The 57671-nt window shown below is 42.5% G+C and carries 49 protein-coding genes and 1 pseudogene (2 of these 50 cut by a window edge); 26 read left to right on the forward strand and 24 right to left on the reverse strand.

Features of this window, described 5'->3' with window-relative positions:
- On the forward strand, nt 1-231 hold the final stretch of the coding sequence (locus IPP74_02875; protein MBL0318236.1) for a HAMP domain-containing protein. Its footprint begins 1332 nt before the window's first position; 231 of the gene's 1563 nt are visible here — the last part of the coding sequence; the start codon falls outside the window, past its left edge; the stop codon is at nt 229-231.
- Nucleotides 232-253: 22 nt separating this feature from the next.
- A complete protein-coding gene (locus tag IPP74_02880) occupies nt 254-1147 on the forward strand; it encodes a response regulator (protein MBL0318237.1) in 894 nt (297 codons plus the stop codon).
- A 16-nt stretch (nt 1148-1163) separates the two neighbouring features.
- Here IPP74_02880 and IPP74_02885 read toward each other — a convergent pair whose 3' ends face one another.
- From IPP74_02885 to IPP74_02900, 4 genes are all read right to left on the reverse strand, one after another.
- Nucleotides 1164-1808 (reverse strand): GNAT family N-acetyltransferase, encoded by a 645-nt coding sequence (locus IPP74_02885; protein MBL0318238.1) that lies wholly within the window; start codon nt 1806-1808, stop codon nt 1164-1166.
- On the reverse strand, nt 1805-2890 hold the full coding sequence (locus tag IPP74_02890; protein MBL0318239.1) for a fatty acid desaturase: 1086 nt from the start codon (nt 2888-2890) through the stop codon (nt 1805-1807). The genes IPP74_02885 and IPP74_02890 overlap by 4 nt, the downstream gene beginning before the upstream one ends.
- Before the next feature lie 130 nt (nt 2891-3020).
- Nucleotides 3021-5069, reverse strand: a complete 2049-nt coding sequence (locus IPP74_02895) for a TonB-dependent receptor (protein ID MBL0318240.1) — start codon at nt 5067-5069, stop codon at nt 3021-3023.
- A 12-nt stretch (nt 5070-5081) separates the two neighbouring features.
- Nucleotides 5082-5633, reverse strand: coding sequence for a YfiR family protein (locus IPP74_02900; protein ID MBL0318241.1), 552 nt, complete (start codon nt 5631-5633; stop codon nt 5082-5084).
- A 202-nt stretch (nt 5634-5835) separates the two neighbouring features.
- Between IPP74_02900 and IPP74_02905 the strand changes: the two genes are divergently transcribed.
- Nucleotides 5836-7479: an FAD-binding oxidoreductase gene (locus tag IPP74_02905; protein ID MBL0318242.1), complete on the forward strand. Its 1644-nt coding sequence runs from the start codon at nt 5836-5838 to the stop codon at nt 7477-7479.
- A 166-nt stretch (nt 7480-7645) separates the two neighbouring features.
- On the opposite strand, the gene IPP74_02910 is transcribed toward IPP74_02905, so the two are convergent.
- From IPP74_02910 to IPP74_02975, 14 genes are all read right to left on the reverse strand, one after another.
- Nucleotides 7646-14380, reverse strand: a complete 6735-nt coding sequence (locus IPP74_02910) for an AAA family ATPase (GenBank protein ID MBL0318243.1) — start codon at nt 14378-14380, stop codon at nt 7646-7648.
- A 479-nt stretch (nt 14381-14859) separates the two neighbouring features.
- Entirely contained in the window at nt 14860-15783 is a 924-nt protein-coding gene (locus IPP74_02915) for a hypothetical protein (protein ID MBL0318244.1), read from the reverse strand.
- A 76-nt stretch (nt 15784-15859) separates the two neighbouring features.
- Nucleotides 15860-16819, reverse strand: a complete 960-nt coding sequence (locus tag IPP74_02920; protein ID MBL0318245.1) for a response regulator — start codon at nt 16817-16819, stop codon at nt 15860-15862.
- A gap of 12 nt (nt 16820-16831) precedes the next feature.
- A complete protein-coding gene (locus IPP74_02925) occupies nt 16832-17224 on the reverse strand; it encodes a response regulator (protein ID MBL0318246.1) in 393 nt (130 codons plus the stop codon).
- Complete coding sequence (locus IPP74_02930; protein MBL0318247.1) at nt 17224-17628, reverse strand: response regulator; 405 nt, start codon at nt 17626-17628, stop codon at nt 17224-17226. The genes IPP74_02925 and IPP74_02930 overlap by 1 nt, the downstream gene beginning before the upstream one ends.
- An 84-nt stretch (nt 17629-17712) precedes the next feature.
- Nucleotides 17713-19107, reverse strand: a complete 1395-nt coding sequence (pelG, locus tag IPP74_02935) for an exopolysaccharide Pel transporter PelG (protein MBL0318248.1) — start codon at nt 19105-19107, stop codon at nt 17713-17715.
- Complete coding sequence (pelF, locus tag IPP74_02940; protein MBL0318249.1) at nt 19070-20629, reverse strand: GT4 family glycosyltransferase PelF; 1560 nt, start codon at nt 20627-20629, stop codon at nt 19070-19072. Before pelF ends, pelG begins: the two co-directional genes overlap by 38 nt.
- Nucleotides 20619-21740: a hypothetical protein gene (locus IPP74_02945; protein ID MBL0318250.1), complete on the reverse strand. Its 1122-nt coding sequence runs from the start codon at nt 21738-21740 to the stop codon at nt 20619-20621. The genes pelF and IPP74_02945 overlap by 11 nt, the downstream gene beginning before the upstream one ends.
- A 1-nt stretch (nt 21741) precedes the next feature.
- Nucleotides 21742-23223 (reverse strand): hypothetical protein, encoded by a 1482-nt coding sequence (locus IPP74_02950; GenBank protein MBL0318251.1) that lies wholly within the window; start codon nt 23221-23223, stop codon nt 21742-21744.
- Nucleotides 23224-23260: 37 nt separating this feature from the next.
- Nucleotides 23261-25024, reverse strand: a complete 1764-nt coding sequence (locus tag IPP74_02955) for a hypothetical protein (protein ID MBL0318252.1) — start codon at nt 25022-25024, stop codon at nt 23261-23263.
- Nucleotide 25025: 1 nt separating this feature from the next.
- Nucleotides 25026-27755: a tetratricopeptide repeat protein gene (locus tag IPP74_02960; GenBank protein MBL0318253.1), complete on the reverse strand. Its 2730-nt coding sequence runs from the start codon at nt 27753-27755 to the stop codon at nt 25026-25028.
- A gap of 195 nt (nt 27756-27950) precedes the next feature.
- Complete coding sequence (gene purQ / locus IPP74_02965) at nt 27951-28658, reverse strand: phosphoribosylformylglycinamidine synthase subunit PurQ (GenBank protein ID MBL0318254.1); 708 nt, start codon at nt 28656-28658, stop codon at nt 27951-27953.
- A 39-nt stretch (nt 28659-28697) separates the two neighbouring features.
- Nucleotides 28698-28955, reverse strand: coding sequence for a phosphoribosylformylglycinamidine synthase subunit PurS (gene purS, locus IPP74_02970; protein ID MBL0318255.1), 258 nt, complete (start codon nt 28953-28955; stop codon nt 28698-28700).
- Between the two features lie 17 nt (nt 28956-28972).
- Nucleotides 28973-29770: a phosphoribosylaminoimidazolesuccinocarboxamide synthase gene (locus IPP74_02975; protein ID MBL0318256.1), complete on the reverse strand. Its 798-nt coding sequence runs from the start codon at nt 29768-29770 to the stop codon at nt 28973-28975.
- 148 nt (nt 29771-29918) lie between these two features.
- Here IPP74_02975 and IPP74_02980 point away from each other — a divergent pair, with 148 nt between their 5' ends.
- The 5 genes and pseudogenes from IPP74_02980 (at nt 29919) to IPP74_03000 (ending at nt 34262) form a co-directional block, all read left to right on the forward strand.
- Nucleotides 29919-30242 carry a DUF1476 family protein gene (locus IPP74_02980; GenBank protein MBL0318257.1) on the forward strand — a complete coding sequence of 108 codons (324 nt, stop codon included), beginning with the start codon at nt 29919-29921 and terminating at the stop codon, nt 30240-30242.
- 20 nt (nt 30243-30262) lie between these two features.
- Nucleotides 30263-31003: a TerB family tellurite resistance protein gene (locus tag IPP74_02985; GenBank protein ID MBL0318258.1), complete on the forward strand. Its 741-nt coding sequence runs from the start codon at nt 30263-30265 to the stop codon at nt 31001-31003.
- 50 nt (nt 31004-31053) lie between these two features.
- Complete coding sequence (locus IPP74_02990) at nt 31054-32496, forward strand: hypothetical protein (protein ID MBL0318259.1); 1443 nt, start codon at nt 31054-31056, stop codon at nt 32494-32496.
- 84 nt (nt 32497-32580) lie between these two features.
- Entirely contained in the window at nt 32581-33504 is a 924-nt protein-coding gene (locus tag IPP74_02995; protein MBL0318260.1) for an ABC transporter ATP-binding protein, read from the forward strand.
- Nucleotides 33501-34262 (forward strand): annotated as a pseudogene (locus IPP74_03000) (ABC transporter permease). Before IPP74_02995 ends, IPP74_03000 begins: the two are co-directional and overlap by 4 nt.
- A gap of 37 nt (nt 34263-34299) precedes the next feature.
- Here IPP74_03000 and ribB read toward each other — a convergent pair.
- Nucleotides 34300-35403 (reverse strand): 3,4-dihydroxy-2-butanone-4-phosphate synthase, encoded by a 1104-nt coding sequence (gene ribB / locus IPP74_03005; protein ID MBL0318261.1) that lies wholly within the window; start codon nt 35401-35403, stop codon nt 34300-34302.
- 79 nt (nt 35404-35482) lie between these two features.
- On the opposite strand from ribB, the gene IPP74_03010 reads away from it, so the two are divergent.
- From IPP74_03010 to IPP74_03025, 4 genes are all read left to right on the forward strand, one after another.
- The gene (locus tag IPP74_03010; GenBank protein ID MBL0318262.1) at nt 35483-35881 is read left to right on the forward strand and encodes a biopolymer transporter ExbD; all 399 of its coding nucleotides are present in this window, start codon (nt 35483-35485) and stop codon (nt 35879-35881) included.
- 53 nt (nt 35882-35934) lie between these two features.
- Complete coding sequence (locus tag IPP74_03015) at nt 35935-36681, forward strand: electron transfer flavoprotein subunit beta/FixA family protein (GenBank protein ID MBL0318263.1); 747 nt, start codon at nt 35935-35937, stop codon at nt 36679-36681.
- Nucleotides 36681-37613 (forward strand): electron transfer flavoprotein subunit alpha/FixB family protein, encoded by a 933-nt coding sequence (locus tag IPP74_03020; GenBank protein MBL0318264.1) that lies wholly within the window; start codon nt 36681-36683, stop codon nt 37611-37613. Before IPP74_03015 ends, IPP74_03020 begins: the two co-directional genes overlap by 1 nt.
- Nucleotides 37614-37728: 115 nt before the next feature.
- Nucleotides 37729-38046 (forward strand): hypothetical protein, encoded by a 318-nt coding sequence (locus IPP74_03025; GenBank protein ID MBL0318265.1) that lies wholly within the window; start codon nt 37729-37731, stop codon nt 38044-38046.
- Between the two features lie 358 nt (nt 38047-38404).
- On the opposite strand, the gene IPP74_03030 is transcribed toward IPP74_03025, so the two are convergent.
- Both IPP74_03030 and IPP74_03035 read right to left on the reverse strand, forming a co-directional pair.
- A complete protein-coding gene (locus IPP74_03030) occupies nt 38405-39742 on the reverse strand; it encodes a glutamate--tRNA ligase (GenBank protein ID MBL0318266.1) in 1338 nt (445 codons plus the stop codon).
- Nucleotides 39743-39790: 48 nt separating this feature from the next.
- Complete coding sequence (locus tag IPP74_03035; protein ID MBL0318267.1) at nt 39791-41428, reverse strand: NAD+ synthase; 1638 nt, start codon at nt 41426-41428, stop codon at nt 39791-39793.
- Between the two features lie 76 nt (nt 41429-41504).
- Here IPP74_03035 and IPP74_03040 point away from each other — a divergent pair, with 76 nt between their 5' ends.
- A complete protein-coding gene (locus IPP74_03040; GenBank protein MBL0318268.1) occupies nt 41505-42365 on the forward strand; it encodes a glycosyltransferase family 2 protein in 861 nt (286 codons plus the stop codon).
- Between the two features lie 234 nt (nt 42366-42599).
- Here IPP74_03040 and IPP74_03045 read toward each other — a convergent pair whose 3' ends face one another.
- The 3 genes from IPP74_03045 to IPP74_03055 are packed head-to-tail and all read right to left on the reverse strand — an operon-like array spanning nt 42600 to nt 43655.
- On the reverse strand, nt 42600-42857 hold the full coding sequence (locus IPP74_03045; protein MBL0318269.1) for a hypothetical protein: 258 nt from the start codon (nt 42855-42857) through the stop codon (nt 42600-42602).
- Nucleotides 42830-43168, reverse strand: coding sequence for an IS30 family transposase (locus IPP74_03050; GenBank protein MBL0318270.1), 339 nt, complete (start codon nt 43166-43168; stop codon nt 42830-42832). The genes IPP74_03045 and IPP74_03050 overlap by 28 nt, the downstream gene beginning before the upstream one ends.
- 13 nt (nt 43169-43181) lie before the next feature.
- Nucleotides 43182-43655 (reverse strand): IS30 family transposase, encoded by a 474-nt coding sequence (locus IPP74_03055; protein ID MBL0318271.1) that lies wholly within the window; start codon nt 43653-43655, stop codon nt 43182-43184.
- Between the two features lie 290 nt (nt 43656-43945).
- Between IPP74_03055 and IPP74_03060 the strand changes: the two genes are divergently transcribed.
- From IPP74_03060 to IPP74_03120, 13 genes are all read left to right on the forward strand, one after another.
- Complete coding sequence (locus IPP74_03060) at nt 43946-44089, forward strand: hypothetical protein (protein MBL0318272.1); 144 nt, start codon at nt 43946-43948, stop codon at nt 44087-44089.
- Between the two features lie 441 nt (nt 44090-44530).
- Nucleotides 44531-44953: an IS30 family transposase gene (locus tag IPP74_03065; protein MBL0318273.1), complete on the forward strand. Its 423-nt coding sequence runs from the start codon at nt 44531-44533 to the stop codon at nt 44951-44953.
- Nucleotides 44954-45203: 250 nt separating this feature from the next.
- Complete coding sequence (gene mraZ / locus IPP74_03070) at nt 45204-45677, forward strand: division/cell wall cluster transcriptional repressor MraZ (GenBank protein ID MBL0318274.1); 474 nt, start codon at nt 45204-45206, stop codon at nt 45675-45677.
- Between the two features lie 3 nt (nt 45678-45680).
- The gene (gene rsmH / locus IPP74_03075) at nt 45681-46637 is read left to right on the forward strand and encodes a 16S rRNA (cytosine(1402)-N(4))-methyltransferase RsmH (protein MBL0318275.1); all 957 of its coding nucleotides are present in this window, start codon (nt 45681-45683) and stop codon (nt 46635-46637) included.
- The gene (locus IPP74_03080; protein MBL0318276.1) at nt 46634-46954 is read left to right on the forward strand and encodes a hypothetical protein; all 321 of its coding nucleotides are present in this window, start codon (nt 46634-46636) and stop codon (nt 46952-46954) included. The genes rsmH and IPP74_03080 overlap by 4 nt, the downstream gene beginning before the upstream one ends.
- Nucleotides 46951-48678 (forward strand): penicillin-binding protein 2, encoded by a 1728-nt coding sequence (locus IPP74_03085; GenBank protein ID MBL0318277.1) that lies wholly within the window; start codon nt 46951-46953, stop codon nt 48676-48678. The genes IPP74_03080 and IPP74_03085 overlap by 4 nt, the downstream gene beginning before the upstream one ends.
- Nucleotides 48620-50107 (forward strand): UDP-N-acetylmuramoyl-L-alanyl-D-glutamate--2,6-diaminopimelate ligase, encoded by a 1488-nt coding sequence (locus tag IPP74_03090; GenBank protein MBL0318278.1) that lies wholly within the window; start codon nt 48620-48622, stop codon nt 50105-50107. Before IPP74_03085 ends, IPP74_03090 begins: the two co-directional genes overlap by 59 nt.
- Before the next feature lie 10 nt (nt 50108-50117).
- A complete protein-coding gene (murF, locus tag IPP74_03095; protein MBL0318279.1) occupies nt 50118-51515 on the forward strand; it encodes a UDP-N-acetylmuramoyl-tripeptide--D-alanyl-D-alanine ligase in 1398 nt (465 codons plus the stop codon).
- 24 nt (nt 51516-51539) lie between these two features.
- Nucleotides 51540-52628, forward strand: coding sequence for a phospho-N-acetylmuramoyl-pentapeptide-transferase (locus IPP74_03100; GenBank protein MBL0318280.1), 1089 nt, complete (start codon nt 51540-51542; stop codon nt 52626-52628).
- Nucleotides 52625-53992, forward strand: a complete 1368-nt coding sequence (locus IPP74_03105; GenBank protein MBL0318281.1) for a UDP-N-acetylmuramoyl-L-alanine--D-glutamate ligase — start codon at nt 52625-52627, stop codon at nt 53990-53992. Before IPP74_03100 ends, IPP74_03105 begins: the two co-directional genes overlap by 4 nt.
- Before the next feature lie 115 nt (nt 53993-54107).
- Nucleotides 54108-55238 carry a putative lipid II flippase FtsW gene (gene ftsW, locus IPP74_03110; protein ID MBL0318282.1) on the forward strand — a complete coding sequence of 377 codons (1131 nt, stop codon included), beginning with the start codon at nt 54108-54110 and terminating at the stop codon, nt 55236-55238.
- Nucleotides 55235-56323, forward strand: coding sequence for an undecaprenyldiphospho-muramoylpentapeptide beta-N-acetylglucosaminyltransferase (gene murG / locus IPP74_03115; GenBank protein ID MBL0318283.1), 1089 nt, complete (start codon nt 55235-55237; stop codon nt 56321-56323). The genes ftsW and murG overlap by 4 nt, the downstream gene beginning before the upstream one ends.
- A gap of 510 nt (nt 56324-56833) precedes the next feature.
- Nucleotides 56834-57671, forward strand: partial view of an ankyrin repeat domain-containing protein gene (locus tag IPP74_03120; protein ID MBL0318284.1) — the start only. The gene runs 1652 nt beyond the window's last position; 838 of the gene's 2490 nt are visible here — the first part of the coding sequence; its start codon is at nt 56834-56836; its stop codon lies beyond the right edge, outside the window.

Below are 57671 nucleotides of genomic sequence, written 5' to 3' on the forward strand. Positions count from 1 at the left end.
GGTATTCCTCCAAATGAACTAGCCTATATTTTCGAAAAATTTGCGGAAAGTAGCAGAACGAAAACAAAAGCTGGCGGCACAGGACTTGGTCTTGCCATCTGCAAGGAAATTTTACAGGCTCACGGCGGGAAAATCTGGGCTGAGAATAACAAAGAAAAAGGCTCGACGTTTACTTTCCTTCTACCGCTATCTAGATCAATACAAGATACACCACCACATACTCAATCGTAATTCTTTGGTTTTGGAGACCTCTATGACTAAAGCTTCCCCTTATGCCGATGTTAAAATTCTCGTTGCCGATGATGATGATGGCAATTTATTTATTGCCGCACATTTATTGAGATCCCGTCTAGGATTTACACAAGTGATCGAAGCTTCTGATGGGATTCAAGCACGAGAACTATTAGACGCTAATAAGGATATTGCGATCATGTTGCTAGACAGAATGATGCCACGCAAAACAGGGATTGAACTCTGCCACGAATTAGCCAATGATCCTGAATATAAACATATTCCTATTATATTCCAAACAGGTAAAACTGCATTGGAAGAATTAATGGAAGTCCTCGATGCGGGCGCTCATTACCTGGTCAAAAAACCTTTCCAACAAGAAGAATTGCAAGCTTTCTTTTACCCCATGGCTGACCGAGTGTTGCGAGAACGGCATTTTCAAGAAGCATTAGCTAAACCAAGTGAAACACCCCCAACCTCCTTTGAACTCAGTACATTGGAAGAAGCCAAAGACATTGCCCTCAAATTAGCTCGACATTTCCCGCAACCTATGGCGGTCGCTCCAACCATCTACGAATTATTAGCGAATGCCATAGAGCATGGCAATTTAAGCATTAGGAATTTAAAGGCCACGTATCTAAGACAAGGAAATTATCAGAAGAAACTTATAGAAGCCCTTGAGGATCCTGCCAATAAGGATAAAAAAGCGAAAGCGTCGATCATTAAAGATGCAACCAGTGTTTCCGTGTTCATTGAAGATCAAGGTGATGGCTTCAATGCCGATCCTTACCGCTGCGTTGCTGCCGAATCAATTGTCCTTCCAACTAAAAAAGGCATTACCCGTGCGTGTACCGCCTTCCACCGGGTTGAATATGTGGAACCAGGCAACAAAGTGAAGGCGACGTGGATACTGTAGCACAATGTCTATCTAATTATGCCGCAATCGAATCCGCAACAAACGTATTAGGATGATCACCCACCACATGAGGTTTGGTAAAGTCGATAGTGCTCAACACCATTTTACGCCCACGATACAAGGGTTTATCTGGAATAATAATATCAGGGCGCATCACCATATTAAACCCTATTCTGCGAATATGATTCCGGTTATTACGCGCTTGAATAAGTGGCGTAACCGTAAAACCAAACGTAGCACCTTTTTCAATGCTACCTTGTATCTGCAGTTCAATAAGATTTCTGGCTATGGTGCCATCATCCCGATATTCAGGAAGCAACGCCATGCGGGTGACTTCAATATACGACTTATTGCGTAATTTTAATTCTGGCAAATTATCAATCAGTTTAAATTCGTCTGATTCATGTGGCAAAAGGTTATTTGAGCCTTTAACACGCATGGTACAACGACTCCCGCCTATGACTTGATTGCCTTTTCGAACCACAACAATAGCGGTATTGGGATCATGGTCATATTCATCACGATGATCTTCATAGCTCCCAAGATTAAACTCTGTAATATAGACATATTCTCGAATTTTCAAATATGCCTCTATGAAACATGGATTTTGAGTAAATTCAAGCGTGAGGTTAGGAACCAAGGCTAGATTAGGTGCAATCATGTTGACCTCCCCTTATTCGTTTGTCTTGAAAATGAATAGTTCTCAACTAATTTTGAGATCGATTCACTATAACTAGTATCGAGAGTAATCCGGTATGGATGATTCTCAGGCAGTGCATTAACCAAAACTTTATGGGCTTTACCGAGATTATGGTAAGGCATTAGAGGAAACAAGTGATGAAGCGTGTGATACCTCAAACCAACTGGAAACAACCAGAAAAGATAAGGAGTCCCTTCTACAGTAACAGAATCGAGTATCTGCTGCTTACGATCCAACTGCTGATGTTGGGATACATAACGGTGACTGACGACCACGCGGTAAAAATTGAGAAGATACATCAGATACATGGTGAACATCCACACACCCAACAATTTCCATGGTAAAATATGGGTTATCATCAGTCCTATCAACACACTATTATACAGAAAACAACAGCCATCTTGAATGTACCATTCCTTCTTTTCCCGTGGTGAAGGAGGCTTGCGATTATATTTAAGGTTCATGACTAATGTAGAACAATGTGCAAACACCCACAGCCTGCCTTTTTCGCCAATGAAGGGGAGCAACACGGGAACAACCCCAAACCTTATCAGCAAGAATGGCGGAAACATTGCCATGGTCAATAAAGGTATAATCAGGGTAAAAGGTGGGTAACTCGCTAATGTATCATACTCGGGATCATTAATGGTCCCATAGGTATGGACATTATGGTGATCTTTATGCGGCCGGTAAAAATAGGTCGGCAATTTATGAAGAAAACCAAACATCAGATTATAAGCCAACGAAAACCCCTTAAGACGCAGCCCCAAATGATACGCCTCGTGAACAAATATAGCAGAACGATAAAGCAAAATGGCAGATATAATCATGCTGGCCATTTGCATGAAGGAAGCATTGGGGCTTAACGCCGCCAGATATAACAAGCCACTCCCTATCAAACTGGATGCTAGAAAATCCACCCAATATAATACTGGATTCGGTTCATGAAAATCAGTCATAATCCCCATATACTGGGAAAGCACCAATTCGCCAGTCTGCTTCCCCTGCTCTACTAGAAAGCGATGGTATTGTTTTTCCACCACACTATTCTCCCCACCAGAAATCAACGTTCGGGGCTACCTTACCAAAATATTGCGTTAAGGTGAAGACAAATCTTCAAATCGTCACAAAACCGATCCAGGCCTTAAAAAATATAGTCTGGGAATCATGCGATTAGAAACTGACTTTTACTTTACCGAAAATATTTCGTCTCACTTCTGAAGCCGGTAGTGAGGGAATAGAAGAGAATTCTGGATGATAGGAATCAAACAAATTTTGTCCGACCAGGTCCAACTCGACTGCCTCTGTAGGTTTCCAAGCTATACGCGTATCAAACCTGAAATAACTTGGAATATTGATGGCGGTCAGATCATCGGTATAATACAACGTATTATCCACTTCTATTCGATGAGGTAAATCAAAATGCGAACGTATATTAAACTGATTCTGTGGCGCTTTGCCGTCTTCTTTAACCAATTCGGTGTCGCCGCTGTTATTACGGAGGTGGGTATCAATCTCGATGAATGAATAAGAACCTGATAGTTCCCAAATCGAACTTACTTGCCATGAAGTTGTCAGCTCAAAGCCATAGCTCTCGCCATAGCCATTATTATAAATGGTTAATGGTAAAGCAATATCACCAGACGCAGGTCCGGCGATTTCAAAGGTTCTTAAATGATTATAATCATTATAAAACGCCGTGGCATCGATCGTGAGTGACTCTTTAGGCCGGATACGATAACCCAATTCATAGGCTATGAGATCTTCAGAGTCAAATCCATCCCGTCCCACTTGCTCAACAAATCCAGAAAATGGGATGGTTGCCAGAATTTGGGTGATATCGTGCTCAGCACGGCTTGGTGTTCTGACTGAGCGCGAAACAGCTCCCCACACCGTTTGATTTTTGGTGGGTAACCATGCCAGCCTTGCACTCGGCTGAATTTCAATACCTGTATAATCATTATGCTCAAACTTCGAACCGAGTGTTAAGAACACTTCATCAGGCCTTAAGGTCATTTTATCCTGAATAAAACTGCTAAATAGATTATCACTTCGTTGATGAGGAAGAAATTCAAAATAAAAGCGGTCAGGTTCATTGTGAGCTGTTAAGCGATACCCAACACCCCAGGTAATCTCATGAATCCCCATGGAAGCAAGTGTATTTTGGAAATCCAAGTCGAATGTTGTTACATGTTCCCGCGATACATCAAAGTCACGTGAAAAATGGTCAATATAGGTTTGCAAAATAGAATTGGAACCATTGGAATTGGTATGATTCCAGCGCCCCAATAAATTTCCACCATAGACAGGATTATCATCCGTCACCGATTGGGCAAAAGGAGGGGCTAACGTAGGAAGTATGGCAATACGATCAACATTTTCTTTATAAATATCCCCCTGGAACGTCACGTTATCGTGGCTGGTTTTATCCCAATCAATCCTGAAGCCGGTTTGTGCATTATCCCAACCATCATGGTTTTGTCCACCTGCTAAAGCGTGAGACTCTTCGTGGTTTGAATATTTTACGTAAGTACGATAAAACGCATTATCACTGATTTTTCCACCAATTCGTGCATTACCAACCTCTTCATTATTGCCAACAATAACAGACGCTGTCTTGCCAATGGTATTATTGGCTTCTTCCGTAATGATATTGATAATTCCGTTAACCGCATTGGCTCCCCACAGAGCCGCACCTGGACCACGAATCACTTCGATTTGTTTGATATCATCGATAGGAACATCCTGAGAGTCCCAGTTCACCCCAGAATAAACAGGTGTGTAAACACTCCGACCATCAATCAACACCAATAATTTATTGGTCAACTGATCGTTAAAGCCTCGGCTGGAAACAGCCCATCTGTCCGAACCAATCTGCGCAACATCCAGGCCGGGTACACCTCTTAATATTTCAGGAATCGAAGTAGCGCCTGATCGTTTTATATCTTCTCTGGTTATAACATAAATGGCTGCAGCTGCTTCAAATGGATCTTCTGGCTGCTTGGATACCGATGTTACTTTCGTATTTTTCAACGCTTTCAGCCGCTCAAGATTTCCCAGACCTTCATCTGCATAGCTGAAATGGGGCAATGCAATCAGCAATGATGCACATAAAATACTCGTAGAGCGAAAAAGGTTGCAGTTCATAAATGCCAAACTAGATATTAGCGTCCATGTTATTTTGAGAAAAATATGTAAATTTTTAATTAACGTTGCTACCATGTTATTCCCTCCCTACTTTTCCAAAACGTCAGCAAATGCAAGTAAGTCACTATCAATGACTATATTGGACTTTGCGGCCGGTTTAAGATTAATCCGTAAATTGATACCATCATTCTTGACAGCCAGCTCAATCATTCCGCCACGATCCGCAAAATTCTTGATACCGCTAATGGTAAGAACTGTTTTACCTTCACTATTTTTGAGGATATTCGCATAGTTACTTTGTTCTGCGGCGCTAATATATAACATATGGCAGCCCACCATGGTGTTATCTGCTCCACGTGGCTCCACCGTCACTTGCTTTGATTTGCGACCCTCCTTTTTATCTTTGGCTTGCTCTTTTGGAATCAAATCTGTTAAAGCCGGTATAACCGAATCCTTGCCCAAGGTGCAAATCGTAATTTGATTAGGGTTTAAGGATTTATCGTTCCATTTAATGTAAGGGATTAAAGCGTAAATCCAACCTGCTTTTACTTCGTTATCAGCGGTTTGTGCATTCGCTTCTACGCCAATAGAAACCATCACCACCAAAACAAAAACAATAAAGACAAAACTTCTAAACATATTTAATTTAAATTATATAAATTATATTTTTATTCTACCTAAGAATAAACGAGAAATACTCCAATAAATCGCACTTGACCATTCCCTTAGATATCCATAAAATAACTTCGCGGAATAAAACCAACGACCGGTCTTATAGATCGTAAATACCTACAGCCTAGAAGAATAGTTCAAAATCCATCGCTAAACAAGAGGAGATTCTATGGCACATAAGCTTATTCAGGCTATTAATACATGGAAGAATATCCTCGGCGTAGATGCTGTCAAAACGGATGCAGCAACATTAAACTCATTTGAAAACACCACGTTTAAAACAAAGCAACGTGTTAGTGCGGTACTGTACCCATCTTCACGTGAGGATGTACGGGCCATCTTGAAAATTGCTAATGATCACCTTGTGCCGCTTTATCCTATCAGCATCGGAAAAAATTGGGGATATGGTTCGCGTGTGCCGTCACAGGATGGCTGCGCGATTGTATGCCTGCAGGCCCTAAACCAGATTATTGATTATAACGAAGGCCTGGCCTATATCACGGTAGAGCCTGGTGTCACGTTTCAACAGGTTAAAGATTACCTCGAAGCAAACAAATCACAACTTATCCCTCCCGCTATTGGCTCCTCCCCTGAAGCAAGTTTGATTGGCAATGCACTGGAACGTGGCATTGGCAAAGGTACTTATGGCGATCGCTTTGCACATAGCTGCGCCATGGAAATCGTCCTGGCTGATGGGAGAATTATTGAAACCGGATTTGGAGCTTTCCCCAACTCCCATGCCGCACCCATACATAAATGGGGTATGGGTCCCAGCCTAGATGGCTTATTTAGCCAGTCCAATTTTGGTATCGTCACCCGCATGACATTCTGGCTCCAGCCCAAACCTCAGCATTTCCAAACATTTTTGTATACGATTAAAAAACCATCCTCATTGAAGCATGTCGTGAATGCGTTGCGCATCCTGCGCCTTGAGGGGACATTGACTGCCACCGCTACCATATCCAATGATTACCGGATATTATCAATGCAACAACAATTTCCCTGGAATGAAGCACCTCAGCAAATACCACTTCATAAATCCTATATTGAACATAAACGGCGTCATTTTGCCAACGCCGTTTGGGTAGGCGATGATGCGTTATTATGTTCAAGCCCAGCCATGGGTAAAGCTGCCAAAAAGCGTATTAAACAAGTTTTGGGTCCTGTAGTTGACAAACTGGTGTTTATCGATAAAACAAAAGCGCGCTGGCTGACTAAATTTCAAAAACCAATTGAATACGTTACCGGTATTAAACTTCAGCAGCCATTAATGCTCTTCAAATACTCCCTCTATCTTGGCCATTACATGATTCAACAATTCAGGATGTGCTATTGGCGTAAACAGAGTTCCATCCCCGCAGAAATGGATTTGGACAAAGACCGCTGCGGTATAATCTGGTGTTCTCCTCTCGTCCCTTTTTCGGGCGAGCATGTCATGAAAGCCTTAAAGATATTAAAGGACTGCTATAAACACTACCAATTCGAACCCAATATTGGCCTTAATTTTTTAAGCAACCGATCCATCGCGTTTACAGCTGCCATTATCTTTGATCGCGATCAGCCTATCGAAGATGAAAAAGCTCTCGCTTGCTACCATGCCATGAATGATACCCTCGAAAAAAACGGTTATTTCGCTTATCGTTCAGGCATTCAGGGTACAACACATGGCCACTCCTATTCTCCGCATTATGCAAAAGTTCTTGAATCTTTAAAAACAACATTTGATCCCAACAACATCATTGCACCCCATAAATATGGGATAACTGCACCAGCAAACGAAGACCAAACCATAGAATGGAAGCAAAGCGCATAAACACAACGGAAAGAATCTTAAGCAGCTTCACTCTCCGGATTAATAATCCGAAAACTGTATACCATGTCCCCGCACAGGTGTTACCTATGTCACCGGTCTATACAGCTTTTCAAGAGGGATGAGAATGTTCGATGAGCCGCCCCCAAAAGCCATGTTTCATTATTCATCAATATGTTATCTCCTGATTTACCCCACCTGTGACAGATGAGTAGGCTGGTATTTTCAGAAATTCCCTAAAACTTGTGGCGGTTTTGCTGTTGCCAGAGACCAAATCCACATACGCTTTGCGTGCAGCCTTCTGGTCAAGAGGGTCTAGCAGCTTACCAGCAAGGACTTGTTTTACCTCTTTCTTTGTATACTCGGGCACTTGTAGTGTCATTAAACGGCACGACAGTGCATCACTTTGTTTGGCACGCCCGGCCATACTGGCTGGATTTTGGGTACCAATAAGGGTAAATCCTACCTTGTTGGGTAATTTACCCCCAGGGGTTTTTCCATTGAGTAAAGCATTCAGAAGCGATTCCATCATCGATGCGCTGTTGAACTCATCCATCACCACCACTGCACCTTCATCAAATGCTTTTAGCAAGGTGCTCGATTTCTCACTCAGTTGCATACTAGCTGGGATGACATAATATGTTTTTTTGGATGTGGAGCCGGTGCTAGCTTGCGATGCTTCCACATAGCCTTTAGAATGCAATACGTTAAACACCAGTTCACTCTTACCCACACCCGGCTTGCCTTCAAGCAGCATTCCCCCCAATCCAGGGAATCCTTTTAGCGCCGGAGTCTGCCATCGCAATAAGCGGACGTTTAACAGATCATTTAAGGAATGGGTAATAGCTCGACGTGAAGAGGTAAGAACGTAGTTGTTCTGACTCGTTGATTTTATCTTATATCGAGCTAAGCGCTCTTGGGGCTTATGTTTTTCATCAAACGCACGGCGGTAGGTAGCTGGCACAAGCGCAGAAGCGACCTTATATGCATAATGCTGAGCTACCTTTTCAGGATCCGCTGTTCGACGTTGCTTGCAATAAGCCAATGTCAAAAGCGCCATCATCTGTACTTCACGTGGTGAAATCAAGATTTTATCGTTGGAATAAGCACACACGTCACGATAGACATTGAGAAATATTAGCGCCAGTTTTGCCTGCTGTTCATGGTTAAAACTGCCTTCCATGATTGGCTTAAGCTGGGTCTGGAAAAGCATTTCTGCTGGCATTGGCTTAAACAAGACAGCATTACCATGACGCTTAAAGAAGCTTGGCAATGTACGCGCGGCCCCATAATTAAGCGGGTTAGCCGCAAAGACTACTTTATGCTCAGGCGTAAGTTCATAGTAGATGCCATCAATAACAATAGACGGAGGGTTATTAAACAAACCTTCAAATTCACTCCAGTTGCGTGTGGTGATGTTGGCTTCATCGATAAAGAGGATTTTACGCCCAGTTGTCTTATCCTGCGCCCATTGCTTTAATGCAGACACTCCTTCATAGAGCCCTTTAGCATCAGGAACCAGTTCCTGTTGTACAAACGTTGTTTTTCCAACGCCTGTCAATCCGGTTAACAACACAAAAGGAGAATGTTTAAGAACGGCATTAACTTGGCACAAACGGTTCGCCTTAAAGGCTTGGGTAATGGCCTCGCTGTTTTCTAAATCATAGTCAGCCATGGCTATCGTTTCTGGAAGAGAATAAACACCTACCCATGCGTCATCACTGTTAGCACTATTGTGTTGAGGGTGCTGTTGCAAGTAACTGCAGCGTGCCTTTAAAGTGCATAATGGCTCACTCTCAAAATGCTTATCTGTCAGTTGGTTATATTCTTGAGCGCGAATGCCTTGTTTGCTAAGGGCATTCTTTTTGTCGTCTGCGGTTATGTGCTGACTTTGATATGGCATATACCCAAGTGCACTTGGACCATCGCTGACCAGAATAAGATCTGTCTTAAGGTTGGGATCAAGGCTACGCTGTATCAATAAAGGTGCAAGCGCATCACACACTTCAGAAGAGAAATGGCCTTTGAGGATAACGTTCTGCTCTTCGGTGAAGGCTTGAAGCAAAACACCGTCGGTTTCGTCAAAGATAAAACGCTGTTGCTCGCTATCGTATTTTCCAGTGCGTTTAACCAACAAGTCGGCACTGCTTAATTCAGACACATCGATGATACGATAAGCCCTATCCTTTTTGGCTTGCTCAATACTGGTATCTGGATCAGTGCTTTCAATTATGGTTGTATGTGATTGTGTTTGCCACTCCTTCGTAACCAAACATAAGTGATGGTCATTGCCAGTACTGTTGGTTACAGCAAGTGTAACTCCGTGTTTTTTGCACTGACTTAGCAGCATCGCCCATTGATGTTCATTTAAATCACGGGTCAAGATGACTTGAAGAGGTTTGCCCGGATGCTGTTTAAGATGCTGTTCAATGAGCCCAGTTTGCGAGGTAAGGCTGTGCGTGTTGGCATCGTACTCATATTGAGTAAAGAAACGATGCAAGTGGCTGGGGTTTAACAGCGGTGCATTAGGGTCAACTGCATGCGACTCAGTACTTATGCAGGCATGAAGTGACTCCCAATCATACCCTTTTTGAAAACCAATACCTAATGAAGGCGGTAATGTAATCTGCCGGCCATCATGAGCAATAAAGCCACGCAACCGCGCCTGCTGCCAAAAATGACGAAACTCCGGGTCCTGCGAAGGCGCATTATGGAGCTCGATAAAACGGTTGCTTGCCAAAGCTTCCATCAATACTCCTTCTTTGAAAATCAGCTTATTACCTTGAATTTGCCATTGGCCAAGGAGTCGTTGTTTCCAATCATGGGCATTAAATAGATTAATAATGTAAGGCGGATGTTTCTTCGCGTTATCAGAGGTGGACTGCCATAGGTTGTTTTCTATGTGTAAGACGTTGTCTGCAAGCTGTTCTTTTGTCAAAGGACAACGTTTTTTGCTATCAAAACGGCCATAAAAATCCCCTCCCCGGTAAGTACTGGGGTTACCTGCATTGATAAGTCCTAGAACCAATGTGTCTTCTGGAACTGCATATCCATCCACCATACGTTTATTGTCGAGTATGCTGTTGAATTGAATAATCTCATCGGCTTTGAAATTATCATAATTAATGATAATAACCGGGTTAGAGTTTTTATGGGTTTCCAGAAACTCTACCAACCGACCAGCCGGTGGATTAACAATCTTTCCCTGCATGTCATCTAAGCGCTTAATGAAGGGAGCGCTACACACAAGGTCGTCAGGGGAATTGGCGAAGAACAGCGGACGCTTCTGTTTGATGCATTGTTGCTCAAGTGCCAGTTGAAGAGCATAAATGTCGGAAGCGGATTTTGCTTCAACGGCAATTTTGCGCCGTAGCGTGTTATTCTTTTTTCGTTTATGAGGGGTTAATAATTGCTCGCAATAGGAGGAGAGTGAGACTGCGGGTTTATCGTTGACCTTTTGAGCAAGCTTGTCTTTATAATATGCCGTGCGCTTGGCAAGCTCTGCGGCTTTTTGTGCCTTTTTCTGAGCTTTTGCCACTCGCTTTTTCTCGGTTTTTTTTGCTTGCGAAAATGCCTGCAATAGGCTGGGGCCTTTGGCAGACTCTTTTTTAGCTTCCAAGAGAGGTTTTTCTAATAGGCTTATTCCTCTCTTTGATTCTTTAATCTCTTGCTTGTGCTCCTTTGCAGACTGCAACTGCTGGAGAATCTCCAAGACAGGTTTTCCACCATTACTTAATGTATACTCATAGCTTTTCTCTAATTCTTTGATCGCTTGCTTGTTTACTTTTATAAATTGCAAAAGATAGCGTTCGGTTAATGCTTTAACGGATTCATTGTTATGCATGAGACCCAAAAACCACGCGGGACGTCCATCAGTAGCGCGCAGCAGAAGGCCCCTAAAGCTTGATGGTTCTAATGAATAATCCTTTAACATTGAGCAGAGCCTGTTGGCATCTGTGCTACGTGCCTTACATAGGACAAACAATCCTCCATCACGGATGAAATCATCAACATTGGGAATAGTGATATCGGTGGGTATGCAATGAGGTGGGAAAGTTGTGTCTCTATCTGCAATAGCAAATACCAAGTCACCAAGGCTTTTGTTGATAGCATCTAGCACATCCTTAGTATTCTCAAAATATTTGTATCCTTTGATATAATTGGGATCATAAACTAACCATAGGTTCTCGCCAGATAGAGAATTCTGTAACTTTATACAAGAAATGCGGTGCCATGGATTTTCAAAAAACATTTTTACTAGCTGATCAGCTTCTACTCTGACTTCAAGGAAGCTCTCAATACAAGAACCTAGGTAATACGGTGTTTCGGAAGACAATCCGACTGATGATAATTGATAGTCATCTATGTAACTAAGCAATTTGTCCGCTACAACACTTAAAGTACCAGAAATCGTTTTTGCTTGACCGTCCCAATCACGAATCGATTTAAGTTGTTTTATAATCTTATTCGGATGATCATTGAAATATTGGGATAAAGCACGACAGATACCGTTTTGAATAAGAGGTATTTTGTCTACATTACGATTCTTTAGTACCATATATTGAGAGAGCTTTTCAATCACCATAGCCTGATTGAGGGTTTCATTATCTCCTTTAAACTGAAACAGCTGGTTCTTATCGTATGGCGTAAAGTGGCTATAATCAGAAGTATCGTGCTGAGGATCCGATGGTTGAGTATCATGGTTATTATTTACTAAAGTATTTAGCTTCGTAGCGTTTTTAAGGACTGCCCTCGACTGTTGGTCACTTATATTGCTGCCACTAATATTCACGTTTTCAAGCTGTTGTAGCGGTAGATCTTTTAAATGACCTTTTCCCAGGTTTGAGCAATTCAAAATAGACAAACTTTTTAACCTCGTGGCTTTTATAAGGACAGCCTCCAACTGTTGGATAGTTATATGGCTATTATTAATCACAAGCTTTTCAAGATGTCGTAGACAAAGATTTTTTAAATGACCTTCACCCAGGTCTTTGCAATTAACAATACTCAATTCTTCTAGATTCGTCGCGTTGCTAAGAATTGCCTTCAACTGTTTGGCAGTTATATTGCTACCATTAATCTTCAAACTTTTAAGCTGTCGTAGCTGAAGGTCTTTTAAATGAAATTCTTCCAAGCAGAAGCAATCCTGAATCTCCAATTCTTTTAGATTGGTCGCATTTCTAATGATTTCCCCCAACTGTTGCGCAGTTATATTACTACCGCTAATCACAAGCTTTTCAAGATGTGGTAGCCAAATATCTTGTAAATCTCCAGACATCTCCAATCCAGTAAGTGTCAATAGTTTTAGATTCTGCGCGTTCATAAGGAACGCCCAAAACTGTTGGGCAGATAGCCGGACCTCATTCATCACGAGCGTTTCAAGCTGGGGTAAACAGAGATCTTTTAAATCAGATTCTACCAGCTTTGAGCATTCCGTAATTTCTATTTTTTTTAGTTCCCTAGTATTTTTGAGGATTGCCTCCAACTGTTGCGAAGTTATGCTGCTCTCATAAATAATTAAACTCTTAAGCTGTTGAAGTGGAAGATCTTTTAAATAACCATTGCCCATTTTTTTGCAGTTTGCAATACAAAGCTCTTCTAGATTCGTTGCATTGATAAGGAACGCCTCCAACTGCTGGACATCCTTACAGATATCGCTAATATTTAAACTTTTAAACTGTGGAAATGAAATATCTTTTAAATGAATTCCTACCAGTTTTTGGCAATAACTAATCTCCAATTTTTCTAGCTCACTAGTATTCTTGAGGATCGCCTCCAACTGGCGTGCAGTTATGTTGCTATCATAAATCTTTAAACTTTTGAGCTGTTGTAGCGGAAGATCTATTAAATGACCATTTCCCAGTTTTTGGCAAAAAGTTATACTCAATTTTTCTAGCTCCCTAGCATTTTTGAGGATTGCCTCCAACTGTTGCGCAGTTATGTCGTGATCATAAATCTTCAAACTTTTAAGCTGTTGTAGCGGAAGATCTTTTAAAGATTCCATTTCTGAAATGGCTACAACATTACTAAGGTATATGGCTGCTTGCTTTGGAATGCATTCTAAGATCGTTTTTAACTGTCGTCCATTAATCTTTACATTAGCTGATCGCTCTCCAACAGTGAGGCATTCAAGATTCGTTAGTTTTTTGAGAAAGCTATAAAACTGAGCTTCAGGTATTTTTTTAAATTGTTTTGGCGAAATGTCTATCTGTCTGACCATGGTGTAATGGTGTTCGTCGAAGCGATTGAGGACTTCTTTAGTTAGAATCTTATCAATATGGGTAATATTAGGCAGCCTGTTACCCCGCTCTTCCTCTTCACCTTTTATCTCAGATAGACGACTAACACTACATGTGTGTGATTTTGGATAATATGAATCGATGTAGTCAGAAACTTTTCCTCGCACATATTCTGGTAGTCTTTGTAATCGACTATCGATTTGATAAGGCGGTAATTCGTTGCCTGCATTCCAATTCTGCAACCAGTAATTATCTAAAATATGGATTTGGTCACGGGCAAGGCCATAGGTCTCATAGGCACGGTCAATCAACACATTCGGCGATTCAAATTGGACGTTTCTATGGTATCGATCCAGCGATTCTTTTGTTAAAGGCACTAAGGAAGCACCAGAGCCGTCACTTTGCCAGCACAAGACCTCCCCTCCTTGATCCATCCATTGTTGGAGCACTTTACGGGCGTGAATCTTTTCCCATTCATACCAACGACAAACCAGCCAATCAGCAAAAATCAACGTTTTTGGTTTTTTGACCGCTGATTCCGACATATTGCTATAACAGGGCTTCCCCTGACCTAGTCGAGATACATCCAGATCCCCTGGTGGATTTGCGCTAAATTGTTTACCTTCGAGTTTCTGGTCGCAGTAAAAAGCTTCATTGAATTTCATATCAACTTACCAACATTATCTTTTTACTACTATACATCAATAATGTTGTAGAAATACGAAACTTGATATATTTACACCACCAGTACTACGGATGGTATAATGGTATATTCAGTAATTCCCTAAAATTTGTGGCGGTTTTTCTTGAGACTAAATCCATATACGCGGTGCTTGCAACCTTTTGGTCAAACGGGGCTAACAGCTTATCGGCAAGGACTTATTTTACCTCTTTCTTTGTATACTCGGGCACTTGTTTTCGTCAGATACTGAGATTTAAGATTATAGAAAAGGAAGGACCTATAAGGTTGTGGCCGACGGCCCAGGCGGTGTGAAGGTAACATGCTGTCATTAAATGATTCTATTAAAAATAGAACTAACAGCCTCAAATTTGACAGAAGACAGGAAAAGACCATTCAAGAATAACGTCAAAAGAATAGGCAAACTGCATAAGCCCGCCGTCTCCTGTAATGTAAAGATCAATCCTATCTGGCAAACGCCCCTATCGGGCAACTTGAACTACGATTATGTCCAGACATCCTTTTTTGAGTCTGTCGAAGTGCTGTCGGCATGGGCGCAAAAGGGATGATAGACGATTGGGTTAATCTACTCTCCTGCGATGAACATAACATCGACAATTTAGCTTGCATTGGCACTCCAGATCCCAAGATCTCGTTTTTAACCTTTTGTAATAGGTGGATACTCTCCCTGACAACATCATCATGTTCTGTTTTACCCAAGAGACTTTCACGTGATTTTAATAACCGGCTAACATAGCCTGGAACTTTTTCCAGATGAAAAAAATAAAATTTCGGCACCACGCACGTCAGACTGTCACTTTGCCTTTTTAAGCGTTCATGATCCGCTTGATAACGCTGTGCGATTGCCTGGATAGCAGCCAGCCTGTCTTCTAGAAAATGCAGCTTTCTATCTGCACTTTCTCCAGGAACCTCTATCACGTCCGTAAGAAACGTTTTTTCCTCCCGACTCAACTTCACCGGTGGAACAATAGGAACACGCAAAAATGGCTTTATAGGCACTAACAGCGGCGATAGGATCCGATTATCGTCTTCAATCGATTGAACACGTATTTGATTGCCGTAATAGCGAAGCCGTTCTGATTTTCTATAACTCGATAAAAGTTTAACGAAAATCTCACTTTCAAGCCCCCTCCTCACATCGGTCTTTCCGCTCATATGATTGATTTTTCTATAATGGCCACGTGTCTCACGTACCAAATTTCGTACTTCTGCCACCCTGTTGTTAACAACCACTTTGAGTATTTCAACATCTTCCATGGTGACCGCAGCGATCCCTTCATGATCTTCTTGATCCGACCATTCCAAATCAACCGGAAAGCGTTCTCCTTCCTGTGGTAATATGAATCGATCACCTCTGGTAACTGCCATAGCCTCTCCACACAACACCGTATAATCAAAGGCTATTCAATATGAATAAGGGTGTCAATACCTTCTTCAAATGGTTTTACACCACGAATTCCTGTTCACCTTTTTCAAGAGAACGCTGGGCAAATAGAACTATTTTATTGTAAATATCCTGAATGGACAAAGGCTTAACCATGACTCCATCCATACCAGAAAGTTGCCATTTCTGGGTATTTCCTTCATGCTGGTCGGCAACAATCCCCATCACATACGTATATCTAGGCAATTTCTTCTCGTGGTTCCTTAGCATATTTGCTAATTGGTAACCATCAACATCATTTAAAGAACACTCAACAAAAATGATGTCATATACCGACGAAAGCAATTTTTCTGAAGCATCCTGCCCAGAAAGACTAACGTCAACCTTGCAGCCGTAGTCACTCAGCCCAATTTCCACATGCCGAATATTATCAATATTTTGGTCAATATAAAGGACACTCCAATTATCAATGCGTTCCTTTAACTCTGCACTTACTTCATCTAAGGGCCGTGTCCCCCCCATCACAGAAGAGGATAATACATATTCATCGAATAACCCTTTGTCCTGCTGATAACGAACCCATTCTTCACCATAACGATTGCGCCGTTTACATATTTCCTTCATTTCTCTTTTGGGATTCTCTTCATAAAATCGTTCTAAATATAAATCAATATGCTGCTGATTGAATGGCTTAATAATATAGCCGTTAGCGCCATAGATGATTGACTGATTTACATCTTGAGAATAACTACTTTTGGTCATCATCACGACAAACACTGCAGGATCAAATTCCTTCATAGTTTTGAGTAATTCCAGGCCGCTGCCATCAGGCAAACTAATATCAAGAAACACGATATCAGGACAATGCTCTAAAAATAAGGCATAGCCCTTCTCTTTTTCCTGTGACATTATTTTTTTATGACCTGTCAGCGTTTGTGATGCGATTGTGCGATATAGACGCTCATCTTCAACAATCAATATCGTTAATTGACGCTTAAGCTGAGGGTCATATATGGCCATATGTTATCCCCTTCATGAAACCTGATCTTGGTGTTGCACCATGTAACGCTCTAGGGCCATCACCATTTTCTTTTTAGAAAATGGTTTGACCATATAGCCTGAAGCACCCAATTTCATTGCCTCGATAACATCAGGCAACTGAGAGCTGCCGGTTAGCATAATAACATAAGCATTATTGTCGTATTGCCTGATCATTTTAAGCGCATCCATTCCGTTGATATCTGGTAAATTAATATCTAGGAACACAATCTCCGGGTGCAATAATTCATATTGAGAAATTCCTTTCTCCGTATTGCTAGCAAAGGTACAAAAATGGCCGCGAAGCATGCTCAAAATAACCGTACGGATAACTTCGCTGTCATCAATAGTCAATATTTTAAGTTTACGCTTGGGCTTTTGGAGCATTAATGCTGCTCCTTATTAGGAAGGTGCTTACGAAGCATTTCTTCCAGTCGTTCTCCTTTAATAGGCTTTGGCATATAATCATTCATACCAGCATCCAGGCATTTTTCACGGTCACCCACCAACGCGTTGGCGGTAATAGCCACAATAGGTATCTGTTTGCCCTTAGCGACTTGTCTAATGCGTCTTGCAACTTCATAGCCATCCATTTCAGGCATTTGAATATCAAGGAAGATAATGTCATATTCATTTTCATTGAACATATCTAATGTTTCCTTGCCATCATCTGCAACATCCACTTCACACTCCATCATTTCAAGCATCTCTTTAACAAGCTCTTGATTAACGATATAGTCATCTGCTACCAGAATATACGTACCGCCGTATTTTGCTGTAATTTGTTTCATACATTATGCTCCCTTGATATTTTATTGATCGTCCAGATAGCGTAACACCAGACACTTAGTAAACCCTTAAGATAATCTCCTGTTTCATGCTTTAGTCCCCTTGCCAACAGACGTGTTACTTGTGATAAAGGCATGATAAGGTAAATTTTCTATATAGCGACCAACGATCACCGCTGCTACCACAAAAGTTAGGATAGAAGCCAAACAATAGCCAAGTCCATAATATTGAAAACCTGCCTGCATAAAGTAGATTGTCAAAATCGTATTCGCAAAAAAGAAGGTCATCTGTACTTTTAGTACGGCCTTACGATTATCGAAATAAGACAATAAAATGGTCAGGAATATCAACAGCACTTGGAACAAGCTTCCCAGAACCCCGTAACGGAAAATACCTATCTGCAAATAATTTACGCCCAGAAAATCAAAGATACGAGGCGCCAATAGAATCACCGACACACAGATTATGCCCTGTAGCACCAGGAAGTTGCGTGAACTTTCAATGATCGATTTGATAATGCCTGCATGGTTGCTTTGAATCCGTTCGAAGGTTGCCTGTCGTTGAATGTCACGATAAAATTTCAGATATTTTTCAAAGAAATTAGTTTCCACACTAAAAACGAACAGTGCCATTGAAGGAATAATAGTCAGGTACGCTAAGAACATCGCACTATCATAGTTTGGATAGAGCAATAATTTGGAAGGCGTACGCTCAGCTTCTGGAGCAAACCACATAATCCATTTATCAACCCACACACCAGCATTATAGAATAGGCCACTCAGTGTTAATTCCCAATATTTTCGAAAATAGCTCAAAAAGATAGTTGGATTTTTAAATGGATAGGGATACTCAGCAAACACGCGCGCCATCAATGATGCAGCTACAACAACTAATCCTACATTAAATCCATTCAGCACACCCACAGCTCCATAACCACTGGCAAAGGAAGCTGCGCAAATAGTGGAAATCACCAAGCCTGCAAAGAATGTTCCCGTAATATCTTTAAAGTCTTTCAATGAACTTAAAAACACGGCCAACACCCAAATCGTCGAAATCAGCATGAAGTTAACAATCGATGATAATGCCATAGCGGTTGTTAAATTAGCATACACCAAATAAAACCAGACACTGATAGGAATCTGAATCATATTGACGATAGCTAAACACGTGATCAAAAGTCCAGTCGCCGCCGTCACGTCTTTTACGTGAATCGAATCGGCTAAATACCTGGTTGCTATCATGTAAATTGGCCCGGTAAAAACCAGCGAGAAGGCAAAATTATAAATGATAATCAAACGAAAATCGAATAACTCCTGCTTTTCAGCAAAGTTACTGCCAATAATCATCACCAATCCCAAAGCAAAAACCGTCATCAACCATGGCCCCGTAGATGCCATTGCCGAATGGAAATAAGCTTTAGTAATCCCAGAAAGATTATCTTCCTTAGATAGCTTGCGTAGAACGAACCCAATCCCTGCCATGTACCCTCTCTATCTGTTCTTGATGTTGTCCCAAACGCACGAGCGTAGAATAAAGTTGGTGATAAGCTTCTTTTTGGAAACTTTTATTATAGTAACGAGCAACCCGTTCTTTGATCGCCTTGCTGCAGCTCTCATAGTAAGGTTTCTCAGTCAGCAATCTTAACACCTCGTCTGCAATGGATTTTGGATTCGCTAACTCTGCGATAGCTCCTCCTTGACCCAGCGCAGGCTTTTCACTTTTCATTCCCATAATCATTTCATCGCATGCACCAACGTTGGTAGCCACGGTTGGAATACCGATACACCCTGCCTCTAATATCACATAAGGCATCGATTCACTGATACTGCTAAGAGCAATGACATCCACCTCACCCAGATAGTGAGTGATGTCTACTTTGCCTGTGAAAATGACGGTGTTATTTAATCCCAAATGGTCAACAATTTCGGCACATTCTTTATAATATTCAATATCTTCATCGGTTGGCCCCATAATCCAGGCGCGAAGATCCGGTATTGATTTTTGCAATAAACCGCAGGCACGAATAAACGTTTTAATGTCCTTGATAGGAACGACACGTCCAATCAAGGCAAGCGTCGGTGGATGACCTTCCTTGCGTTCAATCTTGATAAATTTATCAATATCGATACCGTTGGCTACAACGTGCATACGGTCAGGACTGGCTCCGTCCAATAATTGCAAACGCTGGTTTCCTTCAAAAAGGGTAATAATCACATCTGCAGCCTCATACGCCATCCGTGAATAACCAACAAAGGTATCATTCCAAAAATCACGAAGTGTTTTTTCTGTCATTTTTTTATTAACATTCAAATCCATTGCTTTTTGGTCATCCAACCAACGGGCAGACGCAATTTCAACCCGCCGTTCATTCGTATAAATACCATGTTCAGTAATGATACAGGGACGTCCAGTTTCCATATGTGCACGTGCTAAGAGCAGTCCGGCATAACCGGTACAAAGCGAATGGTATACATTTGCCTCAGGAATAGGAGAAAGCAGAATTGAATAAAGCCCTCCCAGCAGCGCTCGCCATGACCAGAAAAAATCTAAGAAACAGGTATTACCCAAAGTAGTATTATACATCCTCAGCAACATACGCCATACTGCCTCAGAATTAAGCAGCAACTTACTACCAACTGGCTTTCCTACACTATGAAGAATATCAAAAATTTTCTGCAACTCATCCAGATGCGGTTTAGTCTGCAAATTCAAAAGCGGCATTTCAATCTTTTGAAAGAATGCGTCCATCTCTTTCTTATTAAATTTGCCAACTCCTTCTGGAAGCTCTTGCAAAAATATATTAGAGATGCTTTTGACGTTCGAAGGTATCTCATATTTAATGGTTGTGTCACCCCCTGGCGGCAGACACGCAACCAGATGGAAGCTTTTGTCGTTATGCGTTTTAATTAATTCATGTGTCCATGTAGAAACACCACCCGAAACATACGGATAAGTACCTTCCAAGAACAAACAAATATCAGCTTTGCCTAGTTTATCCTGCATATTTTTTCCCCAATTTAAGCGTCTCTACCGGAAACGTAACTCCCCATAATTTCATTGAATCAAGAATTTCCAATGATTTACGGTTACCAGGATCGAGCCTGCTTGCGTTATCTCGTGCAAAAGCATGGAGATCTGCAAAACGGTGCATGCCATATAAACATTCCATAAATGCCTTAAAGACTTGTGGCAAAATAGCTGCAGTAATACCGATACATCCGTGCAACAATGCATAAGCCGCGTTATAATCTTTCTTGTTTAAGAACAGACGTCCCAATGCATATTGAGCTTGCTTATTTTCAGGATGACGCGACAGATATTCGCTATAATAATGGATACCTTTTTCAAGTATTTCAACTTTACGCTCATCGTCCAAAATACCGCAATGATAATAAAGATCAGCATGGTTAGCTAATTTGAAGAGCACGTCATCATTATGTGTTTCTGCATAAATTTTCTCAAGCTCCATTAGTACCTTAAAGAAGGCTTCTTCAATCCTGGCGATTGCTGTCGCCGCTTGCACACGGATTGAATTGCTATGATCCTTTAAAGCTAACTGTAATGCCTCGGTAAATTCGGGTCTGAAATAAAGTGTCATCTTAGCAATGGCATTACGCTTTTGCTCTTCACTGCCCAACACCAGCACATCACGGAATGACATGACACCGCGCTTTTCACTAAAATCATCCCATCCATAAAGCAGGCGTTCGTAGATAACAGCACTTTGTGATGTTCTTTCTTCTGGAAACAAATTCGCAAACCAATCCATAAAATTGGTCGAGGTCCTGGTATAGTACTTATAGAGAATAAGGGCTAAGAGACAGGTAAAAGCACCATAAGGCCCAACACCGGTAATCATCATTAAGAGGATATAAGAAAAGCGGCGTCCCTTTTGGATTTTACTGACATACATCGTCCATCCAATCAGAAAGGCAACAACCACCAGATGGCAGGCAATAGCTACTTTAAAATTGATAATGTTTAGAAACGCCATCACGAATATACCAATCTCAACAACCGAAACCAGCAATGTCACAAGCAATGTTTCACGATTGGCTAGGTAATTAACTGTTTTTGGCTTTTTCTGAGGACGCAGGTTTTCAATCTCTTTCATATCATTCCTCTGCAGTTTTTAATGAATCAGCATCAATGAGATATTCTTTGGTTTTAAAACTGGCTCGTTTTAAAAGCAGATTATTATCTTTTTCCAAAAGCATTTGCAGCTGTTTGCTTAACTCATGAGCGCCCGTAAGTGGGTATCCACGCATTAATAACATATAACCGGAACCAACCTGACGACCGTTAAACAGGCTTACACCTGCGGGCATTTTTTCTTCTATCAAGTTGTTGAGTGCTTGCGCCAGGGCTATCCGTTCTTGCTTATTAAACTCACGATGGTTAGCCAAGCGTAATTTTACATAGCAGCTTTTGATTTTGGTCAGTTCAGCAAACTTCATTAACCCCTCTAATTCATATTGGAAAAGTCGGAAGGCCGATACTGAGTTTTCAAGGTTAACCATGCCATTATCACGCGCTTTTTGAAATTCACCTGCATTTTCATACGCAAGTCCAATCCAATCTACCAGGATACGGAAACTTTCAACGTTACTGAGAGTCAATTCCATAAAATCGAGTTCTTCAATTTTAAGTAAACCAAAAATCTCTCCGGTTGAAGGCACTACCAATGGAGCCGCTAAGACACCTTGATTTTTTAAAACAGTCGCGTCTTCTTGGTTAATCACGCAGATTACGCGTTTGTTTTTAGTGATATATTTATATAATTCAGTATCTCGATTGATACGTCTTTCGTAATGCTCTTCTTCGCCCCACCCTACACTGGTAGAAGCCTGGAATCCGTCTTCACCGTACGTATAGATCGAAAATTTGGCCGGGTTCATGGAAGCAACGACTACTTGTTCAACTCCCATCAAAATACGACTCTGGTTAAGTCCCTCTATATCTTTAATGGCATCATAGGCTCGGACTGTACTGCGCATCTGGCTAGCAATACGTGATTCTAACATCTCTTTGATTTCTTTCAGGCTGTTATATGCCGTACTAATCGTATCTTCCCTTTTTTCAACCAAACTAACTTGATGCTCGGCTTCACGTTTAGCATTAATGTGGCGCTGGCTGATTTGCCCCAGGATAATTGCACCTGTAAACCAAATAAAAGGCCAAAAGATAATATGATAGATATGATCATAAATTGTTTGGGATAAATCCTGTTCTGGTATATTACCCACAAGAAGGAATAAGCTCGATAATAAGGCGCACATCAAACCTTCCGCTACACCATATTGAACGGTTATCAATAACACGATTAATGAAAAAGGCTGAGGGCTAAAATCAGCAAAACGATTACCCGAGCAAAAAACAACATCAACAATAAGAGCTAAGATAAGGAATATCAACGTTTCTGCGATAGCACTTTTACGAATCCCAAGCACAAAACGTGAAGAAGTCATCCCAACTCCAGGAACATAGCGACCAGTCCAAAAAGGAAATAACTTTTGCCATAAAGAACGTCCGGCTTTGCTTGCCGGTTTTTCTTTTATTTCTGGTAAATGAAAGAGTCTGCCTATTTCTTTTGTCATTTTTGATCCCCTTTATTCCTCTTTTTAAACGCTTAACTTATTCAACACACAATAAACTGGTATCCGAATGGCAGGCAGGATTATTAGCCTTAACCATGGATGAATCACCAAAACGAAATCCCGTTTTCTGCTCTTCAACCTGATAAGTACCTTTTTTCATTGCCGCTACGTTTCGCTGCCTATCAATTTCTGCCTGGGGTTTGGCACTTGGTGTATCAAATAAAATTTTGAAACTTATCCCAATGCGATCCACTTTTTCTTTTGCCGCATCTGTGCCCATATGGCGTGATGCTTCTAAAGCCAATTCAGTATTACGTGTTGGCTTATAGGCAATACGGCCACCAAAGGTTGGCGCACCTGTTTGGTAACGGTCGACACTATAACCAATAAAACCTTCCACATCCCATTTCTGGTTAATCTGTTTGCCCACATTGATATCGACCGTATGTGTTTCACGCGCAAAAACCGATAATGGATAATAAGGTACTAATCCTGCATCAAGACGTCTTTCGCGGCTAAATGGATATTCACCATCAAAAATATAGCCCACACTCATTCTTCCACCTTTACCCAAAACTTGAACCACTTTGCTGTAAGGCGGCAATTGATAACGCAATGATCCATCAACCGATAACGAGGTTGCCACATTACTATCGCCCGCAATGCCATAACGATTTAAACCTGTGGCTAAATATCCAGTCAATTGAGGAGTAAAATGTTGCGTACGGCTAATCATCACATTGTCTTTGGTTCCACGTTGCGTAACCGCCTCAAGGAAATCCCAAGTAGGACGATGATAATCAGCACTCAGGGTCGTTTCGCCTCGTATATCCTTAAACGTGTATTGTGCACCTCCGCCAACAATACCGCCACTGCCTGTATAAAGAGAAGCTTTACCCGTTTGTTGAGGGGTAAATTCATGCAGCAAATAAAGATCGTTGCGATAAACATTGGCACTTCTTTCCTGCAAAGCACCTGTTAACGCATTTCGAATAGGCGCTCCAGTAAATCCATTTCGTTCAACCAACAATCCCATCGCCGTTGTTGGATTAATTTGTGCCTGGCCATGCATCCATTGCACCCTTTCGGTGGCAACCTTGCCTTCGCTTTCTACATAGATCCCGCCATCGACAACGGAACGTTTATCAAGCAATGTTGAATTTCTGACATCGGTAATATATTCATTTTGTGGCTGTAACTGGTGGGCATAATCCAAATAGGTAAGCGCCTGCTGCCAATCACCCAGTTTTTGAGCATTATCGGCTTTAGCGATTAACACATCGGTATTATTCGGATATTGATAATTAAGGTTATTCAATTGGGCTTGTGATTCTTTATAATTTCCTTGTAGCGATAAAAGCCGTGCTTTGGCAATGCCCAAATTAACCTGCCCAGTATTGGCCGCATTATTGCGGATAACCGCTTGTTTTGCATTACGGGAAACTACTCTTTGTGTGTGAAGTACCAGTTTATTTCCTTGTTGGATAATAGATGCTTTCACTCCTTTTTCTGTTGTGATTAGCAGCGTATCATCCCCTGGCTGGAAAAGGACAATTCCCATTTGCGTCAAGCGTTCCTGGCTCACCACCGGCAATGAAACCGGCGCAGAAAAATGGACCATCAAATCTTGTCCTCTATTGACCGAGGAAATCGCAACTTTTTGTGACATCATCATGGTAAGCGAAGAGGTATTTTCACCTTGAAAATACCTAACCTCTTGAGCAGATGCCGCGGTCGTTAATGGTGCTAACGCTACACCCATCGATAACAACATAAGTAAACGTTTGCTGTTGTTTCTCATATTAGAAGCCCTTTCTACTGAATAACACGTGTTCTGCTTCCTTATAGCGGCCAGCATTCATCAATAAGTTTGCAAAATCCGCTCGCATTTGTGGCGTTGCCTGTGGCCTGCTCAACAGATCATTATAAAGACGTATAGCGTCTGCTTCTTGACCGGTTTTAAATAATAATTGCCCTTTGATTGACAATGTTTCTACGTTTGGATGCGCTAAGCTATTAATAGTATCAAGCGCTGCATGATAATGCTGTTGTGCTTGAGATGTTTTGAAATCTCTATCCAACAAATCACCATAATAGAAATGCGTCAAATGGTCTGCCTGGGTTGCTTTTTGGAAATATTCACCAAAGTAACGATTAGCCGCAGTATAACCTCCACGGTAATAATTCAACAACGCAAGCTCTTTGAGTGCTTCATAATTCTGTGGTGCAACAGCGAGTAGTTTATTATAACCCAATTCCGCAACATCACCCAAATCAGCGCCTTGAGCTATTTGTGATAATCGTGCTAAGCGTTTAATATCACGTTCCTGCCCTATTTCTTTAACCAATAACGGTCTAAGTGCACTATATTGTTTTTTCTCGGCAAGCACTTCCAGATAAAGGTCACGAATCTCCCGTGATTGATTCCAATACCCAGTTTGGTTAACAGCCTCAATAATATAATCACGTTGTCCAGCCTCAACCAATCGTTTGTACCATATTGATTTTTCTTTAGGATCGGCCGAAGCTGTTCTTTCTCTTAACCACTCCAGGCGATCAGGTTTTGGTTTACCTTTCCACAGATAGAGCAATTGAGCAACATCAGAACTTTCCGGTTTCGCGTTCTTAGCTAGTTCAAAGAAAATAGCTTCCGCTTCATCATTCCATCCGTGTTCATAAAGCGCATAAGCCACTTCACGTTTGCCCGCTTCATGCGTGCCTGGTTTGGTGAGTTTAGCCAACAGATAATGGTGCAACTCTTCACGAATCTCCGATTTACGTGGCTCTTGGGCCGTTTTAGATAAACGCTCAAGTACTGTTAAATAACCATCCAGCACATATTGGCTTTGATCTTTTTGCACCAATTCCTGGTAAATAACCAAGGCTTCTTCATTGCGGTTATTAAGCAGCAACGCATCCGCAACAAAGCGACGATACTGGAAGGTTTGTGCATGATCATACAAGGCATTGGCAACATAAAGCGCGATCTCTTTGCGTTGGTATTCCAAGGATTTTCCAAAAATATCCACAAGTACCAAATTTTGCGGTTTTGCTTGCTTTGCCCATTCGACCACTTCTTTTTCATGTCCAACAGCTGTTGCCATCAAAGCCCAGATATGTTCTATTTCTCTTTGATAAATGCCAGGCTTGTTCTGTTTCAAATTATTAAAATAAGCAAAGCCATCTTCTGGACGCTTTACGTCAAAATAAAGTTCAGCAATATTGAACATTTGCTCTTTATTGATAGAACCTTGTGTGCGTGTAAAGCCGTTTAAACCTGCGGTGACTAATTCTTTCTGGCCTGCAGCATACGCAATTTTGGTTAACTTAATCCGTTCCAATTCATTGAGATCATCACTTTTAAGCATGCGGTCACAGGCAGCGACCCCATCACGGTCATGCCCTATCAATTTAATGGCGGCATCAAGAGCAGGATAACGCCCCAAGAAAGCTGGATCCAAGCGCGATTTCAGCGTCTGTGCTTGTTGATTTTGTTGTTGCAGGCTGACTACATACAACACATCAAGAAGTGTCGTAGCGAGTACCTGGTTAAAATCATATTTGTTATCCTGGAGCAATACTCCAATTTCGGCAGAAGATTTACGATCCGCCAACAAGAACACATAACGGTCTAACACCATTTGCGGCAGAATATGGTTGTCTGCCATATATTTAAGCCGCTCATAGGCCACGTCTTTTTGACCATTATCAATCTGTAATTCAATATAGCGGGCAAAGAATGCCATATTGGTGCCACTTTCTTTTTCATAAGGCTTGAGAATTTCCATAGCCATATCTGCTCGGCCTTTGTTATAGAGTTTTGAAGCAAATCGAATAGCGCTTTCCACGCTCTTTTTCTTAGACGCAAATTCAGAAGCAATGTTAATCGCTTTATCCTCTTCTCCTAAATCCATATAACGGGTAATGGCAAATTCAACGGTATCATCCGAAACTTCGTAACTAAATTTGGCAAACATTTTATCAAGCAAAATAACGGCTTCTTTGTTCCTTCCTTGCGAAGCATACATATAGGCAAGATTGACAAAGTCCTGTTCGGTTGGCTTATATTTTGCTATTAATTGCTCAAGTGCTGCAATCTGCTTGTCATACGAACCATAAAAGTTATAAATATTTGCCAATTCCCTCAATACCTTGTCTGAGGGTTGAAGCACATAAAGAGCTTCCAGATTCCTAAGATAATCACCAGGGCGTTGCGCATATTGGTAATACACGCCAAGCTGTTCAATGGCAGCGACATTATCTGGGTGATCTTTAACAAATTTTTCCATGAGGTCAATCGCCTCATCCACTTTGCCATATTGCAGATAAAGCTTACTTAATGGCATGACGACTTTAACGGAGTAATCTCCTTCTTCTTTAAGTTTGCTGAATTGCTTTAACGCTTTTTCAAACTGCATATCCTGCATGGTCATATAGGCTAATTCATACGGGCGTGGCCGTATTAAATAGCTACCAATAAGACCAACCAGCCCCAGTGAAAACACCCATACGTAAAACAAACGTCCGACCACAGACTCACCTCAAATAAGAATATTTAAGCCATCATGCTAGTCGACAGATGTTAAAAGTTTGTTAAAAGGACAACTTGAAATTTGAGCTTTATTAACGCTCTTTAAACAGGAAAACGGATCTCTCTTCTTATCCATTATAACGCGCATGCGCGTACCTGTAATGCAACCATTCAGCGCTCATCTTATCAGAAAATATTAACCAATAATCCGTTCAATAACGCCATCAAAGAGTGCATTCCCATCCACGCCACCGAGGGGCTGTTCGCTATAACGCTCGGGGTGAGGCATCATACCAAGGACATTACCTTTTGCATTAAAAACGCCGGCAATACTTCCCATTGATCCATTTGGGTTTGTTTCATTACCTACAGTGCCGTTAGACGACGCATAACGGAAAGCGATCATATTCTGATCTTCCATTTTTTTAATGACATCGCTATCAGCAACATAACAACCATCGTGGTGGGCAACCGGCATTGTGACAATCTGGTTAGATTGGTATTGCGATGTAAACGGACTGGACGTCGCCTCAACACGGAGTGACACGTCCTTACAGATAAATTTAAGACCTTGGTTACGCACGAGTGCCCCTTCAACCAATCCGGTTTCCGTCAACACTTGAAAACCGTTGCATATTCCTAAAACATAACCGCCACGGTTAGCATGGCGAACCACTTCACCCATAATAGGTGAACGGGCAGCAATCGCCCCGCAACGCAGATAATCACCATAGGAAAAACCACCTGGCAAAACCACCAGCTCTACACCTGCAGGCAATGTCTTATCGGCATGCCATACAAACACAGGGGTTTGTCCAAATTTTGCCATGCTGCGTTTTACAGCCAAAAAAACATCCCGGTCGCAATTAGAACCAGGAAACACAATCACTGCTGCTTTATTCACCGTCACTGTACATTTTCCTATTACAGGTTTTAAACCAAACTACGCAGCCTCATTAACCGCAACCAGATCATAGCTGAAATTCTCAATCACACTGTTCGCCAGCAATTGTTTGCACATCGATTCGACCTGCGCAGATGCTTTGGTGCGATCCGTTTCAACAATATCCATCTCAATCAATTTTCCCTGACGGACACCAGCAACCGACTCAAACCCCAAATGTTTGAGTGCACTTTGCGTAGCTTTTCCTTGAGGATCGAGTACACCATTTTTTAAGGTAATATATATTTTTGCTCTCATCGTTAACTCTCTCCATGTTAGATGTTAGTGTTCGCATGCTTTTGTGGAACAGACACACCGAGACGTTTCGCAACTTCCTGATAGGCCTCTACCACATTGCCCAAATCACGGCGGAAACGATCCTTATCCATCTTTTCCTGTGTATGGACATCCCACAACCGACAGGTGTCAGGACTTACTTCGTCTGCCAGTATGATCTGTTGCTTACCCGTTTGTGGATCTTTTAAACGCCCAAATTCCAGTTTAAAATCCACAAGCGTTAAATCGGCTTTTATAAACAAGGTCGATAATAACTGATTTACCTTTAGCGCCAGTCGTTCGATTTCCTTTAATTCTTCGGCGGAACTCCAGCCAAGCGCAACAATATGCGACTCCCCAACAACCGGGTCACCGAAAGCATCATTCTTATAACAATATTCCAACAACGTCTGTTTAAGGGGCAGTCCTTCTTCAATACCTAAACGCTTACACAACGAACCCGCAGCAACGTTACGTATAACCACTTCGATAGGTACGATTTCCACCACTTTGACCAATTGCTCCCGGTCATTCAACCGCTTTACAAAATGGGTCGGTATCCCACCATCTTGCAAATAATGCATGATATGTTCAGAGATGAAATTATTCAAAATACCCTTGTCTGCCAAAACAGCCTTTTTCAGATTGTTAAATGCAGTAGCATCATCCTTAAAATATTGCACGACAGTGCCCGCCTCAGGACCTTCATAAAGAATCTTGGCTTTGCCTTCGTAGAGTTTGTGGATGCCTATATATTCTGACACATTTTTTCCTAGCTCATTACTTGCCCACACCATACTGCAAAGGGCTTGTGGATTCAAGTGAAATAAGCAGCACACTTCTTCATTCCTAATTTGAATGACATTTTTACGACAATATCTTTAATAATCCTTCAATTTTTAATTGATATAACTAAATACATAGACAACAACATTGGGTTTTATTATGACTTCACTAGATATAGGAGAAAATTACTTTGAACTACGTTATGTACGCCAAATCGAAAGCGGTGCGCGTGTTAAGAAACTACGGAATCTTAAATTCGCTAACTATGTTGCCCAACTGATTGGCCTTAAATCTGTCGATGAGATAGAGTCTTATACCTCCGGTATGATCAATCGACTTTTTGAACATCCGGGAGATCAAAGCATGATCGAAGACGCCTTGCATGATTTAAATCATGCTGGCATTCCGATTCATGAAAAAACCTTAACTGTAGAGTTGCAAAATTGCGAAAAAAAGGCTAGGTCTGAATTGTCCGAATTCTAGAACCAGCATTAAGAGCAATTGTGGCGACCCCATCCCTATCCAAAACTATATCGACAAGCGTACCCCAATCACGACAGGCCGCGACTAACCTGCCTGTCGTCTTTGGAGCGAATACGTCCAATAAAATGGCACGATTGGATCAAAGGATGTTATTGGGTCGCCACACACTCCGTGAAAGTGACGTACTGCTTTCATTTTCACTCATGGCACTTGCCGCTAAATTAGCGTTAGTCGATGGACCACTGCATTATACTGAGTTAGAAACCTTCCGGTCGGTTTTTCATATTTCTATCCCGTCGCAGGACCCGCTTGATACACTTTTTTATCAAGCCCATCATGATCCACATGATTCCACCTATTATGGCCGGCATTTAAATCGACTCTATTTAGAAGATGATAGCACCAGGCAAGCCGTACTTTTTGGATTATTCCAGATAGCTGCAGCTGATAACCCTATCAACGAACCTGAAATGCTTTATTTGAAAAAACTGGCCGGCATTTTAAAAATCAACCGTAAACAATTCATGAGTACCTTACGTTTTGCGATGTTACCAGCCTATTTGCACAACCCTCATGATTGCCTGGATATATCTGCGTTGGATGCCAAACAGGATATCCGCCGCAAATTTCATGAGCGCATCCGCCTATGCCACCCCGACCTTTTACCCACCTCACTTCCAGAGGAAATAAAACAGTTATTGCATGAAAAATGCACGTTACTCACCCAGGCCTATCATACATTGACTAGCCAGGCGGCTTAAATTAAGTATAATGACTTCTTTATTACAAGAAATAATAGAGCGTTTTAATTATGAAAAAATCCGTCCCAACCCCGACCGAAACACAAGTAGAATCTAAAAAAATTGATAATAAGGTCGCTCAGACTATTATCGAGACGATCAATAATTCCCGTTCTCTCACAAAGGTTACCCTTACAAACTGCACATTTGACCGCAGAGGAGCAATAACCATCCGTGAATTTCTTAAAGTATCCCCAACAATTACCGAGATCGATCTAGCTGGCACCACGTTCGATAATGACATTGAGGATCAAGCTAAAATTAAATTCTTTACCTCAATCATTGCCAATCCCGACATCCTTCGTATAAATCTTTCCAATTGCGGGTTGGTTGATCGTATTAACGGCGCGGTTTTCACCAGCCTTATTTCCAATAAATCCTATGAATATGTCAATCTTTCCAGTAACGACATCGGCGATGCTGGCGCAGTTCAACTGGATTATTTAATCACATTTAGTGGTAAAATCAAGCATCTCGTTTTATCCAATAACTCCAGTATTTCAGACGACAGCACCCAACGCATAATTAAGGCCGTTAACGCGAACAACCATATCACTAGGTGTGATATTAATGGTGTTGTCATCTCAAAAATTCCCTCTAAGCGAAACCAAAAAAGAAACCAACGTTTGCAACGTAAATTAAACAAATCTAACACGAATGGATTACTCCCACATTCCCAAACACATTCCCTACCAGATGTATCAACGTTATCTGATGACAAACCCTCGAATTTATTGGCACATTCAAAAGAGGAATCTCCTAAAAATAGCAACCTTCAAAACCATAGAACAACTTCAGAGCAATCGCATAAACCCATCCCCTTAAAAGAAATCATCGTCTCTCTTCGAAAGCAAAATAAGTTTCTTAAAACAGCCCATATGCAACATACGATACAGATCCAAGCTTTAGAATCGACAGTAGACGAGTTAAAAAAGACCGTAGAGATATTATCGACCAACTACTCTACTCTCTTAAAAGGTCAAGAAAAAATCAAAATGCAACTTCTTGAATCAAGCAAAGCAGAAGAAAGAGTAAGTCCTTTGTCTCCCCCAACAACCCCTAACATTCCATCCAAGCCTAAACTATTAGTTCCCAAACCTATGTCCTCCTATCCATCCCACGTGGCAAACGGCAAACTTTCGCCAAACTCCCCTTATTCTCCAACAACTTCTCATTCAGCATCTTCTCAAGAAACGCCTGCTAATTCAAGCGTGAATATTCAGGTTAACATGTCTTCAAACGGGTCGAACGTGAACCCGTTTCTTTCGAAGGAACCATTCCAAGATACTTTGCATTCCCCCAAAAAACCTATTACGCCTGCTAAAAACCAAAATCTTGCTAAAAATCCCCCCGCTCAAATCACCAAAAACCCATTCGATGGCGCCGATAACGAACTTGCAGCAAAATTAAAAAGACGCAATTCTAGTATTGGGTCTAGTTGTCCAGGTCCATAAAGAACACCACATACCCTGCTTTTTATATTCGCAAAAAAACTATAAAACGGATACTATGGTGAACACCCTATGTAGAGACAAACCATGACTTATGCGATTTCCATTCAGCATCTTCAGAAAACCTATAGCAATGGTTTCCTGGCGTTAGATGATATTAATCTCCAGGTATCTCCCGGTGAAATAGTTGCACTTCTTGGGCCCAATGGCGCAGGAAAAACCACTCTTATTAACGCTGTTTGTGGCATCGTAACCGCTAATGCCGGAAGCGTTGAGGTCTTTGGTCATGATAACATCAAACATTATCGAACTGCCCGATCCCACATTGGCCTTGTACCTCAAGAACTGACCACAGATGCGTTTGAAACCGTGTGGAATACCGTTTCATTTAGTCGTGGACTGTTTGGCAAGCCGGCATCGCCCGCTTATATCGAAGAAACATTAAAGAAATTATCCTTGTGGGATAAAAAGGACGCACAAATCCGTACCTTGTCCGGCGGCATGAAACGACGCGTCATGATTGCCAAAGCCCTATCACATGAACCTGACATTCTGTTTCTAGATGAACCATCTGCTGGTGTAGATGTTGAACTACGAAAATCAATGTGGGCACAGGTGCGCCAGCTAAGGGAAACAGGCGTCACTATTATTTTAACGACACACTACATTGAAGAAGCTGAGGAAATGGCCGATCGCATCAGCGTGATTAATAAAGGCAAGCTCATCATTACCGAAGAGAAGAAAACACTGATGAAACAATTAGGGAAAAAGGAACTGGTGATGAATTTATACACCCCTCTCCTTTCTATTCCCGAACCACTATCCAGGTTCAATTTGCATCTAGCCCAAGAGGGAATGCATCTTATTTTTACTTACGACCCGGCGAAAGCAGATAATGATGTCACCGACTTATTGGACCAGCTAAAGAAAAATGCCATCCGTTGCAAAGATCTGGATACACGCCAAAGCTCCCTGGAAGAAATATTCGTTCAATTAGTAGGTGCATCATGAATTATCGCGGTATCTTAGCCATTTATAAATTTGAAATGGCACGCACGTTTAGGACTATCGGCCAAAGCATTGCCTCCCCTGTCCTTTCAACCATACTTTATTTTATTGTCTTTGGTTCTGCCATTGGCTCACGTATCAGCGACATTGATGGCATTAGCTACGGTTCGTTTATTGTGCCCGGTCTGATTATGCTCACGGTGTTAGGCGAGAGCATTTCCAACGCCTCATTTGGTATTTATTTTCCACGTTTTACCGGCACTATCTATGAAATCTTATCAGCTCCACTTTCGTTTTGGGAGATAACCATCGGTTATGTTGGAGCTGCGGCCTCAAAGTCGGTGATGATTGGTACTATTGTGCTTATAACCGCTGGCTTCTTCGTGCACCTTGAAATATTGCATCCGTTTTGGATGGTGTTCTTCTTTATAATGACCTGTATTACCTTCAGCTTACTTTGATTCATTATTGGTATATGGGCTGATGGGTTTGAGAAACTGCAACTTATTCCGTTATTAGTCATTACCCCTCTAACCTTCTTGGGAGGAAGTTTTTATTCCATTCATATGCTTCCGTCATTTTGGCAGACCGTCTCATTGCTAAATCCAGTGGTCTATCTGATAAGCGGTTTCAGGTGGAGTTTTTATGAACATTCAGACGTTAGCCTAACAGTCAGCGTTACCATGATCACCGTCTTTTTAACGGTTTGTATTAGTCTTATTGCCTGGATTTTCAAAACGGGTTATCGGCTCAAAAATTAATCTGTTTTATGATTTCTGGCACCGGGGGCTTACGTTTTTAGAACCCCTTATAACCCACAATTTTCAGGCCATACCCTTCAATCCCCACCACTGCACGCTTAGAATTGGTCAGAAGGATCATCTCATGCACCCCCAAATCCCTTAAGATCTGGGCTCCAATTCCATATTCACGTAAATTGCCATACGGCTCGGTCCGCTTACCTAATCGTTCAAGAATTGTTTCGCTGAGCGATGCTTTATTGGGCTCACGCAACACCACGATGACACCCGCACCCTTTTGAGCAATTTGTTCCATAGACTGCTGCAAACGGGTATTAGCACCCGCAAACGTGTCACCCAGCATATCAGCGGTCAGATCAACGGTATGCATTCGCACCAAGGTCGGCTCATGATTGGAAATTTCGCCCTTAACCAAGGCAATATGTTCTGCATAATGGACGGTATTACGATAAACGATTAACTTAAACTGACCTCCATAACAACTATCCATCAATGTCTCGGTAACCCGTTCAATCAAATGGTCCCGACGCAAACGATAAGCAATCAAATCAGCAATAGAGGCCACATGTAAATCATGTTGTTTGGCAAACACCAGAAGATCCGGGAGCCTGGCCATCGTACCGTCATCATTCATAATTTCACAAATAACACCGGCTGGTAAAAACCCTGCCATGCGCGCAATATCAACCGCAGCCTCGGTGTGGCCAGCCCTCACTAATACTCCACCATCTTTAGCCTCCAAAGGGAAAATATGGCCTGGTGTAACAATATCTTCATAGCTGTAAGCAGGATCAATGGCAACGGCAATAGTCCGGGCACGATCAGCCGCAGAAATACCGGTGGTTACCCCCTCTTTCGCTTCAATCGAAATAGTAAAGGCAGTCTGATGGCGTGTTCCATTGGATTGTGACATCAGTGGCAATTTTAATTCACGGATACGCTTGCTATCCATCGATAAACAAATAAGCCCACGTCCATATTTGGCCATAAAATTAATGGCAGAAGCATCCGCTTTTTGTGCTGGAATAATGAGATCGCCTTCGTTTTCGCGCCCTTCATCATCAACAAGAATAAACATTTTACCTTGTTTGGCGTCTTCCACTATTTGTTCAATCGTTGCTAATTCTTTTGTGTATACCATGGTCAATCATCTTGATTTCACGGTTGCCATCATATACTATTCCTTTTCAATTCAACAGTCTTTTCATCGCGTAGGCCTTATGTTTGTTAGCATCCCTTCCCGTAGAATTAAACCGATTAACTTTCTACCGATGATCAGCGTGGTCTTTCTGCTCTTAATGTTTTTTATTTTAACCGGTAATTTTTCCCCTAACAGCCTGTTACCCATAGATTTTCCTAAAGCGCAAAGCCCTCAAGAAGTCCCTAAAGCAAGCCTGCGTGTCAGCATTAATAAACATCACGTCATCGCTTTTGAAGATAAAATAGTTACCTTTGACAGACTACCCGATATTGTGGCCGCTAAACTGGCCAACGATCCTAATCAACCTATTTTAATACAGGCCGATAAAGACCTCCCGGCAGTTGAACTAACCCATATCATCTCCTTGTTTGAAGCCGTTGGTGCACATAACATTAAGTTAATGACCATCGCGCCTTAAACGTTTCTTCAGGTTTGCTTGTCATACTCTATGGGTTAATAAGAGGTCTAATCATGAAAATACTTGTACCAGTTAAACGTGTGGTGGATTACAACGTCAGGGTTCGTGTTAAGCCCGACCACAGTGGGGTAGATGTGGCTCATGTAAAAATGTCGATGAATCCTTTCGATGAAATTGCCGTTGAAGAAGCCGTAAGCCTTAAGGAAAAAAACATTGCCAGCGACGTTATTGCCGTATCTATTGGCAACGACAAAGTGCAAGAAACCATACGTTCTGCTATCGCTATGGGAGCCGACCGCGGCATCCATATCAAATGCGAACAACCTCTCGATTCCATCAACGTTGCCAAAATCCTCGCTGAAATCTTCAAAAAGGAAAGCCCACAATTGGTGATTATGGGCAAACAAGCTATAGATGATGATTGCAACCAGACCGGGCAAATGCTGGCGGCTTTACTTAATCTTCCTCAGGCAACGTTTGCCTCAGCACTGGCTGTTGAAGGGCAAAAAGCAACAGTAACGCGTGAAGTCGATGGTGGATTAGAGGTCATCTCCCTATCGCTACCAGCCATTATTACAACCGATTTGCGCCTTAACAAGCCTCGCTTTATCGCCCTGCCCAAAATCATGCAAGCTCGCAGCAAACCATTAGAAGTGATCGCCGTTGAAAGCCTTAACATAAACCTAGCTCCCCGTTTGCAGACCATCAAAGTAGAAGAGCCTGAAAAACGTAAAGCCGGAGTAAAAGTTAAATCCGTCGATGAATTGGTCGATAAACTCAAACAGGAAGGAGTGATCTAATGCGTACACTCGTTATTGCCGAACATCAGCAAAATACCCTTCATCTCTCAACGCTGAACACAGTTAGCGCGGCGACTAAGCTTGGCCATGAAATCAGCCTGCTCGTCATTGGGCATCAATGCGACTCGGTTGCCCAACAAGCTGCCTGTATTAGTGCTGCCAGCCAGGTTATGGTTGCCGATCACGAAGCCTATGCACACCCACTTGCCGAAAATATTGCTCCACTTATCTTGCGTGTTGCCAAAGATTTTAATTATATCCTCGCTCCTGCCACGACGTTTGGCAAAAACATCCTTCCGCGAGTTGCCGCCTTGTTGGATGTGGCACAAATTTCAGAGGTGATTGAAGTGATTGACGGCACGACTTTCAAACGCCCTATTTATGCAGGCAATGCTATTGCCACCGTAAAGAGTAACGATCTGATTAAAGTCATGACTATCCGCAGTACGGCTTTTCCTAAAACGGCAACAGCTGAACCTAAAGCTCCCATTCAAAAACTTGAAGTGGCTGAGATCAGCAAACAAGTCCAGTTTGTGAAACTTGAATCCTCTCAATCTGACCGCCCGGAATTAACGTCTGCCCGCGTGGTTATCTCAGGTGGGAGAGGTCTTGCCAGTGGCGAAAACTTCACTAAATATTTAGAGCCCGTTGCCAAAAAACTAAACGCCGCCATAGGGGCTTCCAGGGTTGCTGTTGATTCTGGCTACGTACCCAATGATTATCAAGTAGGCCAAACCGGTAAAGTTGTTGCCCCTGAGCTCTATATCGCTGTTGGCATCTCAGGCGCCATCCAACATCTTGCCGGCATGAAAGACAGTAAAATTATCGTTGCCATCAACAAAGACGAAAATGCACCGATTTTTGAAGTGGCTGATTATGGATTGGTGGCTGATTTGTTTGAGGTGCTGCCGGAATTGGAGAAGAAGCTTTAAGACATAACTTCTTAGCGCTTAGTGACTATCAATATTAGACCAATGCTTCTTTACAAATACATTATTTGGGGATAAATTCGGGGGGAAATATTCACTCGTTACGAAGGCACGCAACATGGCAGAAAAATCCTTATTAGACTCAACAGTAGAAATCCTGGTAGCAACTCCAGTAAAGAAAACATTCATGTTAGTCCTCGAATTACTGGGTATTTTGACTCCTTCTAATAAGGAACAACAGCAAACGGAAGCTGCTGAAAAAGCCAAGAAAGCATCACAAGCCCCTAAAGAGGAACCCATCAATGAGGCTCTTGGTAAATTAAATTTGGGAACTATGGGTGTAAGCAAGTCAACGCCTTTGCCGACAAAACCCAATTTTCAGGAAGACCTTTTAAATAAAAGGGAACAACCGGATAGTTCTGGAAGAGTCATTTAGCGCTTAATCGAATCCACGTTGGTTTCATCCGCATTTCCCTCTATTGACATGTACATTAACAGTCTCATTGATGCTGCTATCCCTGCCTTAGGGGCTTAGGCGAATTGATTGCTAAAATTGTAGGTCCCTATCGTAACCATAAAATGATGTTGGGAATACTCTTCTGCGCAAAAATGCTGGATATAATCCTATTTTCTATTGCTAATTGATTAAACCTTAAAAGAGCAGTTCGAACGTAGAGTGAGTTCGAACTGCTGAATATACGCTATTTTTAGGATAATCGCCTCAATAGAAATATAAGGCCTATATTTAGCACGTGTCTTTTAGGTTAAAATATCTCCACCCGCGTTCTACAGGGTTACGCAACGTGCCCTTGCAAACGTTTCAGGGCACGGTCGCGACCTATAAGCGGTAGGACTAAACGCATTTCAGGACCGTGGTCACAGGCTGTCAGTGCCTGTCGTAACGGGAGGAATAATTCCTTGCCTTTACGGCCTGTTTTTTCTTTGACGGCATTGGTCCAAAGTGACCAGGTTTCTGCACTCCAAGGTTCTGCTGGGAGAACGCTACTAGCAATAGTGGCAAATTCTGAATCAACAATAACCGGAGAAATAGCCTCTTCGCAGATATGCCACCAATCGCGGACATCCGTTAATTTCTCAACATTCGTGCGGATTGTTAGCCAAAAATCAGGGGTTACATCATGGATACCTAGTGTATCGAGATGAGGCTTTACATCATTAAATGAAAGTTGGTGCAGAATTTTACTGTTTAAGCGGACAAGATCAGCTACATCATAATTAGCAGCGGCCCTTCCAAAAATAGACATTTCAAAATTTTGTTTGAGATCATCAATGGACATATAAGCTTCAACGGGTAATGACGTTCCCAAATGTGCAAAAAGGCTTGATATTGCCATAGGGTGGATACCATCTTCACGCAGACCCCGTATATCAAACCCGCCAAGGCGTTTTGATATTTCGGCTTCTTTGCTTTTGATTAAAGCCAAATGGGCGAAATGAGGCGGCGTTGCATTTAAGGCTTCAAACATCTGGATTTGAATGGCCGTATTGGTAACGTGGTCTTCTCCTCGAATGATAAGGGTAATCCCCATATCAATATCGTCGACGGTGGAAGGCAGGAGGTAAGTAGGTGTTCCATCTTCACGAATAACGATTGGATCACTTAAATTTTTTCCTTCGAACAGGGTTGGTCCGCGCACCATATCATCCCATTGGATAGGAGTTTCAGTCATTTTGAAGCGATAATGTGCCTTTCGACCTTCGCTTTCATATTGCTTGATTTCTTCTGGTGTTAATTTAAGAGCTGAACGGTCATAGATTGGCGGCATACCACGAGAAAGCTGCATTTTGCGCTTTACCTGAAGTTCTTCCTGCGTTTCATAACAGGGGTAAAGCCTGCCGGAAGCCAACAACCTTTCTTTGATTTCCTGATACCGTCCAAGACGTGAAGATTGTGTTTCCACCCTGTCCCAAGGAAGGCCTAACCATTTCAGATCGTCTTGAATCGCATCCGCATATTCCTGCTTAGAACGTTCTTTATCGGTATCGTCAAGACGCAGGATAAACTGGCCACCATGACTTTTTGAATAAAGCCAGCAGATAAGGGCGGTACGAAGATTGCCTACATGGAGTAATCCGGTGGGACTTGGCGCAAAACGGGTAATAACGGTCATATAAAATCAAATGGTTAAATTGCAAGCAACCAGAATAGCAGAACCAGATTAAAAACGGAAGTGGTTGGTGAGAGGATAACGCCAATCTTTGCCAAAAGCGCGGCAAGAGATTTTGGTGCCAGGTGGTGCTTGGTAACGTTTATACTCTGAACTACACAAAAGTTTAGCAACTAAATGAACCATAGCGCGATCAAAACCAGCAGCAATCAGCTCATCAGATGAAAAATTTTCTTCGATCATGCCATATAAAATTTTGTCGAGGAGATGGTATGGGGGCAGCGTATCCTGGTCAGTCTGGTTAGGACGAAGTTCCGCGGTAGGCGCGCGCGCTATAATGGACTCCGGAATAATGGGCGTCTGGCGGTTGCGCCATGTTGATAAAGTGTATATTTCTGTTTTATAGACATCCTTAATGGGAGCAAAACCGCCGCACATATCGCCATACAAGGTTGAATAGCCTGTTGCCATTTCTGATTTATTGCCCGTTGCCAGAACCAGCGAGCCAAACTTATTACTGATGGACATCAGGAGAAGCCCGCGGATACGCGACTGCATGTTTTCTTCTGTAACATCAGATTTTACGTCGCGGAAGATCGGTGCCAGTTGCTGCTGGAACCCTTCAAATAAAGGATGAATGGGAATTGTGTCGATGCGGCAGCCTAGATTCTGGGCAAGCTCAAGTGAGTCCTGCAATGTTTCGTTTGCCGTGTAGGGACTTGGCATGGTCACGCAATGGACGCGATCGCTGCCTAATGCATCAACAGCAAGAACGGCAACAAAAGCAGAATCAATTCCACCGGAAAGTCCAAGCACGACGCTTTTAAAATTATTTTTCTCAACATAGTCCCTGAGCCCTATCTGCAAGGCGCGATACGTTTGTGCCAATCCTTCTTCTTCCTGAAAAGGACGGGCTGGACCTAATTGCCAGCAGCCTTGTTTATGATGCAGAAGGATACTGGCGTAATCTGGCTCAAATGCAGCCAGCTGAAAATTGACTTCTTCATTGATCGACAGCACAAAAGACTGCCCATCAAAGACTAATTCATCCTGGGCGCCTACTGAATTAACGTAGATAAGCGGCGCATCAACAATGGTGACAGCCTCGATTGCCCTATCCAGCCTTTGTGGTTTCTTATCAACTTCAAACGGTGAGGCATTAATGCAAATTAACAACTCAACGCCTTGGGACGCATAATGGGAAGGAACATCGTTTTCCCATAAATCTTCACAAATCAATAAGCCTATTTTACAGTTTTTAAACTCAATAGCTGAAGGCAGTGGACCTGGAACAAAAACGCGGTGCTCATCAAATACGCCGTAATTGGGAAGCGAATATTTAAAAATGCGCTCATAGATGTCACCTTCGTAAAGCATAATGCCGGCATTAAAACATTGGCCATTTTCCTGCCAGATGGTTCCCACAATCAGGGCTGTAGAGGTATTAAATGTGAGCCTGGCCAATTGTTTTACAGCAGCAACTGCTGCTTCGTGGAATGCGGGACGAAGGGTTAGGTCTTCGGTATCATAACCGGTAATGGCAAGTTCTGGAAAAACAATGATATCTGCGGCTTCTGAGCACGCACGCAGGTAATGTTGCTCAATGTCCTCCAGGTTCCCTGTGATGTCTCCCACACATGGATTGGTTTGAGCGATAACGATTCGAAGTAAGGGACTTGCTGAATTCATGAAAGCAGGATAGCATAAGATCAGGAAGATCTTCAACCTTTATCCAAAAAAATTGGGAAAAAATTGGGTTAAACGCGTGAAAACAGACCTATCCACATTGGTTACCCCCATTATTGTCACTTATAATAGTGACGCCGTTATTGCAACGTGTTTAGCCCATCTTGAAGGCTTCAAAACGGTTTTTGTGGTGGATAATGCCAGTAGAGATAATACCCTTGATGTTGTCAAGAAAACCTGCCCGCATGCGACCATTATCCCATTAGCTACGAATGAAGGTTTTGGCAAAGCTAATAATAAGGCATTGGAAAAAGTGACCACCCCGTTTGCCATGTTAGTGAATCCTGATGCCCTGATAGAATCGGATGATATTCAGAAATTATATGCAGCTTGCAAACGTTATCCACAAGCAGCCTTGTGTGCTCCTCGTCAGTTTTATCCTAATGGTCGGTCAATGGGATTGAAAGACCATATGTTTAAGAAATCGACAAAATACCAGGATATTGTTCCTGAAGGCGATGTGTGCGTAGAGTTTCTTTCTGGAGCTTTATTATTTGCCAATATGGCACAATTGAAAAAAGTAGGATTTTTTGATCCTAATATTTTTCTCTATTACGAAGATAATGATTTGTCTCTGCGATGCCTGCAACATAAGGTGGAAATGATCCTGATTCCAGATGCCAAAGTGGTTCACCATCTTGGACGGTCTTCACCAGTGACGCCGAAAATAGTATGGATCAAGAATTTTCATACGGCTTGGTCAAAACTCTATCTTTATAAAAAATATGAATATCCGTATCGGCTGAGGACAGTCGTTTCCACCCTTAATCATGCACTCCTCATTGTTTGGGGGGTGGTGACTCTTAACCGCAACTATGCGATTAAACATGCGGCCAGATTTTGTGGAAATGTCAATTTTTTAATTCAAAAAGAAAATTAGAGCTGCGATAGTTTAGACTTTTTCATCCGTCAAAAAATTGATGTGAAGGCCAAGCGCTCAACCTGTCCGGAGTCCCTCCCCCCCCCCAGATTCATGCCAAAGTGGGCATGAATCCGCCCCTGCTCCGAGAGGAGGTTAGAAGGGATGGTGGCCTGAGGATCAGGCCACCATCTATAAAATCCTTACATCTAAATAACCTTTACAATCTATAAGAAACGGAGAGCTACTCACGACTCATAACTGTCTAGCTGATTGTTTAGCTGGTGACACATCTGAAGCGGAAAGAAGATTGGATCGCAACTCATGACGACTGACTTTTTTAAGCGCCTCCTGTGCTTCTGCAATAGGTTTAACTTTGCTGTTGAGATCATTTAAGATTTTTTCTGAATAAGGACCAGCAGGAAGGATGCAAACAAGGCAGTTTACCACACCAGATGCTTGAAGTTTTTGATCAAACGCCACATTCAAGTTTGAAGTGCAAACCTCTGACATTTTTTTAGGAATGCCTCATTAGGAGTTATCCAATTGAGTTTTTTGCGTGGTGTTAGGTTATCGTTATCAATGGTTTCATTGAAATCCTCCTTGTTGTATGTGTGAATGTTTGTTTTTCTGGGTAAGTCTCTTCGCAGTCTTCCATTGGTATTCTCGACGCCGCCCTTTTGCAATGATGCATATGGGTCGCAGAAGAAGGTTTTGATGTCCAGTGCTTTACCCCATAACTGGTGACGGGTAAATTCACCACCATTATCCAAAGTCAACGACTTGCGTGCTTTTTGAGGTATTTTGGTTAGCAGGTTAAGGATGGCGTTTGCAACGTCATCGGCCTTTTACTGGGCAATTGCTTGCTGAGGGTAAACATGGTCTGTCTTTCCCTGAGAACCAGAATAGGTTGAGACCCTTACAGAAGCTCATCAAATCGCCTTCCCAGTGACCAAATGTTGTCCGCTTATCAATGTGCTTGGGCCGTTGATGGATAGAGACTCTGTTTGGTATACGTGAAGCACCAGCGCCTTTAGATTTCCTTAGTCCCCGCTTTGCTTTATGCCGTGGAAGGAACTTCCAGATTTTCTCTTTTCGTCTGGAACCCTGATAAATCCAGTGGTAGATCGTTTCGTGACAAATGGATTTTAGCTCGGTTTGACCATGCTTAAGATGACCGGCGATTTGCTCAGGTGTCCAGAAATGGTTCTGCATGTGTTCCATAACACATTCCTGGAGCTTGATATCCTTGTCGAGTCGCGCTTGACGGCAACGGCGGCCAGCTGCCAGGCGATGTGCCGTATCCGCCAATATTGACCTGGCGGTGCTTCATTGCGCTTTAGCTCCCGATAAACGGTACACACTGGACGGCCGATCGCTGAAGCAATCTGGCCTGCTAGCAGGCCAGATTGCTTCAGCTGAGATATCTTTACTCTTTCATCATAACTTAAATGGTTATATCTTTTCATACGCAACATCTTTTTGATTATCTGTTTTGACAACAAACATCATAAGGTGTTGCACTTCATTTTAGAACAGGCCCCGTCAATGCAGGTACGTATAATTTTTATAATCCAGGAAGTTCGCTTTGGGGAAATTCTTTGATTCAAGATATGTCAGATCACAAACATTTTGATGTAGCCCCCTATTATAAATTTGGAAATGCTTCAAATGACAAAACGACTCAAGCACAGCGTGAATATCAGTTTTGGAAATTTATACCGGCATTGACTAGAATAAAATAATAACCTTAGGACAAATCATGAATTACCATTTAAAAATAACATTATTTATTATTGCATTTATGGCTTTATCTTTTGTTTTGTTTGTTTTTATGGCTTTAAAAATGCAAATAGAATGCTGGGATAACTCATTATTGATATTATGCTCCATATATTTGTTCTTTCTTGGGGTATTAATAGGGATATTTAGATATATCACCATAAAGAAGAGAATGTTGTTTTTTTCTTTATATGTTTTATCTCTAATTGCTTCAATATTCGGAATATATTTTCCATCAATTTTAACGTAGCGAATGAAGGGCCTGTTCTAAAATGAAGTGCATCACCTTATGATGTTTGTTGTGAAACAGATAATCAAAAAGATGTTGCGTATGAAAAGATATAGCCATTTAAGTTATGATGAAAGAGTAAAGATATCTCAGCTGAAGCACCGCCAGGTCAATATTGGCCGGATACGGCACATCGCAGGCAGCTGGCCGCCGTTGCCGTCAAACGCGACTCGACAAGGATATCAAGCTCCAGGAATGTGTTATGGAACACATGCAGAACCATTTCTGGACACCTGAGCAAATCGCCGGGTATCTTAAGCATGGTCAAACTGAACTAAAATCCATTTGTCAGGAAACCATCTACCACTGGATTTATCAGGGCTCCAGACGAAAAGAAAAAATCTGGAAGTTCCTTCCACGGCATAAAGCAAAGCGGGGACTAAGGAAATCTAAAGGCGCTGGTGCTTCACGTATACCAAACAGAGTCTCTATCCATCAACGGCCCAAGCACATTGATAAGCGGACAACATTGGGTCACTGGGAAGGGTATGATTTCATTTTTGAATTATTAAAAGTGATCATTACGAAGAGAATTTGAAAAATAAATCGCTCGAGCAAATCAGCTTATTGCGCGCAAAGAACCTGGAAAACGGTCTAAGTTTGTTAAAAAATCAATGCGTTACCCTATTTTTAATTTCATTTTTTAACCCAAGAAAAATCCGCTCTTCGCCACCATAGCGCTTGACTCCACCCATTTGAGTCGGATATATTCCCATCTCTACCCATTTTAACCCATAATAAACCATAATATCCCATAATAGAGAAAAGGACGATTTGAGCACCAAAATATGGCACTGTTTATTTCCACCTACACAAACCGCATTGATAAAAAAGGCAGGGTCTCTGTGCCTGCGCCTTTTCGCGCGGTTATTGCCAGGCAGGATTTTCAGGGCATTATCGCGTATGGGTCTTTTATCAATCCTTGTATTGAAGCTTGCGCACTTAGTCGCATTGAGCAAATGAGCGAATCGATTGATACGCTTGATCCCTTTTCCGAAGAACGTGACGCGTTTGCTGCCACTATTTTAGCAGGCAGTGTGCAGCTTTCTTTTGATGGCGAAGGCCGGATTATGTTACCCGAATCTTTGATAGCTTCAGCTGAACTAAACGAGCAAGCCGTCTTTGTAGGTAAGGGAAAAACCTTTGAAATATGGGAGCCTTCGCGCTTTGAAACATACTTTAACAAAGCACGTCAGACGGCATTAAGCCAGCGCGGTGCTTTCCGCCTCCATACCCAATCCAAGATGGATAAGGAGGTCTAAAAGATGAACACACACACCTCATCCCCTCACATCTCTGTCATGCTTAAGGAAACCATCGATTTTCTGGCGCCCAAAGACGGCGAGATTATCGTAGATGGAACCTTTGGAGCGGGCGGACATAGCCGCGCTATTTTAGATACCGCCAATTGCCGTGTATTTGGGATTGATCGCGATCCAGCCGCTAGAAGCTTTTCAGAAAATTTATCCCATGATTTCCCAAATCGCTTCGTCTTACTGGAAGGCCCTTTTTCCGATATGGATTTTTTGTTAGCCAAGCATGGAGTTTCGCAGGTCGACGGCATCCTCTTGGATATTGGCGTGTCTTCAATGCAGATTGATCAAGCCGAACGTGGCTTTTCCTTTATGCAAGACGGCCCCTTGGATATGCGTATGGGCAACAGCGAATTAACCGCTGCAGATATTGTCAACCTGACCGAAGAAAATGAATTAGCTGATATCATCTTTAAATATGGCGATGAGCCCGATTCTCGGCGTATTGCCAAAGCTATCTGCAATAGCCGCAAAGAAAAAGCGATTACCTCCACCCACGAACTAGCGGTGATTGTGCGCAGCGCCATCCGTAAATACCCTAAACATATCGATCCCGCTACCCGTACGTTTCAAGCATTGCGCATCTGGGTTAATGATGAATTGGGCGAATTAGAAAAAGCTCTCGAAAAAGCTGAGTTATTGCTTAAACCAGGTGGACGTCTCGTTGTGATTACATTCCACTCGCTGGAAGATAAAATCGTCAAAGAATTTCTTAACACAAGATCAGAAAAGAAACGTCATGTTAATAAATATGCAGTAAACCAAGAAAGGGATGCTAGCAGTTCACTCTTTGAATTACTGACACGGAAAGCCGTTTGCCCTTCCGATGAAGAGGTTAAGCATAATTTTCGTGCCCGTTCAGCTAAATTACGGGCAGCCCTGCGTCGATTGAAAAAGGGGGAATTATGATACGGCCACTGGTTTCAATGGGAATCATACTCCTAGGTGCTATCATCGTTGCCCTGTTTCAAGTGAAATACATCGTCCGCGATTTACGCCGCGAACTGGTGACTGTACAGCAGCAAATGGCCAAAGAACAGCAATCGATCCACGTCCTGCGTGCTGAATGGGGATATTTAAACCAGCCTGAGCGACTTCAGGCCCTCAACGATAAATACCTGCACTTGCAGACAATCCACAGCCCTCAGGTTGTGGCTTCCATTGGCGACCTTCCTCAACAAAATGAAGCCACCCAGGTGGCTATCGATTTACAGGATGACCAATGACAGCAGCCCATTACGGTATTCATTGGAAACACGTTATGAAGCATGAGCTTGAAGCTCAGGCTCAGGTTGAGACGAGTCAGCAGCGTCTTTGGATTGTGATCATAGCCTTTGTGTGCGCCTTTGCTGTATTGTCTTTACGATTATTTGACATCAGTGTCCTCAAAGATATTCCCGCTAATTTACCTGCCAATTACAGTGCCCAGCCTTTAACTTTGGATAGGGCAGATATTGTTGATCGCAATGGCGACCCCCTTGCCTCCAATTTACGTACGTCGTCTGTGTTTGCGAATGCACGTTTGATCGACAATCCAGCAGAAGTAGCAAAAATGCTCCATCATGCGTTGCCGGATCAGCCTTATAATACGTTATATGAAAAATTAAAGAGCAAAAAAAGTTTCGTCTGGATTAAACGAAACCTCACCCCCGATGAAGAATACGCGGTCAACCGTTTGGGAATTCCTGGCTTAACCCTGGAAGAAGGACAAACGCGCGTTTATCCTCAAGGTAATTTATTCTCCCATATTTTAGGCTATGTCGATGTCGATGGAACAGGTATTGCCGGCGTTGAAAAATACATGGATAAATACATGAAAGATACGCTTAACCAAGGCGAACAGCTAAAACTAAGCCTTGATCTGCGCGTACAAAATATTCTCTACACCATCTTATCTCAAGGCGTGAGTGAATTTAAAGCTATCGGTGCTAACGGTGTCGTGATGGATGTAACCAATGGTGAAATCTTAGGCATGGTAAGCCTTCCTGATTTTGATCCCAACAATGTCAAGGAAAGCAAAGACCCACAACGGTTTAATCGCAATACCCTTGGTGTTTATGAAATGGGTTCAACCTTTAAAACCATTACCATTGCCAATGCGTTGGATTCTGGAGCCGTGAGCCTTTATGATAGCTATGATGTCAGCCAACCCATTCACTATGGCAACTTTACCATCAAGGATTTCCATCCAGAAAATGGGGCATTAACCGTTCCGGAAATTTTAATGCATTCCTCTAACGTTGGCACGGCCAAAATTGCCCTCGATGTCGGCAAAAAGCGTCAACGCGAATTTATCAATGAACTGGGCCTGATGAGCCCCCTGGAAATCGAATTACCAGAAAGAGGCAATTCCGTTTATCCCGATGTATGGGCTGATATTCATTCTATGACGATTGCCTTTGGTCATGGTATGGCGATTACGCCTCTGCATTTGGTACAAGCTGTCAGCGCTATCGTCAATGGCGGCACTTTCTATCCGGCAACTTTAATTAAAGGCAAAAAAAATACAGGTCGGCAGGTGATCTCTGCAGCAACGTCAGAAACCATGCGTAAATTAATGCGTCTGGTCGTTACCGATGGAACCGGCAGCAAAGCTAACATTAAAGGATATCTGGTGGGCGGAAAAACAGGTACGGCTGAAAAGGCTTCCCATGGCGGTTATAACCATCATGCAATGCTATCTTCCTTCGTCGGTGTCTATCCTTTGAATAAACCGCGTTATCTGGTTCTAGTCATGCTTGATGAACCACAAGGGAATAAAGAAACAGGTGGTTTTGCCACAGGTGGGATGACAGCCGCACCACTGGTAGGAAAAATCATCGAACAAATGTCACCGGTGTTGAGCATTGAACCTGTTGATGAAAGCAGCAAAACCTTACAGAAGGCATTTTATGTTGATTACAAACGCAAACATTCCGAGTTTGCGGCTAACCCAGATCTTGCCCGTTAATTCTACTGCCGTGCAGGACGATCTTGTCATCCATAATATTACCTGCGACTCACGAAAAGTTGGCAGTGGTTCGTTATTTTTTGCACTGCGTGGAACTTCGTTTAATGGGGCTGAATTTATTGCTAAAGCCATCGAAGCGGGTGCTTCTGCCATTGTCTGTGATGAGGACGTAGACGTAGCTGATTCATCAACCACTGTCCCTATTTTAAAAACTAAAAATCCCCGTCAATGGTACAGTTTAGCCGCTAAACATTTTTATCAAAAAACACCCGATAAGCTGGTTGCAATCACCGGTACGAATGGAAAAACATCTATCACCCATTTTTGTCGACAACTGTGGCGCACTGCTGGATTTGATGCTGCCAGTATGGGCACAGTAGGTATCTATCATAATGACAAACCCTATCACTCTAAATCAGGTCCGTCCTTGACGACACCAGATCCGGTTGATTTTTACCGGACGTTGCGCGAACTGGCCGATCTTGGCGTTACGCATGCAGCCTTCGAGGCCTCCAGCCACGGACTTGACCAGCATCGTTTTTGTGGTGAAGGCATTAAAGCCGCTGGCTTTACAAACCTTACCCGCGATCATCTGGATTATCATAAAACCATGGATGCCTATTTCCAGGCAAAAGCCTTATTATTTTCTGAGTATCTTGACCACGGCAGCATCGCTGTTTTGAATCAAGCAAGTGACACGTTTACACCACTTCAATCCATTTGCCAACGCAGGAAGCATCATGTTATTTCCTATGGCACGCCAGCATCTGATATTTATATACACCATTCCAGCCCGTCGCATCAAGGGTTTGACCTTACGCTTTCGGTGTTTGGATCTGTGTATGAAACCTCCCTGCCCCTGGTTGGCAGTTTTCAAATTGAAAATGTGTTATGCAGCCTAGGACTGGTTTTAGGGTTGAACGATGTTGACATGTCGATCATACCATCCATCAGCAAACTTATATCCGTTCCCGGTCGAATGCAGTTGGTGGGTTCATCTTCACAATTAGGTGGTGTATTTGTTGACTACGCACATACCCCAGACGCCCTTGAAAAAGCATTGCTGGCATTAAAACCACACACGAAAGGTTCTATTTACGTGGTATTTGGCTGTGGAGGCGATCGCGATCCAGGCAAACGCCCACTTATGGGTGAAACAGCAAAGCGCCTCGCTGATCATGTGATTATCACGGATGACAATCCACGCACTGAAAATCCACAAAGCATTCGCCAGGACATTCTTACAGCGGTACCTCAGGCACAAAACATTGCCGATCGTAAAGAAGCTATTCGCTATGCTATTTCGTGTCTTAAGCCTGGTGATACACTGCTCATTGCCGGTAAAGGACACGAAAATTATCAAATTATTGGAACCACAAGTTACCATTTCGATGATGTCGAAATCGCTAGCGGTTTACTATCTATTTAGGAGTTATTCTATGTCAATTATCTTATGGAATCAGCATGATATTAAAGCTGCCTTGCCAGGCGTTACAGCTTCACTTCCTTTTGCTGCTACCGGCGTTTCCATCGATACGCGGACATTAAAACCAGGTGATTTATTTATTGCTATCAAAGGCGAAACCATGGATGGTCATGATTTTCTTGCAAAGGCACATGAAAATGGTGCATGCGCGGCGATTATCAGCCAGGATGTCCCGTCACTCCCTGCCGATTTTCCTGTTATCAACGTGAGTGATACACTTAAAGCCATGGAAGAACTCGGCAAATATGCACGTAATCGTTGTCCGGGTACATTTATAGGATTAACCGGCAGCGTTGGTAAAACAACCTGTAAAACAATGCTTGCTTATATGCTGAGCGCTTTTGGTGAAACCTATGCCACAGAGGGCAATTTGAATAATCATATCGGCGTACCACTAACCCTGATGCGCACGCCACAAACCAGCCAGTTTGTGATTATCGAAATGGGCATGAACCATGCCGAAGAAATTCGCCATATTTCGAAAATGGCACAACCACATATTGCCATGATCACCACAGTAGAAGCGGTTCATATCGAATACTTCAAAAATGTAGAAGCCATTGCTAAAGCCAAAGCCGAGATTTTTGAAGGCATGGTCAATAAAGGCGTTGCCGTTCTTCCCTTTGATAGCCCTTATTATTTGATAATGGAAGTGTCTGCGGACCAATGGGGAGCCAGTAAAAGAATCACCTTCGGCACATCCGCCAATGCGACCATACGGATGGTTCATTATCAGCAAGAGGCACAAGGCGGGCATGTAGATGCCGTAATCGAAGGCCAGCCCTTCTCCTATAAAATTGGCATGTTTGGTGAACATATGGCGATTAATTCACTTGCTAATTTGGGTATTATCCATGCTTTATCACTGGATGTACAGAAAGCGGCCAATCTGCTTCAAGGATTCAGTGCCCTTCCTGGCAGAGGCAAACTGTACCCATTACAGATCAATAACATTAACTTTTCCTTGTGCGACGATAGTTATAATGCAAGCCCTGCTTCGATGCGCGCAGCAATTACACAACTAAGCCATGCCAAAGGCAGAAAGATTGCAGTCCTGGGAGATATGCTCGAACTGGGTAACCATGCGCTGGCTCTGCATACAGGATTAGCCCACGATATTACCAAACAACGCATTGATATGGTCTGCACATCCGGTCATTTCATGCGCCATTTGCACGGCACTTTACCACACCACCTCCAAGGCCCATGTGCCGAGGATCCCGACACCCTTTATCCGCAACTTATCGCTTGCTTAAAAGCAGGAGATACCGTACTTGTAAAGGGCTCGCATGGGAGTCATGTCCATAAAATAGTGACACGGTTGCTCGAAGAAGCAAAACCGGTGTCTTAATCTAAACGATAAAGAGTTTATACTATGTTATATATGTTGTTCACCCAGGTTATGAGTAATCTCGTTGTTTCAAACCTGTTTCGTTATATTACCTTCAGAAGTGCTGGAGCTATTTTAACGTCACTTGTTATCAGCTTTGTATGTGGACCAGCAACGATTCGCTGGCTCAAGAAAAAACAACAAGAAGGTCAACCCATCCGCGACGACGGGCCGCAAAGTCATTTAGAAACCAAAAAAGGAACCCCAACCATGGGTGGTTTCCTGATTTTAGTAGCGGTCACTTTTTCAACCCTTCTGTGGGCGGATTTACGAAATGAATATGTTTGGATAGTGTTGATGGTCACCCTGGGCTTTGGCTTCATTGGCTTTCTCGATGATTACCTCAAAGTCACCAAAAAACATTATCACGGCTTACGCGGCAAAAAGAAACTGGTACTGCAATTTGCCATTAGCCTTGGCGCTGCGGTATGGATTCAACATCTGGCAGCAACTGGTTATGCCACGCACCTTACCATTCCTTTCTTTAAAAGCATCCTTATCAATCTCAGCTGGTTCTATATTCCGTTTGTGATGCTGGTAATGGTTGGCACTTCCAATGCGGTTAACTTAACGGATGGATTGGATGGTCTTGCTATTGGGCCTATTATGATTGCAACCGCTTGTTTTGCCCTCATCAGTTATTTAGTGGGCAACCTTCATTTTGCTAATTACTTGCAGATACACAGTGTAGCAGGTGCTGGTGAGTTAACCATATTTTGTGCGGCTATCGTAGGAGCCGGACTTGGATTTTTATGGTTTAATGCGCCTCCAGCCAAAGTATTTATGGGCGATACTGGCAGCCTTGCTCTGGGAGGATCACTGGGAGCCATCAGCGTTATTACCAAGCACGAATTGGTGCTGGCAATCATCGGTGGATTATTTGTGATGGAAGCCGTATCAGTGATTCTTCAGGTTGCCTCATTTAAAACCAGAGGCAAACGGGTCTTTTTAATGGCCCCCATTCATCATCATTTTGAGAAAAAAGGCTGGAAAGAACCCACAATTGTGATACGTTTTTGGATTATATCCATCATACTTGCCCTCATTGGTTTAACGACATTAAAGCTAAGATGAAAATACCCCATCAAACATTTGCAGTATTTGGCTTAGGCAAAGCGGGTCATTCAACCTGTGTGCGTTTGTTGGAATTGGGCTGCACGCTTTATGTATGGGATGATAATGAGCAAGGGCGCAGCAAACTTTTGCCCCATCCTAACCTGCATTTATTAGAACCCAATACCTACCCCTGGCCATCCATCCAGGCACTTTTTTTAAGCCCAGGTATCCCCTTTACGCATCCTGAGCCACATCCTATCGTTACCTTAGCCCAGCAAAACAACTGTAACATTGTATGCGATATTGAAGCACTTAATCTTCTCCATCCAGAACCCACCTATATCGGCATTACCGGCACCAATGGTAAATCAACCACGACCACCCTCACCGACCATATTTTAAACCACGCAAACGTAAAAACAGTCGTAGGGGGCAATCTAGGTATTCCTGCACTGGATCTTCACCCTGCAGGCAAGGATAGTGTTGTGGTACTGGAACTTTCGTCCTATCAATTAGACTTAATCCAGGAGACCCATATCAACATCGCCTGTTTGCTTAACGTGACGCCAGATCACCTCGATCGTCACGGCGATATGCAAGGGTATGTGACCGCCAAAAAACGTATTTTTATGAATCAGGATCAGCATGACATTGCTTTTGTAGGGATTGATGATCCCTATAGTCACGCTGTCTACGAAGAATGTAAGCAAGGTCCTGCACGCGCCATTCCTATCTCCGTACAAAAACATCCCGCAGGTGGTATCAGTTTGGTCAACGATACGCTAATTGACGATACCGGCGCTTCCCAAGAACGTTTTACGATCACCGACCGCGACCGCCTTCCTGGCATCCATAATTCGCAAAATATTGCCTTTGCCTACGCAATGGCTCGTGCTGTTCACATTTCTGCTGATACTATTATTGAAGCCATAGCAAGTTTTCCAGGCCTTGCTCACCGCATTCAATATGTAGACACAATTCATGGCATCCGTTTTGTCAATGACAGTAAAGCCACCAACGCCGAAGCCGTAGAAAAAGCGCTTGTTTGTTATGACAACATTTATTGGATTTTAGGTGGCAGGCCCAAAGCCGGCGGTATTACCTCCCTTACCTCCTATTTTCCACGTGTCCGCCATGCTTTCCTAATTGGTGAAGCCGCCGATGAATTTGCCCAAACGCTTGATGGCCATGTCGATTTTAGCCAGTGCACAACCTTGGATAAAGCGGTAAAAATGGCCTATGAACATGCGCACAACGATCAGCGAAAAAGCCCCGTTGTGCTTCTTTCTCCAGCCTGTGCGTCCTGGGATCAATTTCCTAATTTTGAAGTGCGTGGTCAGGATTTTTGTCGTTACGTGGCTGAACTTAAAAATGCTCTATAGCATCGATAGTATAGTGGTGCCTCCTTATGTGCCCCGCCACGCTTGTTAATATTTTTTCTTTACCTTCGCGCTATTCGTCACTATCGTATAGAACTAGGGTAAGTACTAACTATATATGCGCAACAAACGGTTCAATTCAGGTATTATCAGCAAATGGTGGAGATCGATCGATCGCTATATGCTGGTTGCCATTTTTTCGATTATGGCTATTGGCATGATCATGGTGACCACTGCCAGCCCTGCGGTGGCTGAGCGTATTGGCATCAACTCGTTTTATTTTATTCATCAGCAACTTTTGAATCTTTTAATCGCCGTTCCGCTGATGATTGCCATGTCGTTTTTAAATCCAGTTGTCATTCGACGTGTTGCGGTGATGGGATTGGTTATCGGATTAGGACTGTTAGTCATAGTACTGCTCTTTGGCCCACATGTAAAAGGTGCCCAGCGTTGGATTAACGTGCTGGGATTTTCGCTACAGCCTTCAGAATTCGTCAAACCACTTTTTATCGTTTGTACAGGATGGATATTGTCGGAAGGAAAAACCCGTGAAGGGTTTCCAATGTACCGTATCTCCATGGCACTCTATGCCATTATCGTCACGCTACTGGTGATGCAACCCGATATGGGGATGACAATTACCGTGTCAACCGTCTGGGTAGGACAATTATTCCTCGCTGGCTTGCCATTAGTGTGGATTGTGGTCGCTATTGGCCTTGCATTTGTGGGATTGGTGTTTGCGTATCATTTTTTGCCGCACGTTGCACAGCGTATTAACCTGTTTATGGATCCTGATGTGGATAAAGCCTACCAGGTGCGCAGATCACTTGAAGCATTCTCACATGGTGGCATTACGGGGCGCGGCCCTGGCGAAGGAACCGTCAAACTGGTCCTTCCCGATTCTCATACCGATTTTATCTTTTCGGTGGTTGGCGAAGAACTGGGCATGATCGCCTGCTTAATTATCATCGGCCTCTTTGCCTTTGTAGTGATCCGTGGTTTTATGCGAGTGATGAAAGAAGACGATTTATTTATCATGTACAGCGTTTCTGGCATACTGATGCAGTTTGGTTTGCAGGCCATCATCAATATGGGGGTCGCACTGCATATCTTGCCCACCAAAGGTATGACACTCCCCTTCATGAGTTATGGCGGCTCTTCAATGCTGGCCATGGCACTTGCCATGGGAATGATGCTGGCTTTAACCCGTAAACGTTATGGTTCACGTACGCAAAGGTTTCCTTCATGAACACACACCTATCCCATTGTTATGTACTTGCTACTGGTGGCACCGGTGGACATATATTCCCTGCACAAGCATTAGCAGCCTATATAACCGAAAAGGGACATAGAGCGGTGATTATTTCGGATATTCGTTTTAAAAATTATCCACAATCAGGCCAATACGAAACCCACTTTATTGATGCTGCATCCCCATCCGGCAATCTGGTCAAAAAACTGAAAGCCCTCGTTGCACTTAGCAAAGGATATCTGCAAGCTAAAAAACTTTTGAAAGAACTTAAACCAAAAGCCGTCATTGGCTTTGGTGGTTACCCGTCCTTCCCAACCCTCTATGCTGCACGTTCTCTTGGCATTAAAACCATCATGCACGAACAAAACGCCGTTCTCGGGCGCGTTAATCGATTTATGATTCGCAGGGCGCATGCGCTGGCGACTTCATTTCCCCATGTTGGGCGTGTACCCTCGATCTATCGTCATAAACTTGTCTATACCGGCAACCCTACTCGCACAGAAATACTTTCGCATAAACAAGCACCACTTCCCTCACTGAATGAAGAAGATACGATCCAACTTTTAATCACTGGCGGCAGCCAGGGATCTAGTATTTTTAGTACCCTCATTCCTGCTGCCATTGAGCAATTACCAAAAGAGATAAGGCAACGCCTACACGTGACTCAACAATGCCGCCAAGGAGAAATTGCTGAAACTGACGCTTTCTATAAGCGCATTGAAGTTAACGCAACGCTTGCCCCCTTCTTCACCAACATTCCGGAATTACTGACCCTCAGCCATCTCTTCATTGGCCGATCAGGTGCTTCTACCTTGGCTGAACTTACTATCATTGGTCGCCCCTCTCTCCTTATCCCTCTTCCCCATGCCATGGATGACCACCAAACCGCAAACGCCACCTATTTAGCACAAAGTAATGCTGCATGGATTATGCCGCAATCAGACCTCACTGCAGAATCTCTGGCACGGTTACTGGCTGGCATCCTGTCAAAGCCTAATATTCTCATGGATGCAGCTAAACAAGCCGCAAAACTGGGAGAACCCCTGGCTACCCAGAGATTATTTGAGCTCATTGCCGGTTAAAAAGCCCAAGAACCAGGCATTAAATCGTTCAGAAATAGTTTTATCGTGAAGATACGTGCGATGCAATGCCTCGTCATGAGTGCGCACAGCCCACGCTCAATACCTCTCTTTCCCCAGGATCATCACTTAATATCTATAAAGAACAATTACTCCACTATCTATGCAGAACAAGTTCAATAATACATAAAAATCAAACAAATTATTGGTTAACAGCATTGCATTATGCTTATGATGCCTAAAATAAATGAAGGTCCGATATGAAAGCACTCCATAACGCAGTTTCAAAAAATGATACACAGGCATTCAATTAGAAGGAATCACACTACATAGTTTCTGGTGTGTTGGAAGTATGAATTCTTATAAGATGCTAGCCAATCACAATAACACAATTAAACGCTGTACAATTCGCTTTAATAAAAATATATAAATAGTTATACTTGCTTGTATTATATTTTATTGGACTATTTATTGATTTTCTCTATAATATATTAAAAATAAAAAAGGTTATTCATGACAGTACTCCATAACGCAGTTTTAAAAAACGACATACACGAAGTAAAAAAAATATTATCCCATTCAACAGAAAACCTCGATGATACAAATGAGATTTTTCAAACACCGCTTTATTTAGCCTGTGATGCTGGATTTAAAGATATCGTCGAAATCTTACTTTCATATAAACCAGATATCGCAAAAAAAATACCCGTTTCCGAAGCGGAAGAAGAGCTCGACATACATGGTATAGAACAAACGGCCTTTCACGCCGCCTGTCATCGAGGTTATGAGGATATCGTTGACCTTCTGATTGCTCATGGGGCTGATATGTATACCAAGAGAGAACATAAGATAGATAATGGTGATGGAATACATCAAGAAGAAGCCAGCTCCATTTTAATACCAGCTTCACGTGGCCATTTATCTATTGTAAAGAAACTATTAGCCAAGGATTCTGCATCTTTATTTGATCAAGAAGATATTAAGCTGGCATATATATTGGCTGTTGAATACGGATCATTTGAAACAGCAATGTTTTTAAGCAACCATTTAAAAATTGAAATAAAAGACAAGTATAAAGAAAAACTACTGTTAAATTCAGCTAAGAACAACATCCTTTCCGAGGCATTATTCAGTAATAATGCTTTTACTCTTAAGCAACTAAACAAAGCATTAGAAGGAGCGCTATCCTCGCTTTCTATAGACTCTATAAATATACTTTTAGCCCATGGTGCAAACATTAATGAAACAAACGCCCAATTATTAGTTCAAGCAATAACATCATACCCATCACGCTACTCGCACCATGATGTGGGGATTTTCGAGAAAACAGAAAAAGATCTTTATAGAAATG

This window comes from Alphaproteobacteria bacterium, from assembly GCA_016722515.1.
GTDB lineage: Bacteria > Pseudomonadota > Alphaproteobacteria > Rickettsiales > JADKJE01 > JADKJE01.

Excerpts from the sequence above, each read along its gene's own strand:
- murF (MBL0318279.1), top strand. The coding sequence starts at position 50,118 with ATGTCAATTATCTTATGGAATCAGCATGATATTAAAGCTGCCTTGCCA.
- IPP74_02955 (MBL0318252.1), bottom strand. The coding sequence starts at position 25,024 with ATGAGAAACAACAGCAAACGTTTACTTATGTTGTTATCGATGGGTGTA.
- IPP74_02930 (MBL0318247.1), bottom strand. The coding sequence starts at position 17,628 with ATGAAACAAATTACAGCAAAATACGGCGGTACGTATATTCTGGTAGCA.
- IPP74_02980 (MBL0318257.1), top strand. The coding sequence starts at position 29,919 with ATGACTTCACTAGATATAGGAGAAAATTACTTTGAACTACGTTATGTA.
- IPP74_02900 (MBL0318241.1), bottom strand. The coding sequence starts at position 5,633 with ATGTTTAGAAGTTTTGTCTTTATTGTTTTTGTTTTGGTGGTGATGGTT.
- IPP74_03025 (MBL0318265.1), top strand. The coding sequence starts at position 37,729 with ATGGCAGAAAAATCCTTATTAGACTCAACAGTAGAAATCCTGGTAGCA.
- IPP74_02950 (MBL0318251.1), bottom strand. The coding sequence starts at position 23,223 with ATGACAAAAGAAATAGGCAGACTCTTTCATTTACCAGAAATAAAAGAA.
- rsmH (MBL0318275.1), top strand. The coding sequence starts at position 45,681 with ATGAACACACACACCTCATCCCCTCACATCTCTGTCATGCTTAAGGAA.
- IPP74_02920 (MBL0318245.1), bottom strand. The coding sequence starts at position 16,819 with ATGGCCATATATGACCCTCAGCTTAAGCGTCAATTAACGATATTGATT.
- IPP74_02885 (MBL0318238.1), bottom strand. The coding sequence starts at position 1,808 with ATGATTGCACCTAATCTAGCCTTGGTTCCTAACCTCACGCTTGAATTT.
- IPP74_03035 (MBL0318267.1), bottom strand. The coding sequence starts at position 41,428 with ATGAATTCAGCAAGTCCCTTACTTCGAATCGTTATCGCTCAAACCAAT.
- IPP74_02895 (MBL0318240.1), bottom strand. The coding sequence starts at position 5,069 with ATGGTAGCAACGTTAATTAAAAATTTACATATTTTTCTCAAAATAACA.
- IPP74_03045 (MBL0318269.1), bottom strand. The coding sequence starts at position 42,857 with ATGTCAGAGGTTTGCACTTCAAACTTGAATGTGGCGTTTGATCAAAAA.
- IPP74_02945 (MBL0318250.1), bottom strand. The coding sequence starts at position 21,740 with ATGAAAGAGATTGAAAACCTGCGTCCTCAGAAAAAGCCAAAAACAGTT.
- IPP74_03015 (MBL0318263.1), top strand. The coding sequence starts at position 35,935 with ATGAAAATACTTGTACCAGTTAAACGTGTGGTGGATTACAACGTCAGG.
- IPP74_02880 (MBL0318237.1), top strand. The coding sequence starts at position 254 with ATGACTAAAGCTTCCCCTTATGCCGATGTTAAAATTCTCGTTGCCGAT.
- IPP74_03020 (MBL0318264.1), top strand. The coding sequence starts at position 36,681 with ATGCGTACACTCGTTATTGCCGAACATCAGCAAAATACCCTTCATCTC.
- IPP74_02905 (MBL0318242.1), top strand. The coding sequence starts at position 5,836 with ATGGCACATAAGCTTATTCAGGCTATTAATACATGGAAGAATATCCTC.
- IPP74_03085 (MBL0318277.1), top strand. The coding sequence starts at position 46,951 with ATGACAGCAGCCCATTACGGTATTCATTGGAAACACGTTATGAAGCAT.
- IPP74_03080 (MBL0318276.1), top strand. The coding sequence starts at position 46,634 with ATGATACGGCCACTGGTTTCAATGGGAATCATACTCCTAGGTGCTATC.
- pelF (MBL0318249.1), bottom strand. The coding sequence starts at position 20,629 with ATGCAGGATAAACTAGGCAAAGCTGATATTTGTTTGTTCTTGGAAGGT.
- IPP74_02925 (MBL0318246.1), bottom strand. The coding sequence starts at position 17,224 with ATGCTCCAAAAGCCCAAGCGTAAACTTAAAATATTGACTATTGATGAC.
- IPP74_02910 (MBL0318243.1), bottom strand. The coding sequence starts at position 14,380 with ATGAAATTCAATGAAGCTTTTTACTGCGACCAGAAACTCGAAGGTAAA.
- IPP74_02975 (MBL0318256.1), bottom strand. The coding sequence starts at position 29,770 with ATGGTGTGGGCAAGTAATGAGCTAGGAAAAAATGTGTCAGAATATATA.
- purS (MBL0318255.1), bottom strand. The coding sequence starts at position 28,955 with ATGAGAGCAAAAATATATATTACCTTAAAAAATGGTGTACTCGATCCT.
- IPP74_02915 (MBL0318244.1), bottom strand. The coding sequence starts at position 15,783 with ATGGCAGTTACCAGAGGTGATCGATTCATATTACCACAGGAAGGAGAA.
- ribB (MBL0318261.1), bottom strand. The coding sequence starts at position 35,403 with ATGGTATACACAAAAGAATTAGCAACGATTGAACAAATAGTGGAAGAC.
- murG (MBL0318283.1), top strand. The coding sequence starts at position 55,235 with ATGAACACACACCTATCCCATTGTTATGTACTTGCTACTGGTGGCACC.
- ftsW (MBL0318282.1), top strand. The coding sequence starts at position 54,108 with ATGCGCAACAAACGGTTCAATTCAGGTATTATCAGCAAATGGTGGAGA.
- mraZ (MBL0318274.1), top strand. The coding sequence starts at position 45,204 with ATGGCACTGTTTATTTCCACCTACACAAACCGCATTGATAAAAAAGGC.
- IPP74_03100 (MBL0318280.1), top strand. The coding sequence starts at position 51,540 with ATGTTATATATGTTGTTCACCCAGGTTATGAGTAATCTCGTTGTTTCA.
- pelG (MBL0318248.1), bottom strand. The coding sequence starts at position 19,107 with ATGGCAGGGATTGGGTTCGTTCTACGCAAGCTATCTAAGGAAGATAAT.
- IPP74_03030 (MBL0318266.1), bottom strand. The coding sequence starts at position 39,742 with ATGACCGTTATTACCCGTTTTGCGCCAAGTCCCACCGGATTACTCCAT.
- IPP74_03105 (MBL0318281.1), top strand. The coding sequence starts at position 52,625 with ATGAAAATACCCCATCAAACATTTGCAGTATTTGGCTTAGGCAAAGCG.
- IPP74_03090 (MBL0318278.1), top strand. The coding sequence starts at position 48,620 with ATGTTGATTACAAACGCAAACATTCCGAGTTTGCGGCTAACCCAGATC.
- IPP74_03010 (MBL0318262.1), top strand. The coding sequence starts at position 35,483 with ATGTTTGTTAGCATCCCTTCCCGTAGAATTAAACCGATTAACTTTCTA.
- IPP74_02990 (MBL0318259.1), top strand. The coding sequence starts at position 31,054 with ATGAAAAAATCCGTCCCAACCCCGACCGAAACACAAGTAGAATCTAAA.
- IPP74_02995 (MBL0318260.1), top strand. The coding sequence starts at position 32,581 with ATGACTTATGCGATTTCCATTCAGCATCTTCAGAAAACCTATAGCAAT.